This window comes from Halocynthiibacter sp. SDUM655004, assembly GCF_026015885.1.
GTDB classification, from domain to species: Bacteria; Pseudomonadota; Alphaproteobacteria; order Rhodobacterales; family Rhodobacteraceae; genus Falsihalocynthiibacter; species Falsihalocynthiibacter halioticoli.
Genome location: NZ_JAPDUG010000001.1, coordinates 731,658 through 788,559 on the forward strand (window position 1 = coordinate 731,658; position 56,902 = coordinate 788,559).

The 56,902-nt window shown below is 55.7% G+C and carries 51 protein-coding genes (2 of these 51 only partly in view); 32 read left to right on the top strand and 19 right to left on the bottom strand.

Annotated features, from left to right (window positions below; translation table 11 throughout):
* Positions 1-278 carry the beginning of a [protein-PII] uridylyltransferase gene (locus tag N9C89_RS03595; protein WP_263952470.1) on the bottom strand. The gene continues 2,542 nt to the left of window position 1, outside the view, so the window shows 278 of its 2,820 coding nt (coding positions 1-278); its start codon is at positions 276-278; the stop codon falls past the left edge of the window.
* Positions 238-1,413 (bottom strand): penicillin-binding protein activator, encoded by a 1,176-nt coding sequence (locus N9C89_RS03600; RefSeq protein WP_263952471.1) that lies wholly within the window; start codon positions 1,411-1,413, stop codon positions 238-240. Before N9C89_RS03600 ends, N9C89_RS03595 begins: the two co-directional genes overlap by 41 nt.
* A 108-nt stretch (positions 1,414-1,521) precedes the next feature.
* On the opposite strand from N9C89_RS03600, the gene rsmI reads away from it, so the two are divergent.
* The 3 genes from rsmI to gshB are packed head-to-tail and all read left to right on the top strand — an operon-like array spanning position 1,522 to position 3,795.
* On the top strand, positions 1,522-2,388 hold the full coding sequence (rsmI, locus tag N9C89_RS03605; RefSeq protein ID WP_263952472.1) for a 16S rRNA (cytidine(1402)-2'-O)-methyltransferase: 867 nt from the start codon (positions 1,522-1,524) through the stop codon (positions 2,386-2,388).
* 50 nt (positions 2,389-2,438) lie between these two features.
* Complete coding sequence (locus N9C89_RS03610) at positions 2,439-2,795, top strand: YraN family protein (protein WP_263952473.1); 357 nt, start codon at positions 2,439-2,441, stop codon at positions 2,793-2,795.
* Between the two features lie 58 nt (positions 2,796-2,853).
* Positions 2,854-3,795 carry a glutathione synthase gene (gshB, locus tag N9C89_RS03615; protein WP_263952474.1) on the top strand — a complete coding sequence of 314 codons (942 nt, stop codon included), beginning with the start codon at positions 2,854-2,856 and terminating at the stop codon, positions 3,793-3,795.
* Here the strand turns inward: gshB and N9C89_RS03620 are convergent.
* Positions 3,792-5,306 carry a YifB family Mg chelatase-like AAA ATPase gene (locus N9C89_RS03620; protein WP_263952475.1) on the bottom strand — a complete coding sequence of 505 codons (1,515 nt, stop codon included), beginning with the start codon at positions 5,304-5,306 and terminating at the stop codon, positions 3,792-3,794. The genes gshB and N9C89_RS03620 overlap by 4 nt on opposite strands.
* 60 nt (positions 5,307-5,366) lie before the next feature.
* Positions 5,367-6,245, bottom strand: a complete 879-nt coding sequence (locus N9C89_RS03625; RefSeq protein WP_263952476.1) for a glutathione S-transferase — start codon at positions 6,243-6,245, stop codon at positions 5,367-5,369.
* 189 nt (positions 6,246-6,434) lie between these two features.
* On the opposite strand from N9C89_RS03625, the gene N9C89_RS03630 reads away from it, so the two are divergent.
* Entirely contained in the window at positions 6,435-7,520 is a 1,086-nt protein-coding gene (locus N9C89_RS03630; RefSeq protein WP_263952477.1) for a lactonase family protein, read from the top strand.
* 9 nt (positions 7,521-7,529) lie between these two features.
* Here the strand turns inward: N9C89_RS03630 and N9C89_RS03635 are convergent, their stop codons facing one another.
* Together N9C89_RS03635 and cobU are read right to left on the bottom strand one after the other, a co-directional pair.
* Positions 7,530-8,111 (bottom strand): histidine phosphatase family protein, encoded by a 582-nt coding sequence (locus N9C89_RS03635; RefSeq protein WP_317134923.1) that lies wholly within the window; start codon positions 8,109-8,111, stop codon positions 7,530-7,532.
* Positions 8,108-8,641, bottom strand: a complete 534-nt coding sequence (cobU, locus tag N9C89_RS03640) for a bifunctional adenosylcobinamide kinase/adenosylcobinamide-phosphate guanylyltransferase (protein WP_263952478.1) — start codon at positions 8,639-8,641, stop codon at positions 8,108-8,110. The genes N9C89_RS03635 and cobU overlap by 4 nt, the downstream gene beginning before the upstream one ends.
* Positions 8,642-8,758: 117 nt before the next feature.
* Between cobU and coaBC the strand changes: the two genes are divergently transcribed.
* From coaBC to N9C89_RS03660, 4 genes are read left to right on the top strand one after another with little or no spacing between them, the layout of a single operon-like run.
* Entirely contained in the window at positions 8,759-9,961 is a 1,203-nt protein-coding gene (coaBC, locus tag N9C89_RS03645; protein WP_263953274.1) for a bifunctional phosphopantothenoylcysteine decarboxylase/phosphopantothenate--cysteine ligase CoaBC, read from the top strand.
* Complete coding sequence (gene dut, locus N9C89_RS03650) at positions 9,958-10,425, top strand: dUTP diphosphatase (RefSeq protein WP_263952479.1); 468 nt, start codon at positions 9,958-9,960, stop codon at positions 10,423-10,425. Before coaBC ends, dut begins: the two co-directional genes overlap by 4 nt.
* Positions 10,426-11,478, top strand: a complete 1,053-nt coding sequence (locus N9C89_RS03655) for a HesA/MoeB/ThiF family protein (RefSeq protein WP_263952480.1) — start codon at positions 10,426-10,428, stop codon at positions 11,476-11,478. It begins immediately after the preceding gene.
* Between the two features lie 24 nt (positions 11,479-11,502).
* Entirely contained in the window at positions 11,503-13,521 is a 2,019-nt protein-coding gene (locus N9C89_RS03660; protein WP_263952481.1) for a M3 family metallopeptidase, read from the top strand.
* 3 nt (positions 13,522-13,524) lie between these two features.
* Here the strand turns inward: N9C89_RS03660 and N9C89_RS03665 are convergent, their stop codons facing one another.
* A complete protein-coding gene (locus N9C89_RS03665; RefSeq protein WP_263952482.1) occupies positions 13,525-14,019 on the bottom strand; it encodes an SH3 domain-containing protein in 495 nt (164 codons plus the stop codon).
* Between the two features lie 110 nt (positions 14,020-14,129).
* On the opposite strand from N9C89_RS03665, the gene N9C89_RS03670 reads away from it, so the two are divergent.
* Together N9C89_RS03670 and N9C89_RS03675 are read left to right on the top strand one after the other, a co-directional pair.
* Positions 14,130-15,116: a 2-hydroxyacid dehydrogenase gene (locus N9C89_RS03670; RefSeq protein WP_263952483.1), complete on the top strand. Its 987-nt coding sequence runs from the start codon at positions 14,130-14,132 to the stop codon at positions 15,114-15,116.
* 150 nt (positions 15,117-15,266) lie between these two features.
* Positions 15,267-17,765 carry a GcvT family protein gene (locus tag N9C89_RS03675; protein WP_263952484.1) on the top strand — a complete coding sequence of 833 codons (2,499 nt, stop codon included), beginning with the start codon at positions 15,267-15,269 and terminating at the stop codon, positions 17,763-17,765.
* Here the strand turns inward: N9C89_RS03675 and N9C89_RS03680 are convergent.
* The 7 genes from N9C89_RS03680 to xdhC all read right to left on the bottom strand — a co-directional run bounded on the left by N9C89_RS03680 (position 17,762) and on the right by xdhC (position 24,652).
* Positions 17,762-18,100: a carboxymuconolactone decarboxylase family protein gene (locus N9C89_RS03680; protein WP_263952485.1), complete on the bottom strand. Its 339-nt coding sequence runs from the start codon at positions 18,098-18,100 to the stop codon at positions 17,762-17,764. The two genes, N9C89_RS03675 and N9C89_RS03680, sit on opposite strands and share 4 nt — an antisense overlap.
* Positions 18,101-18,278: 178 nt before the next feature.
* Positions 18,279-19,352, bottom strand: coding sequence for a BMP family ABC transporter substrate-binding protein (locus tag N9C89_RS03685; RefSeq protein WP_263952486.1), 1,074 nt, complete (start codon positions 19,350-19,352; stop codon positions 18,279-18,281).
* Positions 19,349-20,116, bottom strand: coding sequence for an ion transporter (locus N9C89_RS03690; protein ID WP_263952487.1), 768 nt, complete (start codon positions 20,114-20,116; stop codon positions 19,349-19,351). Before N9C89_RS03690 ends, N9C89_RS03685 begins: the two co-directional genes overlap by 4 nt.
* A 14-nt stretch (positions 20,117-20,130) precedes the next feature.
* A complete protein-coding gene (locus N9C89_RS03695) occupies positions 20,131-21,051 on the bottom strand; it encodes an ABC transporter permease (RefSeq protein ID WP_263952488.1) in 921 nt (306 codons plus the stop codon).
* Entirely contained in the window at positions 21,051-22,136 is a 1,086-nt protein-coding gene (locus N9C89_RS03700; protein WP_263952489.1) for an ABC transporter permease, read from the bottom strand. Before N9C89_RS03700 ends, N9C89_RS03695 begins: the two co-directional genes overlap by 1 nt.
* 57 nt (positions 22,137-22,193) lie before the next feature.
* On the bottom strand, positions 22,194-23,747 hold the full coding sequence (locus N9C89_RS03705; RefSeq protein WP_263952490.1) for an ABC transporter ATP-binding protein: 1,554 nt from the start codon (positions 23,745-23,747) through the stop codon (positions 22,194-22,196).
* Complete coding sequence (xdhC, locus tag N9C89_RS03710) at positions 23,744-24,652, bottom strand: xanthine dehydrogenase accessory protein XdhC (protein WP_263952491.1); 909 nt, start codon at positions 24,650-24,652, stop codon at positions 23,744-23,746. Before xdhC ends, N9C89_RS03705 begins: the two co-directional genes overlap by 4 nt.
* 490 nt (positions 24,653-25,142) lie before the next feature.
* Between xdhC and dnaE the strand changes: the two genes are divergently transcribed.
* Together dnaE and N9C89_RS03720 are read left to right on the top strand one after the other, a co-directional pair.
* Complete coding sequence (gene dnaE / locus N9C89_RS03715; RefSeq protein WP_263952492.1) at positions 25,143-28,619, top strand: DNA polymerase III subunit alpha; 3,477 nt, start codon at positions 25,143-25,145, stop codon at positions 28,617-28,619.
* Between the two features lie 160 nt (positions 28,620-28,779).
* A complete protein-coding gene (locus N9C89_RS03720) occupies positions 28,780-29,418 on the top strand; it encodes a hypothetical protein (protein WP_263952493.1) in 639 nt (212 codons plus the stop codon).
* A 6-nt stretch (positions 29,419-29,424) separates the two neighbouring features.
* Here the strand turns inward: N9C89_RS03720 and N9C89_RS03725 are convergent, their stop codons facing one another.
* Positions 29,425-29,634, bottom strand: a complete 210-nt coding sequence (locus N9C89_RS03725; RefSeq protein ID WP_263952494.1) for a SlyX family protein — start codon at positions 29,632-29,634, stop codon at positions 29,425-29,427.
* Between the two features lie 107 nt (positions 29,635-29,741).
* Here N9C89_RS03725 and hisS point away from each other — a divergent pair, with 107 nt between their 5' ends.
* The 3 genes from hisS to hisG are packed head-to-tail and all read left to right on the top strand — an operon-like array spanning position 29,742 to position 33,050.
* Positions 29,742-31,250 carry a histidine--tRNA ligase gene (hisS, locus tag N9C89_RS03730; protein ID WP_263952495.1) on the top strand — a complete coding sequence of 503 codons (1,509 nt, stop codon included), beginning with the start codon at positions 29,742-29,744 and terminating at the stop codon, positions 31,248-31,250.
* Entirely contained in the window at positions 31,234-32,340 is a 1,107-nt protein-coding gene (locus N9C89_RS03735; RefSeq protein WP_263952496.1) for an ATP phosphoribosyltransferase regulatory subunit, read from the top strand. The genes hisS and N9C89_RS03735 overlap by 17 nt, the downstream gene beginning before the upstream one ends.
* The gene (gene hisG / locus N9C89_RS03740) at positions 32,337-33,050 is read left to right on the top strand and encodes an ATP phosphoribosyltransferase (RefSeq protein ID WP_263952497.1); all 714 of its coding nucleotides are present in this window, start codon (positions 32,337-32,339) and stop codon (positions 33,048-33,050) included. The genes N9C89_RS03735 and hisG overlap by 4 nt, the downstream gene beginning before the upstream one ends.
* A gap of 1 nt (position 33,051) precedes the next feature.
* Here the strand turns inward: hisG and N9C89_RS03745 are convergent, their stop codons facing one another.
* Positions 33,052-33,474 (bottom strand): DUF1489 family protein, encoded by a 423-nt coding sequence (locus N9C89_RS03745; protein ID WP_263952498.1) that lies wholly within the window; start codon positions 33,472-33,474, stop codon positions 33,052-33,054.
* Positions 33,475-33,621: 147 nt separating this feature from the next.
* Here N9C89_RS03745 and N9C89_RS03750 point away from each other — a divergent pair, with 147 nt between their 5' ends.
* Positions 33,622-35,886, top strand: coding sequence for an adenosylcobalamin-dependent ribonucleoside-diphosphate reductase (locus N9C89_RS03750; RefSeq protein ID WP_263952499.1), 2,265 nt, complete (start codon positions 33,622-33,624; stop codon positions 35,884-35,886).
* 3 nt (positions 35,887-35,889) lie between these two features.
* On the opposite strand, the gene N9C89_RS03755 is transcribed toward N9C89_RS03750, so the two are convergent.
* Positions 35,890-36,435 (bottom strand): LuxR C-terminal-related transcriptional regulator, encoded by a 546-nt coding sequence (locus N9C89_RS03755; RefSeq protein WP_263952500.1) that lies wholly within the window; start codon positions 36,433-36,435, stop codon positions 35,890-35,892.
* Between the two features lie 105 nt (positions 36,436-36,540).
* Here N9C89_RS03755 and N9C89_RS03760 point away from each other — a divergent pair, with 105 nt between their 5' ends.
* The 9 genes from N9C89_RS03760 to rpsD all read left to right on the top strand — a co-directional run bounded on the left by N9C89_RS03760 (position 36,541) and on the right by rpsD (position 47,280).
* Complete coding sequence (locus N9C89_RS03760) at positions 36,541-37,854, top strand: acetylornithine deacetylase/succinyl-diaminopimelate desuccinylase family protein (RefSeq protein ID WP_263952501.1); 1,314 nt, start codon at positions 36,541-36,543, stop codon at positions 37,852-37,854.
* The gene (locus N9C89_RS03765; RefSeq protein WP_263952502.1) at positions 37,851-39,338 is read left to right on the top strand and encodes an ABC transporter substrate-binding protein; all 1,488 of its coding nucleotides are present in this window, start codon (positions 37,851-37,853) and stop codon (positions 39,336-39,338) included. Before N9C89_RS03760 ends, N9C89_RS03765 begins: the two co-directional genes overlap by 4 nt.
* A gap of 76 nt (positions 39,339-39,414) precedes the next feature.
* A complete protein-coding gene (locus N9C89_RS03770) occupies positions 39,415-40,362 on the top strand; it encodes an ABC transporter permease (RefSeq protein ID WP_263952503.1) in 948 nt (315 codons plus the stop codon).
* Positions 40,362-41,192 carry an ABC transporter permease gene (locus tag N9C89_RS03775; protein WP_263952504.1) on the top strand — a complete coding sequence of 277 codons (831 nt, stop codon included), beginning with the start codon at positions 40,362-40,364 and terminating at the stop codon, positions 41,190-41,192. Before N9C89_RS03770 ends, N9C89_RS03775 begins: the two co-directional genes overlap by 1 nt.
* Positions 41,189-42,784, top strand: coding sequence for an ABC transporter ATP-binding protein (locus tag N9C89_RS03780; RefSeq protein ID WP_263952505.1), 1,596 nt, complete (start codon positions 41,189-41,191; stop codon positions 42,782-42,784). The genes N9C89_RS03775 and N9C89_RS03780 overlap by 4 nt, the downstream gene beginning before the upstream one ends.
* Positions 42,785-42,796: 12 nt before the next feature.
* On the top strand, positions 42,797-44,254 hold the full coding sequence (locus N9C89_RS03785) for an aldehyde dehydrogenase family protein (RefSeq protein ID WP_394358469.1): 1,458 nt from the start codon (positions 42,797-42,799) through the stop codon (positions 44,252-44,254).
* Positions 44,255-44,263: 9 nt separating this feature from the next.
* Positions 44,264-45,010 (top strand): SDR family oxidoreductase, encoded by a 747-nt coding sequence (locus tag N9C89_RS03790; RefSeq protein WP_263952506.1) that lies wholly within the window; start codon positions 44,264-44,266, stop codon positions 45,008-45,010.
* Positions 45,010-46,014, top strand: coding sequence for a P1 family peptidase (locus N9C89_RS03795; protein ID WP_263952507.1), 1,005 nt, complete (start codon positions 45,010-45,012; stop codon positions 46,012-46,014). Before N9C89_RS03790 ends, N9C89_RS03795 begins: the two co-directional genes overlap by 1 nt.
* Positions 46,015-46,659: 645 nt before the next feature.
* The gene (gene rpsD, locus N9C89_RS03800) at positions 46,660-47,280 is read left to right on the top strand and encodes a 30S ribosomal protein S4 (protein ID WP_263952508.1); all 621 of its coding nucleotides are present in this window, start codon (positions 46,660-46,662) and stop codon (positions 47,278-47,280) included.
* 61 nt (positions 47,281-47,341) lie between these two features.
* On the opposite strand, the gene N9C89_RS03805 is transcribed toward rpsD, so the two are convergent.
* Positions 47,342-47,782 (bottom strand): Lrp/AsnC family transcriptional regulator, encoded by a 441-nt coding sequence (locus N9C89_RS03805; protein WP_263952509.1) that lies wholly within the window; start codon positions 47,780-47,782, stop codon positions 47,342-47,344.
* Between the two features lie 121 nt (positions 47,783-47,903).
* Here N9C89_RS03805 and N9C89_RS03810 point away from each other — a divergent pair, with 121 nt between their 5' ends.
* The 4 genes from N9C89_RS03810 to N9C89_RS03825 all read left to right on the top strand — a co-directional run bounded on the left by N9C89_RS03810 (position 47,904) and on the right by N9C89_RS03825 (position 52,439).
* Positions 47,904-49,331, top strand: coding sequence for an aminotransferase class V-fold PLP-dependent enzyme (locus tag N9C89_RS03810; protein ID WP_263952510.1), 1,428 nt, complete (start codon positions 47,904-47,906; stop codon positions 49,329-49,331).
* A gap of 128 nt (positions 49,332-49,459) precedes the next feature.
* Positions 49,460-50,563, top strand: coding sequence for a histidinol-phosphate transaminase (hisC, locus tag N9C89_RS03815; protein ID WP_263952511.1), 1,104 nt, complete (start codon positions 49,460-49,462; stop codon positions 50,561-50,563).
* 2 nt (positions 50,564-50,565) lie between these two features.
* Positions 50,566-51,510: a prephenate/arogenate dehydrogenase family protein gene (locus tag N9C89_RS03820; RefSeq protein WP_263952512.1), complete on the top strand. Its 945-nt coding sequence runs from the start codon at positions 50,566-50,568 to the stop codon at positions 51,508-51,510.
* The gene (locus N9C89_RS03825) at positions 51,507-52,439 is read left to right on the top strand and encodes an extensin family protein (protein ID WP_263952513.1); all 933 of its coding nucleotides are present in this window, start codon (positions 51,507-51,509) and stop codon (positions 52,437-52,439) included. The genes N9C89_RS03820 and N9C89_RS03825 overlap by 4 nt, the downstream gene beginning before the upstream one ends.
* Here N9C89_RS03825 and N9C89_RS03830 read toward each other — a convergent pair.
* The gene (locus N9C89_RS03830; RefSeq protein ID WP_263952514.1) at positions 52,427-53,374 is read right to left on the bottom strand and encodes a DUF2125 domain-containing protein; all 948 of its coding nucleotides are present in this window, start codon (positions 53,372-53,374) and stop codon (positions 52,427-52,429) included. The two genes, N9C89_RS03825 and N9C89_RS03830, sit on opposite strands and share 13 nt — an antisense overlap.
* A gap of 84 nt (positions 53,375-53,458) precedes the next feature.
* Here N9C89_RS03830 and N9C89_RS03835 point away from each other — a divergent pair, with 84 nt between their 5' ends.
* The 3 genes from N9C89_RS03835 to N9C89_RS03845 form a co-directional block, all read left to right on the top strand.
* The gene (locus tag N9C89_RS03835) at positions 53,459-53,998 is read left to right on the top strand and encodes a gamma-glutamylcyclotransferase (protein ID WP_263952515.1); all 540 of its coding nucleotides are present in this window, start codon (positions 53,459-53,461) and stop codon (positions 53,996-53,998) included.
* A gap of 85 nt (positions 53,999-54,083) precedes the next feature.
* The gene (locus N9C89_RS03840; protein ID WP_263952516.1) at positions 54,084-55,262 is read left to right on the top strand and encodes a biopolymer transporter ExbB; all 1,179 of its coding nucleotides are present in this window, start codon (positions 54,084-54,086) and stop codon (positions 55,260-55,262) included.
* Between the two features lies 1 nt (position 55,263).
* On the top strand, positions 55,264-56,902 hold the 5' portion of the coding sequence (locus tag N9C89_RS03845) for a peptidoglycan -binding protein (RefSeq protein ID WP_263952517.1). The gene runs 173 nt beyond the window's last position; only the first 1,639 of its 1,812 coding nucleotides appear in the window; it begins with the start codon at positions 55,264-55,266; its stop codon lies beyond the right edge, outside the window.

Here is a 56,902-nt window from a genome sequence, read left to right on the forward strand (position 1 = left end):
CTCGTTACTGGCATGGCTTCGCGCGGGCGCAGGGCAAATGCCGCCTCGATTGCTTCGGACCCTCTTTTGCGTTCCCGCAAAAGGATATCGACCGTCGCCTTGCGAATGACGGCCGTATCGGTTTCACCCTGAATCGTTTCGGCGAGCTCTCCGCTCACCGCGACGAGGTCAAAGATGTCATTCGGCGCACATGCTAAAGATGGCGCAGGATAGGTTAGCGGCGTCGCCTCTGCGACGTTAGAAACCGGTGCCGGAGAAGCTTCTTGGAGCGGGGTCAATTATGTTTACCTGATTGTCTTGGATCTGACCGATGGCGAGACCGCGTTGGTTCGTTCCGTCAGGGAGCAGGCGGAATACGCCATTCACACCAACGAATCCCGAAGGTTGAGTGAGAGCCGATTGGGTGAGCGCGTCTGATTTGCCCGCGCGCACAAGAGCACCGATTGCGGCGATGCCGTCATAAGAGAGCCCCGCGATCGGGTGGGGTGGTTGGCCATAGGCGTTTTCATAGCGCGAAGCGAATTGCGCCGCCAAGCCAGGATCAGGAAGGGCAAACCAGCCGCTCTGAACACCAGGAAGCGCGAGCGTCGAGGCCGGAATATCCCAGCGTGTCAGGCCGATAAATTGTGTCGCTGTCGGGTCGATGCCGTTTTCCGGCAAAAGCTGCGTGAGCAACGGAAGAGCACCTTCGGTTCCGGAAGCAAAGAGCAGAGCCTGCGCACCGGACGATTTAGCCGAAGCCGCGAGATCTGGGATCGCATTAATCACACCTTGTTGGCTCATCTCGAAAGTGCCGAGTGCCGCTACGGTTACGCCGGAGTTGTTTGCCGCAGTCACCAGTGCGTCGCGGCCTGCATCTTCAGAGAGATTGCCGGAGCCCGAAATCACCATTGCGCTGCTGATGCCCTGACGTGCTGCGTAGGACACGATGCGGTCTGCTGTGTTCTGGAAGGTATTGCCGAGCACAAATACGTTGCCGCCAGCGATGTCGGGCTTGTTCGAGAAGGCGAGAATATTCACGTTCTTATTCGAAATCGCCACGCCAACAGCGTTAGCTGATTCTGCATAAAGCGGGCCAAGAATGATTTTTGCACCATCGCTGACCGCCTCTTTGGCAACCGTTGCCGCAACATCGGCGCGGCCGGAAGTGTTGTAAACGCGCAGATCAATTTCGACGCCCTGAAGGTCTGCTATGGCAAGGCGTGCGGAATTCTCAAGAGCTGCGGCGATCAGGTTATCGCCTGAACTTGCCGAGTTGCCAGGAACCAAAAGCGCAACAGGAACAGCCTTTTGCGTGTTGATCGACGGGCCACCACCTGTGCCGCCTGGTTGACAGGCCGCGAGGAATATTGCCGCGATACCAAGGAGAAGAAATTGCAATCCAAAACGGGCATTTCGAAGAATTCTGAGCATAAAAAGGTCTCGCTTCAATTGATCGGCAACATGTCAGGCATTGACTCCAGACGGGGTGAACCTATGCGTTTACAAGAGAATAGTAAACGCTAGCGAAAGCCCAAAGAGATGAATTTCGAGACAAAAAAGCTCGCGTCCGGTCTGTATTTTGTTGCAACACCGATTGGTTCGGCGCGGGACATCACGCTACGGGCACTGGATACGCTCGCATCTGCGGATGTTATCGCTGCCGAAGATACCCGCACAGCGCGAAGACTCATGGACATTCACGGCATCCCGCTCCGAGATCGGCCAATGGTTGCGTATCACGATCACAACGGAGAGAAGGCGCGTCCGCGTTTGCTGAAATATCTCGAGGAGGGGTGCTCCGTGGCCTACGCCAGCGAAGCGGGAACGCCGCTTGTTGCTGATCCGGGCTATCACCTGTCCGTTGCCGCGATAGAAGCGGGTTATCCGGTAACCTCTGCGCCCGGACCGAGCGCTATGATCGCCGCACTTACGATTGCGGGGCTGCCGACTGATAAGTTCCTGTTCGCGGGGTTCCTTCCCAATGCGAAATCCGCGCGGCGAAAGGCACTGTCGGCTGTCGCAGATACCGATGCGACGCTTGTTTTTTATGAATCTCCAAAGCGCCTCAAAGCCAGTTTGAATGATATGGCCGACACATTCGGCTCAGAGCGAAAAGCAGCTGTTTGCCGCGAGTTAACCAAAAAATTCGAAGAGGTCGCGCGGGGCACATTGGAGGAACTCGCCTCGGCATTTGCGGAACGAACTGTCAAAGGCGAGATCGTTGTTCTTGTTAACCGCGTAGGCACGAAAACGGTGGATGCATCTTCAATTGATGATGCTCTCAAAGAGGCGCTGAAATCAAACTCTGTTAAAGATTCCGCAAGTATTGTGGCCGATACCTTCAATGTCGCGCGGCGGGATGTGTACCAAAAGGCGCTCGCCATCGCGAAAGACGCTAAGGATTAAAACACAACACGCTCTGCCGCGTTGTGAATTGCGCGGTTTTGGAGAGTTGTATGAGTGGAATGGTTTCTTATCAGGCTGGAATCGCTGCCGAAGAGTCTGTTTCGAGAGATTATTTTGCGCGTGGCTTGCCGGTCTCGCGAAAACGTTGGCGCGGGAAATCGGGAGAGATAGACCTTGTTGCGAGGAATGGCGCGGGGGTTGTCTTCGTCGAGGTCAAGAAAAGCAGAACCTTCGAGCGTGCGGCCGCACGTGTTTCTCGCCGTCAAATGCAGCGCATATTTGCAACGGCTTCTGAGTTTTTGGCCGGTGAACCAAACGGCCAAAATACCGAAGTGCGGTTTGATGTGGCGTTGGTGAACGATAAGGGGCAAGTGCAAATTCTTGAAAATGCCTTTGGACAATTCTAATTGCCATTGAACCGGTGACAACCTTGCGCCATGTAATGGGCAGCAAGGGAGAAACCGTATGTCGCTAAAAGTCGCTATTCAAATGGACCCGATCGAGAATATTGACATCGCGGGGGACAGTTCGTTTCGAATTGCGGAAGAAGCGCAAGCGCGCGGGCATTCTTTGTTCTATTACACGCCTGACAAACTTGCCTATCAAGAAGGCAAGATTACCGCGCGTGGGTGGCCGCTGACAGTACGCCGCGAAGAAGGCAATCACTTTACGCTCGGTGCCGAAACAGAAATTGATCTGGCGGATTGGGATGTTGTTTGGCTGCGGCAAGATCCGCCCTTTGACATGGGCTATATCACAACCACGCACCTGCTGGATCGCATCCATCCCGATACCCTTGTCGTGAATGATCCGTTTTGGGTGCGGAATTATCCAGAGAAATTGCTCGTACTCGATTTCCCCGACCTCACACCACCAACAACGATTGCACGTGATCTTGAGACGATCAAAGCGTTCAAGGCAGAGCATGGCGATGTCATTCTGAAACCACTCTATGGTAACGGTGGTGCGGGTGTTTTTCGGCTTGGTCCGGATGATCGCAACTTGACGTCTCTTCACGAGCTGTTTTCCGGAATTAATCGCGAACCGCTCATTGTTCAAAAATTCCTTCCAGCGGTTTCGGGCGGCGACAAACGGGTCATCTTGGTAGATGGCGAGCCCGTCGGCGCGATTAATCGCGTACCGGCCAAAGGCGAAACGCGTTCCAACATGCATGTGGGCGGAAAGCCGGAAAAAACCGAGCTAACGGAGCGTGATTTGGAAATTTGCGCAAAGATCGGCCCGCTTCTGCGGGAGAAGGGTCAGATTTTTGTCGGGATTGATGTGATTGGCGAGTATCTGACAGAGATCAATGTAACGTCCCCAACTGGAATTCTTGAGCTTGAGCGCTTCAATGGTGAGAATATTGCCGCCAAGATTTGGGAAGCGATTGAAGCCAAGCGTGCTTAAAGTTGCTGTGAGAGGGACGTTCGGTAACTGACGGCCTCGGCAACATGTGGTTTGCGGACCATTTCGGACTGGTCGAGATCTGCGATGGTGCGTGCGACTCTGAGAATCCGATGATAACCGCGCGCAGATAGCCCAAAACGATCTGAAATCTGCTCAAGAAATGCGCGGCTTTCCGAGTCTGGAGTTGCGACGTCTTCCAGCAAATTCCCTTCGATATCAGCGTTCTGGTTGATTGCCGTAAGGTTTTCATATCGTGCTTCTTGGATTTCGCGCGCGGCACGAACACGCTTGGCAATTTCAAAACTCGTTTCACCAGAAGCTGGCAAGTCGAGATCAGAATATGCCACGGGCGGAAGCTCTATGCGAAGGTCGAACCGATCCATCAATGGGCCCGAGATTTTTCCAAGGTAATCTTCGCCGCAAACGGGTGCACGGCTACATGCGCGGTTCGCATCAGCGAGATGCCCGCATCTGCAGGGGTTTGCAGCGGCGACCAGCATAATGCGGCACGGATATGTAACTTTTGCATTGGCTCGCGTGACCGCAATCTCGCCCGTTTCTAAGGGTTGTCTTAAGGTTTCAAGAACATTTCGATTGTATTCTGGAAACTCGTCCATGAAGAGTACGCCGTTATGCGCCAATGAAATTTCGCCCGGGCTTGCGCCCCGACCCCCGCCGGCAATTGCGGGCATTGAAGCAGTGTGATGCGGTGCCCGAAACGGGCGGTCGCGGCGGATGCCTTGTCCGCTCAATAAGCCGGCAACCGAGTGAACCATTGACGTTTCAAGCGCTTCGAGTGGCGTCATTTCAGGAAGAATGCCAGTCAATCGCGCGGCAAGCATCGATTTACCTGCGCCGGGAGGCCCGACCATCAACACGTGATGGCGGCCGCTCGCTGCGATTTCGAGCGCCCGTTTTGCACGTTCCTGCCCTTTTACATCGATCATATCTCCGACATGCTCTGTTGATGCGACCTCTCCGGGTTTGGCTGGAGGCAGAACCGCGTTGCCGGTGAAATGTTGAACAAGGCTGGTCAACGATGTCACGCCAAGCGCTTGTGTGCTTGAAACCCATGCCGCTTCTGGAGCGCAGCCTGCGGGACAAAGCAAATCTTTGTCTTCGCTGCTGGCGGCGAGAGCAGCAGATATCGCTCCATTGACTGGGATAATTGCCCCGTCCAACGCGAGTTCGCCAATCGCGACGAAGGCCTCGATTTCTGCAGCAGGTACGATTTCCAATGCGGCCAAAACTGCGAGGGCTATCGGTAGATCGTAATGTGATCCGGATTTCGGCAGGTCAGCGGGCGTTAGATTGACAGTGATCCTTTTTGACGGAAGCGCGACAGCCATTGCTGTGAGTGCTGATCGAATGCGCTCTATCGCTTCGGAAACCGACTTTCCCGGAAGCCCCACGATCGAAAACGCTGGCAGACCCGCCGTGACGGCGCACTGTACCTCAACAATTCGGGCGTCGACGCCCTCAAATGCAACGGTATATGCCTTTGTGATCATGGCCTGCTTCCAATTTGAATCGAATTGGAAGCAGATTGGGTTAACAAAGTTTAAGAAGTATTAACTTTCACGGGCAAGAAGCTTCATGAACTTCGGCCACGCGGCTGGGTCTGCTACGGTCTTGTCGCGGCAAAAGCGATTACAGAAGCCAAAAATCCGCCCCTCAATTTCCGCCAAGACTTCAGTAGGTTTGCCCGAGTAAGCGCAACTTGAGTTTTCTGGTGTTCCAGCGGAAACGGCTTGAGCTTTGATTGGGGTTGGGCCGGGCCAGGTTTTGGTTGCAAAATCTCTTTTGTAGAAAGGCTGATCATCGCCATCAACAAGTCCCATTGCCCTCCAGCGACGAAACGCGCCGTCGTTAAGATGAGCGTTCACGTATTCCGTGGCTTCGGATGACACATCCAAGCCATACCCCGCGATGCGTGCAGCGACGGGCGCAAAAAACGCGTCAGCAATAGAGTATGTGCCACAAAGCCAAGGCGTCTCGCTTTTGGTTTCTGTACGCGCCCATGCCCAAATCGCTTCGAGACGTCGAAGATCTTTCTCTACCTCGGCGCTTGGAGAGAAATCATCGTAGGCCACGCGAAGGTTCATCGGACAAGCTTCACGAAGCGCCATAAAGCCGGCATGCATTTCGGCTGCAAGGCTTCGGGCAATGGCGCGGTGATGCGGGTTTGCTGGCCAATGATTGTTTTCAGGGTGACGCGTGGCGAGCTCTTCGGCGATTGCTAGAGATTCCGTAATGACGTGCCCTTCAGAGGTTTTGAGGGCAGGAACAAGCCGAGCAGGGGCGAAATCCGCAAGCATTTTCGGAAAATCGTCCGTATATAGCCGAGCAAATCTCGTTTGGACTGGGATGTTGAATTTCTCAAACAACAGCCACCCCCTAAGGGACCAACTGGAGTATGCGCGATCGGTGAGAGCAAGAGTATAAGTCATAGCTTTCGATAGCTCATTAATTGCATTATCAAAAACGATAAAATCTTATGCAATCCATCAAATTAATTGATGCGATGGAGGCGAATGTATTGGCGCTTCTTTAGATATTGCCTTGCAACCGATGCCGCCGCAAGTCACGTTACGCGAGCGATTGAAAGCATTACAAAAGATAACGAATTTGGGGCGTATATGGAGTATTTTCTGTTTGTCGGGAGCTGTAATTCCGCGGTTCCTTATTTTGGAAATTCAAACGGAGAGGGCGTGAGCGCATATCGTTTCGACGCTGAAACCTGTGAGATCGCAAAGCTCGGAACGTACCCGGACGTCGAGAATTCGACATTTCTAAGCGTTAATCCGTCTGCAACCCGCTTATACACAAACTCAGAACTGCCCGGTAAACCAGAGGGGCTTGTGACAACCCTCTCTTATGACAAAGAAAATGGGACGTTCGCGCACCTAGCTGAGCAATCAAGTCGCGGCTCGATTACGGCTTACAACTCGATTACGGAAGACGGTAAATTCCTACTTGTTGCCAACTATGGCGAGCTTCAGGAAGGGCCAGATCAGTCTTTGGTGGTCTACCCGATTTTGGAAGATGGCGAGCTTGGAGCGCCGGTTTGCACTGTAAAAAATGAAGGGTGCGGGCCGAACAAAGAGCGCCAAGATCGCAGCCATACGCATTTTGCGCATCAGATGCCGAATGGAAACGTTGTTGTGGCGGATCTTGGGCTGGATAAGGTTTTTGAGTATAGTTTGAGCGCAAGTGGCCAACTTTCGCAGCAAAGGGTGTTTGATATGCCAGCAGGGAGTGGGCCGCGCCATGTTGCTTGGTCTGCTGATGGTCGATGGCTGTTTGTCGTTAACGAACTGCTGAGTAATGTTGCCACGCTCGACTTGACCAAATCACCAGAGGACGCGTTGGTATCGATCTGTCCGACGGTGCCAGAAAGTTCGGTTGGTAAGAGCTTCTGTTCAGATATCCAAATCGCGCCTGACGGGCGCTTTCTCTATGTCGGAAACCGTGGAGACGACACGATCGCGGTTTTATCTGTGGCTGCTGATGGGACGTTGACCTTGATTGCGCAGGTTCCTGCTGGCGGGAAAACGCCACGAAATCTGGCGCTTACGCCATGCGGTCGCTTCCTGTTCTCGGCCAATCAGGATTCCGATGTAATTACGCTTTTTGCGCGAGACGAAAAGGATGGAATGCTTGAGAAAAGCGCGCTTGCGATCGAAACGGGTACGCCAATGGTCGTTGCGATTGTTGCGGCGTAACCTGCTGTATTAAAAAAGCTTGTTGATGTGTTTGGCGCACCATGTGCCTTGATATTCGAGGCAGGTGACGGAAAGGTTGTCGATTTTTTGGGCGAAGACTGTGGGAGTATCTTGCCCAAGCGCGCGCTGGACCTGACATAGGATAGCGCCGAAATGGGCGACGATAATGATGTCTGTTTCCGGTCTGCGTAAGAGCCTATCCGCAGCTGAATCGACGCGTGTTCGAAGCGCGTTCCAGCTTTCTCCGCCGGGCGGGCGTGTGTCTCCGGGGGTGTCCCAAAACGCGCGGAGTGCATCTTCGCTCTCTGCGTTAACATCGTCGAAGGTCCGGTTTTCCCATTTGCCGAAATGAATTTCCCGCAAGTCAGGGTCCGGCTGCAAGGTATGGCGAGCGTTTGCGATTGCTTTGCCTGTTTCCACTGCACGCGACAAGGGCGAGGTGATGATTGGTGCGGTTTCAGGCAACGCGTCGGAAACGCGTTTGATCTGCGCGCTGTTTGAAAGGTCTGCGGGTAAATCGGTCCAGCCGACCATAGTTTTGGCATGGGTCGGCGCATGGCGAACCCACCATAATCTTTTGATATCGTTCACGGGTTTGCCTCTGGAAGCTTACCTTTAAAGGTAAGAGGAAGGCCTGCCATTACGGCTACAACCGTGTCTGATGCGGCGGCGAGCTCTTGGTTCAATTTTCCTTGAGCATTTGCAAATCTTCGCGCGAGTGATGTGGCAGCAATTCCTCCTCCGCCAACCTCGTTGCTCACGATAATAACGGGGGCATTACAGTCGGCGAGCGCGGCTAGGAGCGCCCTAGTGCGTGCCTCTACGTCGAAATCTGCCATGAGCAGGTTGCTTAACCAGAGTGTCGCGCAGTCGAGGAGGATTACGTCTCTACTTGATGCACTGACGAATTGCGCTTCAATATCAACGGGTTCCTCGATTGTCGTCCAGCCACTTCCGCGAGATGATTTGTGCCGCTCTATTTTGATCTTCATGTCGTCGTCAAACGCCTGCGCTGTTGCGAGATAGATGCGGTTCAGTCCGCTCTCCACTGCTAACCGTTCAGCGAAATCAGATTTCCCAGAAGCAACACCACCCAGAACAAGCGTTAGATTTGGCAGCATAGTTTGCCCCGTTTCCCGTTTTTGCGCAGCCTATCAGGGGTTTGCCGCGAGGTTAAGGGCTGGCATTTTAGCCGCGCGGGTCTTAGCAATGGTATGACAGAACCAAAGGGGCAAGAGATGCTTGCGCAAAAACGTATCCTTTTGATCATTGGTGGTGGTATTGCTGCCTATAAATCGCTCGATCTTATCCGCCGTTTCAAGGAGCGCGGTGCGGAGGTGACGCCTGTGTTGACTAAGGCGGGTGCGGAATTTGTTACGCCGCTCTCTGTTTCGGCGTTGGCGGGGCAGAAGGTCTTTGGCGATCTGTTTGATCTCACGGATGAAGCAGAGATGGGACATATTGAACTGTCGCGCGCAGCGGATTTGATCGTAGTTGCGCCTGCGACGGCGGACCTTATGGCAAAGGCCGCGCAAGGGCATGCAAATGATTTGGCCAGTACCGTCTTGCTCGCCACGGATACACGCGTATTGCTCGCGCCGGCTATGAACATACGCATGTGGACGCATCCAGCAACCCAGCGGAATATTGAAACGCTTAAGGCAGACGGGCAAGCGTTTGTCGGACCGAATGAAGGCGATATGGCCTGTGGTGAATTTGGCCCTGGTCGTATGTCGGAACCATTGGAGATTGTCGCAGCGGCGGAGGCGATGTTGGCCGACGGGCCGCTTGCGGGGCGAAAAATAGTTGTGACGTCAGGCCCGACTCACGAGCCGATCGATCCGGTGCGGTATATTGCAAACCGCTCGTCCGGCGCGCAGGGAACCGCAATTGCGCGTGCGCTTGTGGCGCTTGGTGCTGAGGTTGTTTTTGTAACGGGGCCTGCGGATGTTGCGCCACCAGAAGGCGTTGTTCTCAAGCGCGTCGAAACAGCAAATGATATGCGCAAAGCAGTCATGGAGGCGCTCCCCGCAGATGCCGCTATTTTTGCGGCTGCCGTAGCAGATTGGCGCGTTTCGAACGCAGCAGATAGCAAGATGAAGAAAACCAAAACGGGCCTTCCTGCACTCGAATTTGCCGAGAACCCGGATATTTTGGCTGATGTGAGCAAAGACAAAGCCCGCCCTGCGTTGGTTGTTGGGTTTGCGGCAGAAACCGACGACGTTATTGAAAACGCGACGGCTAAACGTAAGCGGAAAGGCTGTGACTGGATTGTTGCAAATGATGTCTCGCCCAAAACCGGAATTATGGGCGGTAGTGAGAACGCGGTGACAATCATTGATGAAAACGGCGCCGACAATTGGCCACGAATGGGCAAAGATCAAGTTGCTCGTAAATTGGCAGAGCGTATTTCAGAGGCCTTGCAGGGTAAGCAGAAGTGACTGTTTCTATTAAGATAAAGCGGCTCGAAGGGGCAGACGAAGCTCTTTCTTTGCCATCCTACGAAACTGCAGGTGCTGCTGGCGCGGATGTCTGTGCGAACTTTCCAGTTGATGAACGCGACGGGATTGTTTTGGAGCCAATGGAGCGCGCATTGGTGCCCACGGGGTTAAGTTTGGAAATTCCTGTCGGATATGAAGTTCAGGTTCGGCCCCGTTCAGGCTTGGCGCTTAAGCATGGGGTCACGTTGGTCAATACACCTGGCACGATCGATAGCGATTATCGCGGGCCGCTTGGTGTGATTATGATTAATTTGGGTACGGAGCCATTTGAAATTCGGCATGGAGATCGCATTGCGCAGTTGATCGTTGCGCCAGTTACGCAAGCGACGTTTGAGGCCGCCGATTCCTTGAGTGAAACGGCCAGAGGGGCGGGGGGCTTTGGCTCCACCGGACAGCGCGGATAAATGGCGATTACCTTTGTTCTGATGGGGGTGATCTGGTTTGGTGGGCCGATCTTGCGCCTTCCGAAAGCCGTGCGCGCGCTTCTTGTTGGATTGATCTATGTGCTTGGATTTGTTGTTTTATTGACCCTTCCCGAAGGGCACAATATGCGCGAATTGTTTGGCGATAGTGTGGGTATTTGGGCGCTCGTGGGGATGTGTGGTGCTGTTGTCGGTCTGTACGTCTGGGCGCTGCCGCTTTTGCGAAAACGCGGAGAAACGGCTGCCGGGGTTGTGCCGGAAGCTGGCGGATCGTTTTCGGAAACCGAGCTTGATCGCTATGCCCGCCACATCGTGTTGCGAGAAGTTGGCGGCCTTGGCCAGAAACGGTTGCGAGAGGCGCGCGTTTTGGTGATTGGTGCGGGGGGGCTTGGGGCTCCGGCGTTGCAATACCTTGGTGCGGCGGGCGTTGGAACCATCGGCGTTGTTGACGATGACGTGGTCGAGAATGCCAATCTTCAGCGTCAGGTGATCCATAAAGATGCGGCTATCGGTACACCCAAGGTCTTTTCTGCCCAATCTGAACTTCAGGCGCAGAACCCGTTTATTTCGGTGCGCCCCTATCATCGACGGTTGGATCAGGAGAGCGCCGAGGCCCTGTTTGCCGAATATGATCTGATCCTTGATGGCACAGATAATTTTGACACCCGATATATGGTTAACCGCGTTGCTGTGGCGCTTGGGAAGCCACTTATCTCTGCGGCGATGACCCAATGGGAGGGGCAGATTTCGCTCTATGATCCCGCGCATGGCGGGCCATGCTATCAATGCGTTTTCCCAGAGCCACCCGCGCCGGGATTGGTTCCGAGTTGTTCAGAAGCCGGCGTCATCGGGCCGCTCCCTGGTGTTATGGGCTCAATGATGGCGGTGGAGGCGATCAAGGTCATTACGGGCGCAGGCGAGAACCTGCGCGGCGTATTGTTCACATATGACGCGCTCTATGGCGAGACACGAAAATTCACCACCAGCAAGCGAGCGGACTGTCCTGTTTGCGGTGCGATACAAGTGCGCGCTTGATGCGCGCAATCAAAGGAGACTTTCATGACCAACCCGCTTCTGTCTGATTGGGACACGCCGTTTCAGCTGCCGCCATTTGCCGAGATTTCGGACGATGATTTCGAAGCGGCGGTCCACGAAACGCTCGCCAGTGCGCGCGCTGCGGTCGATGCGGTTGCCAATAATCCAGAGGCACCAAGTTTCGAGAACACGGTTGAGGCGTTGGAACTCGCGGATGCGGATTTGGGGCGTGTTTTGGGCGTTTTCTATAATCTTGCAGGGGCAGACAGCACAGAGAAACGCCAAGAGCTACAACGGGCATTTTCTCCGCTTCTTGCGGCCTACTCGAGCGATGTTTCAATGAACAAAGAGTTGTTTGAGCGGGTAGAAACCCTTTGGCAACAGCGCGACAGCCTTAACCTGAACGACGAACAAGCGCGGGTGCTTGAGCTGTGTCGCCGCGGGTTTGTACGCGCGGGCGCGCAGCTTGAGGGGGATGCGCGCGAGCGTCATCGCGAAATCAAAGCGCGGCTTGCTGTTTTGGGTACAGAATTTGGCCAGAACCTTTTGGCAGATGAGCGCGAGTGGTCGATGCCGCTTTCGGAAGATGATCTGGAGGGGCTGCCGGATTTCGTGGTCGCGGCGGCGCGTTCGGCGGGGGAGGCGCTCGGCCACGATGGGCCAGCGGTTACACTTTCACGGTCGCTCATTGTGCCGTTTCTGCAATTTTCGCCACGACGCGAATTGCGCAAAACCGCGTTTGAGGCTTGGGTCGCGCGCGGCGCAAATGGTGGTGAGACAGACAACCGAGAGATCACGCGCGAAACACTGGAGTTGCGCGCGGAGCGGGCTGCGCTTTTGGGCTATGATAGCTATGCGGCCTACAAGCTCGAAACTGAAATGGCCAAAACGCCAGAAGCGGTGCACGACCTGTTGATGCAGGTTTGGAACAAGGCCAAGCCCGCAGCCGAAGCCGATGCCGAAGTACTGGCCGAAATGCTGGCCAAAGACGGGATCAACGGACCACTGGAGGCGTGGGATTGGTTTTATTACGCCGAGAAACGCCGCCTTGCAGAGCACGACTTGGACGAAGCTGAGTTGAAGCCTTACTTCCAGCTTGATCGGATGATTGAAGCTGCGTTTGATTGTGCAAACCGGCTGTTTGGACTTGAGGCGCGTGCGCTTGATGTGCCGCTCTATCATCCGGATTGCCGCGCGTGGGAGTTTACACGAAACGGCGAACATATTGCCGTTTTCATCGGTGATTATTTTGCCCGCGCGAGCAAACGCTCCGGTGCGTGGTGTTCGGCGATGCGCAGCCAGAAGAAGCTTGGCGGCGACGTACGCCCAATCGTTGTGAATGTCTGTAACTTCGCCAAACCGCCAGAAGGAGAACCCGCGCTGCTGTCTTATGATGATGCGCGGACCTTGTTCCACGAGTTTGGTCACGCGCTTCACCAGATGCTCTCGGATGTGACCTATGAAAGCATTTCGGGAACTTCTGTCGCGCGCGATTTTGTCGAGCTACCAAGCCAGCTTTATGAGCATTGGCTTGAGGTGCCGGAAGTGCTGGAGAAACACGCGATCCACGCCGAAACGGGCGAGGCAATACCCGCGGATTTGATGAAACGGCTTTTGGACGCGCAGACTTACAACACCGGCTTTGCAACGGTTGAATATGTTTCTTCTGCCCTAGTTGATTTGGCGTTTCACGACGGTCCCGCGCCCAAAGACACAATGGCGCGCCAGGCCGAAGTCCTTGACGGCATTTCAATGCCTTATGCAATTCGTATGCGCCATGCGACACCTGGATTTGCACATGTATTTGCGGGTGATGGCTATGCCAGTGCCTATTACAGCTATATGTGGTCTGAAGTGATGGACGCGGATGCATTCAAGGCGTTTGAAGAGGGCGAAGGGCCGTTTGATCCGGCACTTTCGAAGCGGCTAGAGGAGCATATCCTGTCGGCAGGCGGCTCGCGCGATCCAGAAGAGCTTTATCGTGCGTTTCGCGGACGTATGCCAAGCGTTGACGCGCTGCTTGAGGGGCGCGGGTTGCTTTAACGGTTACTTGCGAATCTCGTCGTCGCGTACGCCCCAAACAGCGGATTTCGGCGCCCAGCCCCTAAGGCCGTCGACGCTTAACTTGCACCATGTTCGATCGCAGGCCCCAAGCCGCGCGATCACGTCCTGTTCGAGCTTGGCAACTGCTTTGGCGTCCGGTTGGGGGAGAATCTTAAGCTCAACCTCTTTGGCGGTCACAACAACGGTGCGCACGCCAGAGAGAAGAGTGAAATGCACCCAGCCGCCCGCACCGTCACGGTCATGGACGCGCCGCCAATGGCCGAACTCTGCGGTGATCTCCAGCGGCATATCGCGGTGTTTATAAACCCAATCAATGCGGTGCGTGAGGGAAGGGCCGCGCCGAACGTTCGCCTCGGTGGCTTTCATCGAAACAAAACGCGGAATCGGCAAGTTGGTCACGGGGCCGCGCTCTTGCGCGTGGGCGGCCTGAAGCCCGAGCATGGCCACGAGGGCCCAAATCGTCTTGCGGAGACTCATCGGATTTCTACCTGAATTTCTACTGCGCCTGTCTGTCGGTTCTTGTGTCCGATCATTTCATGGGCCACCTTAGCAGGGAGCGAACCAAAGAAAAGATGAGGGAGCATCCCATGTGCGCAAAACGTCTGAGTGTTGTTGTTACACGACGGTTGCCTGTGGCGGTCGAAACTCGCCTGAAAGAGCTGTTTGATACGACCCTGCGTGTGGACGACACGCCGATGAGCAAAGCCGAACTGGTTGCCGCAATGAAGAAATGCGATGTGTTGGTGCCAACCGTAACGGATTCGATCGACGCGAGCATGCTTGCTTCGGCTGGGCCGGACCTCAAACTGATCGCGAATTACGGCGCGGGGGTGGATCACATCGACGTGGCAACTGCGCGGGAGCGGGGCATTCTTGTGTCAAACACACCAGGGGTTGTAACCGAAGACACCGCCGATATCGCTATGATGCTTATTATTGCGGTTACGCGGCGGATTCCCGAAGGGTTAAGCCTGATGCAAACCGGCGAGTGGCGGGGCTGGACCCCGACGGCGATGCTCGGTGGTCGGATTGCAGGAAAGAAGCTTGGTATCCTTGGTATGGGCCGCATCGGACGCGCCGTTGCCAAGCGCGCGGCTGCCTTTGGCATGGAGATAAATTACAACAATCGCAAGCGGTTGCACCCCGAGGTCGAAGAGCGCCTTGGCGCAACGTGGTGGGAGAGTCTCGATCAAATGGTGGCGCGGGTCGATGTGCTGTCGATCAACTGCCCCCATACGCCGAGTACATTTCACTTGATGAATGCGCGGCGGCTTAAGTTGATGAAACCTTCGGCGGTTATCGTCAACACCTCTCGGGGCGAGGTGATCGACGAGAACGCGCTTACACGGATGTTGCGCGCCGGAGAGATCGCGGGCGCGGGGCTGGATGTTTTCGAAGATGGCGCGAACATCAATCCTCGTCTGCGCGCGCTTGATAATGTTGCCCTTCTTCCGCACGTCGGTTCGGCGACCCGCGAAGGACGGATCGAAATGGGCGAGCGCGTTATGATAAATATCAAAACCTTTGACGACGGACATCGCCCACCTGATCTTGTGGTGCCGGGCGTTATTTAAGGCGCGAGCCCAGTCGGGTTTTGAACATGCAAACCGAGGTTTAGGTCGGTTTTGTGCGCTCTTGGGTCGGCGAGCGGCTGCATCTTCTGGTGCGGCGCGCCACTATAGGCCCAAGGCCGGCGAAACGGCCCGTTGCAAGGAGTGTGCCTGATGAAATCCCATGTCAAAGCTCTGGTTGTTGGCGGAGGTGCCGTTGGCACGTCGATTGCTTATCATCTTGCCCGTGCGGGGTGGGACGACGTAGTGCTGATGGAGCGCGATGAGCTGACTTCGGGAAGTACGTGGCACGCGGCGGGGCTATTGCCGTATTTCAACATGTCCTATGCGACGACACACATCCACGACTACTCGATCAAATTCTACAAAACGCTCGAAGAAGAAACGGGTTTGAACGCAGGATTTTCAGTCGTTGGCAACCTGCGCATGGCGCAAAGCAAAGAGCGCATGGACGAGTATATGCTCTATGCCTCAACCGCCGAAACCTGCGGCGTGCCGTATGAATGGATGACACCTGCGCAGATCAAGGAACGGTGGCCGCTGGTGCGGACAGAGGACCTTGAAGGCGCGATTTATCACCCGACTGACGGCTATATTAACCCCGCAGATGTAACCATCGCCATGGCCAAGGGCGCGCGTCAGCGCGGTGTTGTTGTTGAACGCCGCTGGCAGGTGGACAGCTATCATTGGACAGGCGAGGCATGGGAGGTGACCTGCACCAAGATGGTCGAGCGGGGCGGTAACCTTGTTCCATCCGACGAACAGGTCGTCATCACCGCAGAGCATGTGGTGACAGCAACAGGAAACCATGCGCAGCGTACGGCAAAGCTCTTGGGCATCAAAATCCCCGCCATTCCGGTTGAGCATCAGTTCATCGTGACCGAACCCGATGCCGCTTTGCTTGAATACCGCAAGACCCACGGCGAACACCCTGTTTTGCGCGATGCGGATGCCAAATGGTATGTGCGCGAGGAGCGGGGCGGTTGGATTCTCGGCCCCTACGAGCGCAACGCCCCTGCGCGGTTTGCTTATGGTGTGCCCGATAGTTTCCGCGCGGATTTGTTCCCGCTTGATCTTGAACGGATCGAAGAAGAATACATGAGCATGATTCACCGCATACCGTCCTCGGAAACGGTGGGGCTTAAGGATGATTTCAACGGCCCGATTTGCTATACGCCTGATGGCAACCCGCTCATTGGTCCTGCGCCCGGATTGCGGAACATGTGGCTTGCCGAAGGGTTCAGCTTTGGCATTACAGCAGCGGGCGGCGCGGGCAAATACCTTGCCGATCTGATGGTCGAGGGCGAGGCCGAGATTGACATGGCGAGCCTTGACCCCAAGCGCTTCGGAAGCTGGATGACCACCGATTATGCCGTGGCCAAGAACGAAGAAGCTTACGAGCATGTCTATATCCTCCACCATCCTGACGAGGAGCGCCCTGCCGCACGGCCTCTGCGGACAAGCCCCGCTTATGACCGCCAAAAAACCGCAGGTGCGCAATTCGGGCAGGTGAACGGATGGGAGCGGCCAAACTATTATGCGCCCGAAGGATTTGACGATCACGCCGCGCGCAGCTTCCGGCGCGGAGGTTGGTGGCAATATACCGAAGAAGAGGCGCGCGCGATCCGCGAGGGCGTTGGGCTTATTGATGCGACGGCCTTCACCAAGCATTCGGTTTACGGGCCTGGAGCGACGGCGTTCCTTGATTGGTTCACCTGTAACAAGCTGCCGCGCGTGGGGCGTATTAATCTGACCTATGCGCTGACTTCTGCGGGAACAACGCGTACCGAGTACACCATCGTGCGGTTGGCAGAGAACGATTATTACCTCGTGTCTGCGGGGGCGTGGTCCGATTATGATCGCGATTATCTGCTCAAAGCACTTGAGGATTGGAACAGCGGCGGAAATGAATGGGTCGGCGTGCAGGATGTCACGACGCAGTGGGGCGTGTTTGCCATTGCTGGCCCGAAAACCCGTGAGGTTCTGAACGAACTTATCCGTGATGCAGAGCCGGAAACCGCGCTTTCAAACAAACGCTTTCCTTGGTTGTCCTGCCGCGAAATCGAGCTTGGTATGTGTCCTGTCCGTGCGGTGCGGGTTGCCTATACGGGCGAACTGGGCTGGGAATTGCATCACCCGATTGAGATGCAAAACTACCTATGGGACCAATTGATGCAAGCGGGCGAGAAGCACGGGCTGAAACTGGTGGGCGCGCGCGCGCAAAACTGGCTGAGACAAGAGAAATCCTATCGCGCATTCGGCACCGAACTGGGCCGCGATGCTACGCCGCTTGAGGCTGGACTTGATCGGTTTGTTGATCTTGAGAAAGAGTTTTTCGGCAAAGAGGCCATGATCAAAACCGGCGTGCGCAGCACCTGCGTGACCCTGTTGATTGACGGGCCGCAAGACGCCGACCCATGGGGCCGCGAAGTGCTTTACGCCGGTGACAAACGGGTGGGCCGTCTAACCTCTGGTGGCTATTCGGTGGCCTTTGGAAAAAGTATCGGCATGGGCTATGTCTCGCCAGATTGCGCGACAGTCGGCACAAAGCTCAAGGTCAAGATGTTTGATAAACTGTGGGATGCTGAAGTCGTCGAAGATAGCCCCTATGACCCGACAAACGCCACGATCCGCAAGAATAGCGAAGGTTAGGTTTTAGAAAGCTGATCCCAAGCGTCCATTGCCTTGGATGCATACATCAGCGAGGGGCCGCCGCCCATGTAGACGCACATGCTAAGGACGTCTGCGATTTCTTCACGGGTGGCTTTTTCCCTTATGAGCGCTTCGATGTGGAAACCGATGCATGGTTCGCACCGGTCTGCGACAGAGATCGCCAGTGCAACAAATTCCTTGGTTTTCGCATCTAGAACGCCGCTTGTTTTCGCTGCGTGGGCAAGAGAGCCAAACCCTTTTGACGTTTCGGGCGCGGCGGCGTTGAAGTTGCCGACGGAGGATTTCATCCCTCCCATGAAGTCTTTCCAGTCCATTTGAGTTCCTTTCAATTTTTTCAGGTATCGGACGTGGCGAGATAAATAGCTTTGATCGCGGTCAAATTGACGTAGCGTTTGTTTGCATGCGTGAAGATAAGCTATTTCTGGGACGCGCACAAAAAAAGGCCCGGACATAATGCCGGGCCTTTGAAGATTGATTTAGTAAGCTTTGGGCTTAGCTTGGAATGTCGCCTTCGATGCCTTCGACATAGAAGTTCATACCAAGAAGATCGCCGTCACCCGCTGTTTCGCCTTCGGCGAGCCATGGTGTGCCGTCTTGCTTGTTCAGCGGACCTGTGAAGGCGTGGTAGGAGCCATCTGCAATTGAAGCTTCGATCGCCATTGCCTCGGCTTTCACTTCTGCTGGGATCGCGTCTGTGATGTCGCCGATCTTAACCATGCCGGATGCAATGCCACCCCAAGTGTCGACCTGCTCCCATGTACCATCCATAACCGCTTGTGTGCGCTCGATGTAGTAGGGTGCCCAGTTGTCGATGATCGAGGAGACGCGCGGGCTTGGCGCGAATTGAGCCATGTCAGATGCCTGACCGAATGCGATAACGCCTTCTGTCTCGGCAGCTTTCGCCATTGGCGCTGTGGAGTCAGTGTGCTGCATGATCACGTCAACGCCTTGCTCGATGAGCGCAGCAGCCGCGTCAGCTTCTTTGGCCGGATCGAACCAAGAGAATACCCAGATCACTTTCATCTCTGCGTCAGGGTTCACTTTCTTGGCGTGGATATAGGCCGAGTTGATGCCGCGAATAACTTCGGGGATCGGGAAGGACGCGATATAGCCGATTTTGTTGCTCTCGGTCATGTGGCCGGCGATTGTGCCGATCACTGCGCGACCTTCATAGAAACGTGCGCCGTATGTGGACACGTTCGGATGCTCGCGCTTGTAACCTGTGGCGTGCTCGAACTTGATGTCCGGGAATTTGGCAGCAACAGCGTTCGTCTGGTCCATGTAGCCGAACGACGTTGTAAAGATCAGGTCGTGACCGGACAGGGCCATTTGTGTGAGAACACGCTCGGCGTCTGGGCCTTCGGCAACGTTTTCAACGAAAGTCGTTTCAACCTTGTCGCCGAAATGCTCTTCAACGGCTTTACGGCCTTCATCATGCTCATATGTCCAGCCGCCGTCACCAGGTGTGCCGACATAGACAAAGCCGACTTTGGTTGTGTCGGCCATGGCTGGAGCTGCAACGCCGAGCGCTACGGCTGCTGTCATGAGTGATTTCATCAATTTCATTTAGGAGTCTCCCCTTTGGTGGATTTTTGTTGTGATGTTTCGTCGGAATCTTTCCGGTGTTTTATTCTTGAATCTGTATCAATCAGAGCCGTTGTCACGATCGCAGCAGGAACTGCCACCACCCCCAATCCGACGAATAGAATGAAGGTTGTAAAGACACGCCCCCCAAAAGTTATGGGAATCATATCGCCATAGCCAACAGTGGTAAAGGAGGCGATGGCCCACCAGAATGAACTTGGAATAGATGAGAAAATTTCAGGCTGTGCTTCATGCTCAAAGATGAAAATTCCGACAGAACTGACATAGAGCATGATCATCGCAAGAAATACGAACATAAGAAGTTCGCTCCGGACGCTGTGAAGAGCTTCGCCAAAACGTTCCAACGCTCGTGAGCTTCGGAACAGTTTGAGCACGCGCAAAATTCGCAGCAGGCGGAAAGTTCTTACGACCTGCCATTGCGGCTGGAAGAAAACCAGCCCCGGGAGGCAAGAGACCAGATCAATCAACCCCCACGCGCTAAAGATATACCGAAGCCGCTTCTCCGCGCAGTAAATACGCAGCAAATACTCCGCGAGGAAAATAAGTAAGATAGCAAACTCGAACACCCGCAAGGCTTCATATGCCCAATGGGGAAGTCCCTGCATTGTTTCCAGCGAAATAGCCACCGCGGACACTGCGATAATAGTGTTCAATGCCCACGACACTTTGTTAGGCCCGTCGGGGACCTTTCCATCCAAGTGCTGAAGAATGCGTTCGCGGTTCATTGAGGCGGCCTGTGTTAACTCGTTGCAAAGAAAGGTTTGCCAAGTGACGCGGGCGCGGCAGTTGAGCTTCTAGAGATCAATACCAACACAAGGATGGTGATGATGTAAGGGCTCATCGACAGATACTCGACAGGAACAGGGATACCCGCGACCTGTAGGTTGAGTTGGAGAACAGAAATCCCGCCAAAGAGATACGCACCAAGCAACACGCGCTGGGCTTTCCAGCTTGCGAATACAACAATGGCCAATGCGATCCAACCTGCGCCAGCGGTCATGCCGTCTGTCCATTGTGCTACACGTACCAGTGAAAGATGCGCTCCGCCAAGCCCTGCGCAGGCTCCGCCAAACGCGATGGCGATCATGCGGATGCGTACGACCTTATAGCCAAGTGCGTGGGCTGCGTCGTGGTTCTCGCCGACCGCGCGCAGGACAAGGCCAAGGCGCGCGAATTTCAGGAACGCCCAGACAGCGACCAAGAGCGCCAGCGAAAGGTAAACTATAGGATCGTGTGAAAACAGCACGCGCCCGAAGAACGGAAGGTCCGAGAGGAAGCCAAGGTCAAGCCGCGCAGTAGAAGGGGGCCTTTGCTCGGCATAGGCCTGCCCGATGAGCGCGGATAGCCCGAGCCCGAAGAGCGTTAAGGCAAGGCCGGTTGCCACCTGATTGGATAAGAGTTTGAGCGTGAGGAAGCCGAATACAAGGCTCAACACCGCCGAAGCCGCCGCCGCCGCAACGAAGCCGAAAAACGGGCTTTGCGTTTCGACAGCCACGGCAAATCCCGTGACCGCGCCGGTGATCATCATGCCCTCGACACCGAGGTTCAGCACTCCGGATTTTTCCACCACCATCTCGCCGATTGCGGCCAGTAGGATCGGGGTTGCAGCGACCATGAGCGAAGCCAGAAGCGCTGCGGGGTTGATTGCAGAAAGGTCCATTATGCAGCCTCCGGTGAGCCGATACGAATACGGTAATTGGTGAAAACATCCATCGCCAGAAGGAAGAACAAGAGCATGCCCTGAAAGACCTGAATGGCAGCGGCAGGAAGGCCAAGCATCAACTGCGCCAGTTCACCGCCGATGTAAGTAAGCGCAAGAAGAAGCCCCGCCAGCAGGATGCCGACCGGATGCAATCGCCCAAGGAAAGCCACGATAATCGCGGTAAAGCCGTAACCGGCATTAAAGCTGATGTTGATCTGACCGGACGGGCCGGACACTTCAAAGATACCAGCAAGGCCAGCCGCCGCACCGGAAACGCCCATGCAGAACAAGATCAGCAGTTTAGGGCGCACACCAGAGAAGCGCGCCGCGCGCGGGCTTTCGCCTGTAAGGCGGATCTGGAAGCCAAGGATGTGGCGGTTGAGCAGGATATAAGCCGCGATCACCGCGAGGAAGGCAGTCAGAACGCCCCAGTGCATACCCGTTCCGGCAATCAGTTCGGCGTTATAGGCCGCTGGATATTGTTGGAAGTTCCTTGAACCAGGAAAGCCCATGCCGTCTGGATTGCGGAGCAGCCCCTGAGAAACCGAGGCGAGCTGGTTGCTTGCCACATAGACGAGCATAAGCGACACGAGAATTTCATTCGTGCCAAAGCGCGTTTTCAAAAGGGCAGGGATCATCGCCCAAAGGAGGCCGCCGATTGCACCAGCTATAATCATCAGGGGAAAGATAAACCAAGCGTCCATCGGATAGAACGCAAGCCCAACAGCCGCGCCACAAATGGCACCAATGATATATTGGCCTTCCGCCCCAATGTTCCAAATTCCAGCGCGGAACCCGAGCGACAAGCCGATGGCAATCAGGATAAGCGGCCCTGCTTTCACCAAAAGCTGTGGGCGGGAATAGGCCGAGAAATCAGGGTGGAACAGCGGATCCCAAAAGATAATGCGGATCACCTCAACGGGGTCTTTGCCCAGAAAGGCAAACAAAATGCCCCCCGCAACCATCGTGGCAACGACCGCCGCGATAGGGGTGAGATAGGTCCAGAGCTTGGACGGGACGGGGCGTTTTTCAAGACGGATCATTGGGCAGCCCCTTTGTTCAGCATGTGTGTTCGTGTCCGGCTGTTCATGACTAGTAAGTTAAACATGGGCTGCCTCCATACCGTGGGCGCCGCCCATCATCAGGCCGATTTCGTCCACCGTCAGCCCCTGCACCGAGCGCGGCGCGGTAAGGCGGCCTTCGTTCAGGGCAGAAAAGTTGTCGGAGATCTCCATAAGCTCATCAAGGTCTTGCGAGATTGCAATCACCGCCGATCCCTGCGCCGCCAGATCAAGAAGCGCTTGCCGAATGTCGGCGGCCGCAGCAGCATCAACGCCCCAAGTGGGCTGGTTCACAACCAAGACGTCTGGCCGTTGAAGAATTTCGCGGCCGACCACAAATTTTTGCAAGTTCCCGCCCGAAAGCGCGCGCGCGGCGTTGTTGGGGCTTGGAGTTCTTACATCAAAATTCGCAATGATCTTTTCGGCGAATGTTTTGGCGGCCCCCCATTTGAGGAAGCCGCGATTTGTAAGGTTTTCGCGAATTGCGCCAGTCATCAAAGCATTCTCGATGAGACTCATATCCGGTGCCGCCGCATGGCCAAGGCGCTCTTCGGGCGCGGTTAGGATGGCAAGCTTGCGGCGTTGGTTCGGGCCGAGGTGTTGAACGGGGGTGCCGTGAACGGTGACTGTTCCGGCATCCGGGCTGGTTTCGCCGGAAATTGCGGCAAGCAACTCGTCTTGTCCGTTGCCCGCAACGCCTCCGATGCCCAAAACCTCGCCTGCGTGAACCGAGAATGAAATATCCTTGAGCGACGTACCAAAGGCCGTAGCAGAGCGCATCGAAAGATCAGAAACCTGCAGCACGACGCCTTCCTGCTTGTGCGGTTTGCGGCTTGGCGTGTGGAGCGTTTGGCCGACCATCATCTCCGCCAGTTCACGCGCAGTCTTCTCGTGTGGATTGCAGATATCGACAACCTCGCCCAACCGTAGGATCGTGGCGCTGTCGCAGAGTGCGCGGATTTCGTCAAGCTTATGGGAAATATAAAGAATAGCGGTTCCCTCTGCCGAAAGCTTGCGCAGCGTTTCAAACAGAATCTCCACCTCTTGCGGAGTCAAAACCGATGTTGGCTCATCCATGATGAGGATTTTGGGGTTTTGTAGCAGACAGCGGATAATCTCGACCCGTTGACGCTCACCCGCAGAGAGTTCGCCCACAAGGCGCTCTGGATCAAGCGGCAGGCCGTAGGTTTCCGAAACTTCGCGGATTTGGGCGCTTAACACGTTTTGCTTCGGTGGGTTCTCCATACCAAGGGCGATGTTTTCCGCTACCGAAAGCGCATCAAACAAAGAGAAATGCTGAAACACCATCGCCACACCAGAGGCCCGCGCCGCACGCGGTTCGGACGGAGTATAGGGCGCGCCATTCAGGGCCATATCGCCGCTGTCGGGCCGCACAAGACCATAGATCATCTTGACGAGCGTCGATTTTCCAGCCCCGTTTTCGCCCAAGAGCGCATGGACTTCACCCGGTTTTATCGAAAAGGAAACGTTGTTGTTCGCAACCACTCCGGGATAGGCTTTTGTTAGCCCATTCACGGATAAAAGCGTTTGATCTGGCACCTTTGGCTCCCCTTCTGTCCCGTCTTTTGTCATGCGACTCCCCGCTTATGTGGTGCGGAATTTTTTGACTGGCTGGTCAGCAATAGCCTAGTCGCAACCGATACGGCAATGGCTTGCGGGTGTTTGCCCGCCGCCGGATCGCCTATTGGGCAGGCAATGCCGTTTATTTGTGCATTTGTGTGTCCGAACCCCGCGAGGCGCTTGCGAAACCGCGCCCATTTGGTGGTCGAGCCGATAAGCCCGATTTGCTGATTCCCCGCGCTCAACAGCGCATGACAGAGAGCGAGATCAATCGCATGGTCATAGGTCATGATGAAATGTCGTGCGTCATGCGGTGCGAATTTAACGAGGGCGGGCAAGTCAGCGGCCGTTACGGGTGTGACGGTTTCGGGGAGCCCGTCTGGCATCCGCTCTTGTGTTGCGTCGATCAAGGTCACGGCAAAATCGGGCAGCGGAGCAAGAACCGTGGCAAGCGCGTGGCCCACGTGCCCAGCGCCCCATATCCAAATTGGCTGGGCGTTCTGCTTTTGCTGTTCTATCAGCCAGCCATCCTTAAAGCCCAATGCCTTCGGCGTCTCCACCGTCGCATGGGGCGCGACAGGGCGCGCGAAAGTATCATCGGCGGCTGGGAGGGTGTTTTCGTTGAAAATCTCGAACACAAGAGTCACCGATCCACCGCAGCATTGCCCGATATTGGGCCCAAGTGGGATGCGGGATAGAACAGGTGTAGAACCGTCAGAGAGGGCAGCGCGGGCATCATGGATGGCTTGATATTCAAGCGCGCCACCGCCGATTGTCCCGCTTAAGCCATCGCTCCAGATATACATTACTGCCCCTGCTTCGCGTGGGGCCGAGCCGCTGGTTTCGGCAATAACAACCCGCGCCACGTCACCGTGCTTGGCCACGAGGGCAGCGAGTGTGTCGCGATCAAAATGCATGTTCATTCACAGGGTTTGCGGCATGCGTGCGATGAGCTTCCCAAACAGACATGGCCGCCTTGCAGTGCGAGAGCGGTGAATGTCGGGCGAATGCTCTTGCCCTTCGCGCCTTGGTGTTTACTTCGCGGTGGAATTGCTGCGGGCCTGTTTGCCCATAGGTTTCGCACGACCTGCCCAGCACCTTATCGGTCGCCGAAACCTGCGTTGGCCGAACAGTTTCTCCGCTTTGAAGAAACGTTATATCCATGCGAAAACCAGCCACTTTCTGTTCGCTAGAACCGCGGCGCATCGCCCGATGTGGCGTAAAGCGAAATGCGCAGGTAACACCGTAACAAAGCGCACTTGCGGCCACTGTGGCAAGAAATCTTTAGCTAGCGGGGCAAAAAAGTGTATTTGGAAAAAGCGAACAATCGCTTCGCCGCGCGGCTTTTTTCCGATTTGCGGCAAATGGCCGTTTCCCTTTTGAAGACGTCGGGCTAACCTCTGGCGCATGTCTGATCCTCGCTTCGTACACCTCCGCCTTCATACCGAATATTCGCTCCTCGAAGGGGCCGTTCCGGTCAAAAAACTTGCCGGACTTTGTGCAGCAAACAACATGCCTGCTGTGGCGGTGACGGATACGAACTCCATGTTCGCGGCATTGGAATTTTCGGTGAAAACCGCTGGAGAGGGCGTGCAGCCGATTCTCGGGTGTCAGGTTGATGTGGCCTATGATCCGGCGCAGGCAGGCGAAAAAGCCCGCGCGCCGGCACCGGTCGTATTATTGGCGCAGAGCGAAAAGGGTTATGAAAATCTTATGCGGCTCTCAAGCTGCCTTTATGTGGATAACGGCGGAGAGTTGCCGCAGGTCACGCTTGATGAGTTGGCGGAGTTCTCAGAGGGCATAATCTGTTTGACTGGTGGGCCTGAGGGCGCGCTTGGGAAGCTGTTGCTGACTGCGCAACGCACCAAGGCCGAGGCCTTGCTTGATCGTTTGCAGGCAATCTATCCCAATCGGTTGTATATCGAATTGCAGCGTCATCCGGGCGAAGGAGGGCGGCTCACCGAGGCCGAGCAAACCACGGAGCGCGCCCATATCGAGCTTGCCTATGCGCGCGACCTGCCGCTTGTTGCAACAAATGACGTCTACTTCCCGAAAACCGATATGTATGAGGCGCATGACGCGCTGATCTGTATCTCAGAGGGCGCCTACGTCGATCAGCAGCAGCCCCGCCGTCGTTTGACTCCGCAACATTATTTTAAGTCGCAAGAAGAGATGATTACGCTTTTTGCCGACCTGCCCGAAGCGATTGAGAATACGGTCGAGATTGCAAAACGCTGCGCCTACAAAGCGCCGCTGCGTGATCCGATCCTGCCGAAATTCGCTGATGACGAGGTGCAGGAATTGCGCAGACAGGCGAACGAGGGTTTGCAAAAGCGCCTTGAGGTCATCCCTCACGCCGCAAGTGTTGAGGAATATCAGAAGCGACTCGATTTTGAACTGGATATCATCGAAGGCATGGGCTTCCCCGGTTACTTTCTGATCGTTGCGGACTTTATCCAATGGGCCAAAGATAACGATATTCCGGTTGGCCCCGGGCGGGGGTCTGGTGCGGGCTCGCTTGTGGCCTATGCGCTCACGATCACCGACCTTGATCCCCTGCGTTATAGTTTGCTGTTCGAGCGATTCCTTAACCCCGAACGTGTATCGATGCCTGACTTCGATATCGACTTCTGCATGGATCGCCGCGAGGAAGTTATCCGCTATGTGCAGGAGAAATACGGCCGCGACAAAGTGGGCCAGATCATCACTTTCGGTGCGCTGTTGAGTAAAGCCGCGGTGCGAGACATCGGGCGGGTCTTACAGATGCCCTATGGGCAGGTTGATCGCCTCTCCAAGCTCATCCCTGTTGAAGGTGTGAAGCCCGTTTCGATTGCGCAAGCTCTTACCGACGAGCCGCGCCTTCGGGAAGAGGCCCGCAACGAAGAAGTTGTGGATCGGCTTCTGACTTATGGCCAGCAGGTCGAAGGGCTGTTGCGAAATGCCTCGACCCACGCGGCGGGTGTTGTGATCGGGGATCGTCCGCTCGACCGGCTTGTGCCGCTGTACCAAGATCCGCGCTCGGATATGCCTGCGACGCAGTTCAATATGAAATGGGTTGAACAGGCGGGTTTGGTCAAGTTCGACTTCCTCGGCCTCAAAACACTAACCGTAATTCAATCTGCGCTTAACCTGCTCAAGCTGCGCGATATCGACATTGATATCGGCGCCATCCCGTTGGACGACGAGGCCACATACAAGCTTTACGCAAGCGCCAAAACAGTGGCCGTGTTTCAGGTGGAAAGCTCGGGCATGATGGATGCGCTGCGGCGCATGAAACCGACGTGCATCGAGGATATCGTGGCGCTTGTGGCGCTCTATCGTCCCGGCCCGATGGAAAACATCCCGACCTATTGCGAGGTCAAGAACGGCCAACGAGAAATTGAATCTGTGCACCCGTTGATTGATCATATTCTTGAGGAAACTCAGGGCATTATCGTTTATCAGGAACAGGTGATGCAGATCGCGCAGGTCATGGCGGGATACTCGCTTGGCGGTGCGGACCTGTTGCGGCGTGCGATGGGTAAGAAAATCAAAGAGGCGATGGACGCCGAGCGCCCGAAGTTTGAAGCAGGTGCCGCCGAAAACGGGGTTCCGGCCAAGAAAGCCAGCGAGGTTTTCGACCTTCTCGAAAAATTCGCCAACTATGGTTTCAACAAGTCCCACGCGGCGGCCTATGCGGTGGTGTCTTATCAAACAGCGTGGCTTAAAGCGAACCATCCGGTCGAGTTTATGGCCGGTGTTATGAACTGCGATTTGCACCTTACCGACAAACTATCGGTTTATGCCGAAGAGGTGCGGCGCGGGCTTGATATCGACATTATCCCTCCGTGCGTGAACCGCTCCCTTGAAAAGTTTACCGTACATGACGGCAAAGTCGTCTATGCGCTGGGCGGCCTGAAAAACGTTGGCGTTGAGGCTATGCGCCTCATTGTCGAAGCGCGTGGACCAGAACCTGATGGATCAGGCGGCAAACCCTTTGCAACGCTATTTGATTTTGCCCGCCGTGTGGATTTGAAACGCGTGGGGAAACGCCCGCTAGAGATGCTTGCGCGCGCCGGTGCCTTTGATCAGATTGATCCAAACCGCCGCCGCGTCTTTGAGAGCCTTGATAACCTTGTTGCGTATTCGGCGGCTGTTCACGAACAACGCGCTTCTAGTCAGGTCTCGCTCTTTGGAGAAGCTGGCGATGATCTTCCGGAGCCGCGTCTGTCTACTGCCGCTGACTGGAACACCGACGACCGCCTGAGCGAAGAGAGCAAGGCCATCGGCTTCTATCTTTCCGGCCATCCGCTTGATGATTTCATGGCGCCGCTTAAACGAAAAGGCGTGAAATCTCTGGAAGAGGCCCGCCAAGAAGCTGAGCGAAAGGGCGCTGCGATTATCAAGGTTGGCGTTATCGTCTCTGGGCTTCAGCAACGAAAATCGGGACGCGGTACGCAGTTCTTCCGCATGAACATTTCCGATCCAACGCTACAGGTGTCGGGCATGGCAATGTTCCCGAAGGATTTTGAACAGGCCCGCAAGGTGTTCGAAGAGACCAGTCGCGTTGTCATGACGCTTGAGGCGAAGTTCGAAGATGGGCAATTTGATCCAATTGCCCGCAGTATCGCTCCCATGGAAGGTATCGTCGCTGAAGCGGGGTCGATGGGGCTGAAGGTCTATATCGAAAACACCGACGGCGCGGAATCGGTTGCTTCGGTTTTGGAGCAGGCGCGGAGCGACAAGTCTAACCGAAGTTTCGGCCCGATCACATTCTGCTTGATGGACCCGAGCCTCCCTGGCGAGGTCGAAATTGACCTGCCTCAGGAGTATCCGGTTAGCCCACAAATCAAAAGCGCGCTGAAATCTCTTGAAGGTGTGATGACGGTAGAGGAATTGGCGTAATTTTGCGCAATTCCCGTAAAAACCCAAATCAGACTGCATTTTTTCGCCGTTTTGGCATGCGATTCCCAGAATGGATTGATTTTCGCATGTGTTTTCGGCTATGTGCCGCGGGTTACGAGTTTGCTTTGGCTGCGCAGAACGCGCGGGCTTTGGGGGGTAAATGAGAAAATCAATCGTGTGTTTTGCGACGATTCTCGCGCTTGCAGGCTGTGTCACCACTGCCTCTGAAGAAGGTGCTGGCGGCGATGGTGTGAAGACAATTGCGGAGGCCGGAATCGATCCGAGCGCGCCGCATACCGCGCTGATTGCATCCCCACCCAAGACCAAAGACTTGAAGTTTGGCGAGGTGGTTAAGGATTGCACGATCTCTAGCTCCAAGCTTGGTAAAAAGATCGAAGGCTACCCACAGAAACGTCCTGTTGTGTATCTCTACGACTCAAATCCCAAATCTTATGCGCCGCATGCGTTTTACCTAAAGGGCTTCCAAGATGGTTGTGTGCGCAAGTTTGTGGCGTCGATGGCGATGCTTGGCGATCTCGAACTACACGAGGCGCTGCGCTATACGGTGGACGCCAAGACGATGCCCTATTCTGATACCGACAATGAATATGAACGCCTCAAAGGGCGGATATGTGGCAAGAAGTCTGGCGAGCCGTGTGGTGAGCGGCGAATGAAATCTTTTGCGAAAACGACCGCGTTCCTCACCATTTATGAGTCCTTCGGCAATTCGAACAAATACGCTGAGGTGCTTGTCTATAAGGGCAAAGTTGTGGCTTCGGACCTCACCAATCTGCGCTAGCAGCGGCTACCAATGCGGCGGCTTTTGATCCGCAAGAATGGCGGTGCCGCCTGCGCTTGCTTCCCGCTCTGCTTCGCGCTCCATCACCATTTGAAGGCGGCGTTTCAGGACAGCATTTTCCGTATCAAGCCGCGCGACGACATCAGAAAGGTCGTCGACGGATCGGGATAGGTGGGCCAGTTGCTCTTCGAGCGCGAGGATGCGTGTATCGGTCATGCCCAGAGCCATAGCACCACAGATGCCTGAATTCCAGCGCGCAAACCTTGCCCTTTGGTGGCCCGCGCGATAAAGCCCTCGGCGTAACCGTTGCGATGAGGGCAGATATGGCCAAGCAAAAGAAACAGCCGCGACCCAAGGCAATTACGCCCAAAGGGTTCCGCGATTATTTTGGTGCCGAGGTTTCGGCCCGCAAAGACATGCTGGACCGGATTGCCGAGGTATATCATCGCTATGGATTTGACGCGCTGGAAACCTCTGCGGTTGAGACCGTTGAGGCGCTCGGTAAATTCCTTCCTGATGTGGACCGCCCGAACGAAGGGGTTTTCGCATGGGAAGAGGATGATAGCGGTTGGGTCGCGTTGCGCTATGATATGACCGCACCGCTCGCTCGGGTATTCGCGCAGCACCGCAATGATCTGCCGACACCCTATCGCCGTTATGCGATGGGTCCGGTTTGGCGCAATGAGAAGCCCGGTCCGGGGCGTTTTCGGCAGTTTTATCAATGTGATGCCGATACAGTAGGTACTGGCAGTGTTGCTGCCGATGCCGAGATTTGCGCGATGCTTTCCGACACGCTTGAAACCGTCGGCATTCCGCGCGGCGATTACATTGTACGTGTGAATAACCGCAAGGTTCTTAACGGTGTGATGGAAGTTGCGGGGGTGCTTGACCCGACTGATCCGGATAAATTTGCGCATGAGCGCGGCATTGTATTGCGCGCGATTGATAAGCTTGACCGCCTCGGTGTGGACGGTGTGCGGGCGCTGCTTGGAGAAGGCCGCAAGGACGCAAGCGGCGACTATACCAAAGGCGCGGGCCTTACCGAAGCGCAGGCGGATGTTGTCATGGGCTTCATGGATGCCAAGCGGGACAGCGGAGCCGAAACGGTTGCGCGGCTTCGGGAGTTGGTTGGCGAAAGCAAAGTTGGCCAAGAGGGTGTTGCCGAGCTTGAGGAGATCGAAAGCTTGCTGGCCGCGCAGGGCTATGGCCCCGACAGGATTGAGATTGATCCTTCCGTTGTGCGTGGCCTTGGCTACTACACCGGCCCTGTTTACGAAGCAGAGCTGACTTTTAAAGTGTTGGACGAGAAGGGCCGCAAACGGCAGTTTGGCTCTGTTGCGGGCGGCGGACGTTATGATGATCTGGTGAAGCGCTTCACAGGTCAGGCAGTTCCGGCAACGGGCATGTCGATCGGCGTTGATCGGCTTCTTGCTGCACTTCTCGCCAAGGGCCGCATCGACACCACACAAGAAGGCCCCGTGGTCGTGACCGTGATGGATAAGGGCCGCATGGCCGATTATCAGGGCATGGTCGCTGAACTTCGCAACGCGGGCATTCGCGCAGAAGTGTATCTGGGTAATCCGAAAAACTTCGGCAACCAACTCAAGTACGCAGACCGCCGCAACGCGCCGATTGCCATCATTCAGGGCGGAGACGAGGCAGAGGCCGGTGTGGTACAGATCAAAGACCTGATCCTTGGCGCGAAAATTGCTGAAAACGCTACGCTTGAGGAGTGGAAATCCCGTCCAAGCCAGATCGAGGTGCCGCGCGATGAGTTGGTTGCGCAGGTACAGGCCATGCTAAAGGGGCAGCGCGATGACGCAGAAACCTGAGGTCCGCGCTGAAGCTGCGCGGCTACAGGCCTTTTTCGCGGCCTCCGGCGCGCAGGTTGTGGATGCCGATATCCTGCAGCCCGCCGAAACCCTGCTCGACCTTTATGGCGAGGACATTCGCGCGCGTGCATACGTGACGAACGATCCGCTGCGCGGTGAACAAATGCTACGGCCTGATTTTACAGTGCCGGTTGTTCAGATGCATATGGACAGCGGCGCAAGCCCCGCGCGTTATGTTTATTCTGGCGAGGTTTTCCGCCGTCAGGAAGAAGATACAGATCGCGCGACAGAGTTTTTTCAGGTCGGCTACGAGATTTTTGACGGGGCAAATCCTGCGGCGTCCGATGCCGAAGTGTTTGCTTTGTTTCAAGAGGTTTTGTCCCCACTTGGGCTTCGCGCCGCAACCGGTGATATCGGGATTCTAAAGGCAGCTGTTGAGGGGCTGGCCACGAGTGAAGCACGCCGTGCCGCTTTGCTGCGCCACATCTGGCGGCCGCATCGTTTCCGCACGTTGCTTGACCGTTTTGGCGGGCGCACGCCTGTTGCGTCAAGCCGCGCGAAGCTTCTGAAAAATCTCGAAGATACAGAGGCTCAGGATCTGATTAAGGACGCAGGGCGCGTCATCGGATTGCGCCGACCGTCCGAGATTATCGCCCGTCTTGAGACACTCCAAGAAGATGCCAAAGAACCGAATCTGAGCGAAACCGAAGTTGAGCTCCTTGAAACGATTATGCGGCTGCGCGAAACGGCTCCGAATGTGTTGGAAGCGCTGCGCGATATCGCGATTGATCTTCCATCGATTTCTAATGCCGTCGGGCAACTGTCCGCACGGCTTGATGCGCTTGCGGAGCTTGGTGTTGATGTGGATTCGCTCGATTTCGAGACGTCCTATGGCCGCAGCACGATGGAATATTACGACGGGTTTGTGTTCGGTTTTTACGTACACGGTCGCCCCGATTTGCCGCCCGTAGCAACCGGCGGGCGCTACGATGCGCTGACGCAGGTCTTGGGGCAGGGCAAATCCATCCCGGCGGTTGGCGGCGTTGTGCGCCCCGGCCTCACGTGGAAGATGCGGGAGGGCGCGCTATGAGCGATGCTGCAACACTCAAGCTTGGTGTGCCGTCCAAAGGCCGTCTGATGGAGAAAACCTTCGACTGGTTTGGCGCACGTGGCGTCACCCTGCGCCGCACAGGGGCAGAGCGCGAATATGCCGGCGCGGTTGAGGGCGTTGATGGGTTGGAACTTGTGCTGCTGTCTGCCGGTGAAATCCCGCGCGAACTGGCCGCAGGGCGTATTCATCTTGGCGTTACGGGAACTGATCTTATCCGCGAAAAACTCGCGGCTTGGGAAATGCAGGTTGCCGAGCTTGCGCCTATGGGATTTGGCCACGCTGATCTGGTGATGGCCGTGCCACAATGTTGGGTGGATGTGGAAACGCTTGATGATTTGGACGCAGTGGCAGCGCAATTCCGCAAGACCCACGGGTTCCGGCTTCGGATTGCCACGAAGTACCACCGCCTTGTTCGGAATTTCTTGAAAGACCAAGGCGTTGCCGACTATCAGCTTGTTGATAGCCAAGGCGCGACCGAAGGCACCGTAAAGCACGAAACCGCCGAGATGGTTGCTGATATCACCTCAACTGGTGATACGCTGCGCGCCAATCACCTCAAGGTGTTGAGCGATGGAGTGGTGCATAAATCGCAAGCTACGCTTCTCAAATCGCGCAAGGCGGATTGGGATGGCGGCCGCCGCGAGATTCTACGCGCCCTTGAGACAGCTTTGCGTACGGCGGACGAATAGCCTAAAGAATGCCGATTTCGCCGAGTGCCGCTGCAAGTTCGGGCGGGAGGGGGCTTTCTTCTTTGTTGCTGCGCGTTAAATCAGGCGGCGCGTCCTCTGGCTTGAGGTAGCGCCACCCTTGAAAGGCGCGGCGGGGAGTGGGCTGTATGCGGATAAGTTCGGGGTCCATGATGATGGCGCAGCGGCGGATACCGTCGTCTCCGATTACCTCATCAAGCTGCAACACTTTTTGCCGAGCAAGCATAACCCCTTTGATCACCCAAAAGAGCGAGCCGCCATCAAGCAATTCAGCCTCTCGTTTTGGCCACATACGGGTGACGTGGCGGGTTGGTGTTTCGGGCGTGGGGTAATGGGCGGCGCGGTATGATTCCAGATGTTCGAGGGAATCGATGCCGACGCAGAGCTTTACTAGATGTATGGTCATTTCTTCCGCTCACCCCAATATATTGCGGGAATTTATCCCGTTTCCGTTGCGATAATAAGGCATCATCCCCCCGAAAGGCAATTGACCAAAACGCGATTGCCGCCTAATGTGGAAGGCCCTTTCAACGCCAGAGCAGGATACCCGTAAATGAGCCGTTTCTCCGCCCCTATCGCCGAGCAAATCTGGGATATGAAATACCGGTTCAAAAAGGCCGACGGCACCGCAATTGATGCGAGTGTTGAAGATAGCTGGCGGCGGATTGCGCGCTCGCTTGCCTCGGTCGAGGACAAGCCCGAGGCGTGGGAAGGCAAGTTTTATGACGCGCTTGAGGACTTCAAATACCTCCCCGCGGGCCGGATCACGGCGGGCGCTGGAACGGGGCGGGCTGTTACGCTGTTCAACTGCTTTGTGATGGGGACGATTCCAGACAGCATGGGCGGCATTTTCGACATGCTCAAAGAGGCCGCGCTTACCATGCAGCAGGGCGGCGGCATCGGCTATGATTTCAGTACCATTCGCCCCAAAGGCGCGGATGTGAAGGGCGTTGCGGCGGATGCTTCTGGCCCGCTGTCGTTCATGGATGTCTGGGATGCGATGTGCCGCACAATTATGTCCGCGGGTTCGCGCCGTGGTGCGATGATGGCGACCATGCGGTGCGACCACCCCGACATCGAGGATTTTATCACTGCCAAGAAGGATTCTGCACGCCTGCGGATGTTCAACCTTTCTGTGCTTGTGACCGATGATTTTATGGAAGCGGTGAAGGCCGATGGCTCGTGGGATCTCAAGTTTAATGGAAAGATTTACCACACCGTTCAGGCGCGCGACCTTTGGAACAAAATCATGCGCGGCACCTATGACTATGCCGAGCCAGGTGTGATTTTCATCGACCGGATCAATCAGGCCAACAACCTGAGCTATTGCGAAACCATCGCTGCGACAAACCCTTGTGGCGAGCAGCCTTTGCCGCCCTATGGCGCGTGTTTGCTCGGGTCGATCAATCTTGCGCGGTTGGTCTCCGAGCCGTTTGAGGATGCCGCAGCACTTGACGAAAGCGCGCTCTCTGATCTTGTCGAAACCGCCGTCCGTATGATGGATAACGTGGTCGACGAAAGTAAATTTCCGCTTGAAGCACAGGCGCAAGAAGCCGCAGCGAAGCGCCGGATTGGCCTTGGTGTGACGGGCCTTGCTGATGCACTTCTCATGGTTGGCTTGAAATACGGAACAGAAGAAGCCGCCGAGCAGACCGAGGCGTGGATGAAATCCATCGCGCGGGCCGCTTATCTTGCTTCTGTCGAGCTTGCTAAGGAAAAGGGGCCGTTCCCGCTCTTTGATGCCGACAAGTATCTTGCCTCCGGCACCATGCAAGCGATGGATGAAGATGTACGCGAAGCAATCCGCACCCACGGTATCCGTAATGCGCTCCTGACTTCGATTGCCCCAACCGGCACCATCAGCCTCTATGCGGGGAACGTGTCGAGCGGGATCGAACCTGTCTTTGCTTATGCCTATACTCGGAAGGTCTTGCAGAAAGACGGCTCGCGCACTGAAGAGGAAGTGGTGGATTACGCCGTGAACCTTTGGCGAGAAAAGTTCGGTGATAAAGAACTGCCCGAGTATTTCGTTAACGCTCAAACCCTCGCGCCGCTTGATCATGTGCGCATGCAGGCCGCTGCACAGAAGTGGATCGATAGCTCGATTTCCAAAACGATCAACTGCCCCGAAGATATCAGCTTTGAGGATTTCAAAGAGGTCTATATGGCCGCGTGGGATCAGGGCTGTAAGGGCTGCACCACTTATCGGCCAAACGATGTGACCGGGTCGGTGCTTAGTGTTTCGAGCGAAAGCGAAGCGGCTCCCGAAGTGGATGAGGGCGCGGATGTTGTTTATATTTCCGAGCCGCTCGACCGTCCGCAAGCACTTGAAGGCAATACGTATAAACTCAAGTGGCCAGATTCCGAGCATGCGATTTACATTACGGTGAATGACGTGGTGATCGGCGGGCATCGCCGTCCGTTCGAGGTATTTATCAACTCCAAGAACATGGAGCATTTCGCGTGGACTGTGGCGCTCACCCGCATGATCTCTGCGGTATTCCGTCGGGGTGGGGATGTGTCGTTTGTGGTTGAAGAGCTAAAGGCGGTGTTTGACCCGCGCGGTGGCGCATGGATGGAAGGGAAGTATATTCCGTCGATTCTTGCGGCCATTGGTGGCGTGATTGAACGGCACCTGATCGTGACTGGCTTTATCGAAGGCGAGGGCATGGGGCTGAAGGTTGATCCGCAGGCCGATGTTGTTGCTCTTGGCGGTGCGCCGCGCGGAAAAGCGTGCCCATCCTGTGGGCAATATAGCCTTCGCATGGTCGAGGGGTGCATGACATGCACCGACTGCGGCCACAGCAAGTGCGGCTAAGACCTAGCTCTCGATAGAGGTTAGTTTTGCAAGAAGCGCGGGCGTGTTGCTGACGCCCAGCTTGCGCAAGAGGCGCGCGCGCACGTCTTCGATCGTGCGGGGCGAGAGGCTAAGCTGCTGAGCGATTTCCTTGCTGGTCCGACCGTGGCTAAGGTGGCGGACGACCTGACGTTCACGCGGCGTGAGGCTCACGCGCTCTGGGGTTTCCGTCATTGCGGCAAAGCTCATTACTACGCGGGCAAGAGGCGCTTCGGGCGTGAGCGTGCGCGCGCGGAACTTGCACCAAAATCGCTGTCCGTCTCGGCGCTGCATGATACGCTCGTCTGAATATGTCCCGCCTGATTTCAGGTGTTCGATGCCGATATCCCGAATGCTCTCAAATTCTTGGTAAGTGCCATAAAGAATCTGAAACGACTCGCCTATCAGCTGCTTCTTTGTATAGCCAAAGAGCGTCGCAAACGTGCCGTTGCAGGATTTAATGATGCGGTTTTCCGACATCACTATTCCGATTGGACATTCTTCAAATGCCAGTTGTTCAAGGTCGTTCATGTCCATTTCGGTGGGAGCTTTCTTCTGTCACCGTGTTTATACGGTATTGATACCGTATATATTGCGCGTCATGCTCCGTTAAGTCAATCGCAATGGGAGAGATGGATGGACTACGGAGCAAAGCTTGACGCGGAAATCGAAGCGCGGCGCGATGATCTTATTGCCCTAACTCAAGACCTGATCCGTATACCAACACTTAACCCACCCGGTGATTGCTATCTGGAGATTTGCGAATACCTCCGTGATCGGTTGGCCACTAAAGGCTTTGATGTGCAGCTTGTGCGAGCAGAAGGCGCGATTGGCGATTCTGACAAATACCCTCGCTGGAATGTTGTCGCTCGACGCGAAGGCGCGCATTCTGGTGAATGTGTGCATTTCAACTCGCATACCGATGTTGTCGAAGTTGGCCGCGACTGGACCTATGATCCGTTCGGCGGTGAGCTAGACGACGGCAAGATTTACGGGCGCGGCGCATGCGATATGAAGGGTGGCCTTGCTACATCGATCATCGCGGCCGAGGTTTTTGTTGACCTTTTCCCAGAGTTTTCTGGCGCGGTCGAAATTTCGGGAACGGCGGACGAGGAATCTGGCGGTTATGGTGGCGTGGCGTACCTTGCTGAAAAGGGGTTCTTCGCGCCGGAGCGTGTTCAGCATGTGATTATTCCGGAGCCGCTCAACAAAGACCGAATTTGCTTGGGGCATCGCGGCGTTTGGTGGGCCGAGCTTGAGACATTCGGCGAGATTGCGCATGGCTCCATGCCATTCCTCGGAGACTGCGCTGTTCGGCATATGGGTGCTGTTGTGCACGAGATGGAACAGAGCCTGTTCCCCGCGCTCGCTGAGAAACGCACCGACATGCCCGTTGTGCCAGAAGGGGCCAAGCAATCAACGCTCAACATCAACTCAATGCACGGCGGTATGGAAGAGCCGGAGGCCGATTATACCGGTTATCCTTCGGCCTGTGTTCCCGATAGCTGCCGCATGGTGCTCGACCGCCGATTCCTCATCGAAGAGGACATCAAAGACGTTCAGGCTGAAATTCAATCCGTACTCGACAAGGTAAAAGCGGAGCGCGACACGTTCCGTTATGATTTGCGCGAAATGCATCGTGTTTTGCCGACCATGACAGAAAAAGACGCGCCCGTTGTCACAACAGTGGCCGAAGCCATTCAGGATATCATTGGCGCACCCGCAGAATATGTTGTCTCTCCAGGGACTTACGACCAGAAACACATCGACAGAATTGGTAAGCTCAAGAACTGTATCGCCTATGGGCCAGGAATTCTCGATCTCGCGCATAAGCCAGACGAGTATATTGGCGTTGAAGATATGGTGGATTCTGCGAAAGTAATGGCGCGCAGCTTGGTCAAGATCCTTCTTGGCCATGATGAGATAACAGTTGGAGAACCAAAAATATGACAACACTTAGAACAGCGGCCGCCCTGACAAGTGCGCTTGCCCTTTGTGCGAGCCTCGGCACGGCCCATGCCGCGGGCGGAGATGTGACCGTCGGCTTGCAGCTCGAGCCACCGCACCTTGACCCGACAAGCGCCGCCGCTGGCGCAATCGATCAGGTGCTTTATTCCAATGTTTTTGAGGGTTTGACACGGTTTGGCCCAGATGGATCGATTAACCCCGGTCTGGCTAAAGATTGGGACGTTTCTGAAGATGGCCTGACTTACACGTTCCACCTGCAAGAGGGTGTGACCTTCCATGACGGCACCACAATGGACGCTGAGGATGTGAAATTCTCGCTCGACCGTGCGCGCGCCGAAGATTCCGCCAACGCGCAGAAAGCGCTGTTTGCCGATATCGCGTCTGTTGATGTAGTGGATCCCGCAACAGTCAAAGTTACGCTTTCCAAGCCGAACGGCAACTTCCTGTTCAATATGGCATGGGGCGACGCAGTTATCGTGGCGCCGGAAAGCATTGAGAACATCAAAACAAACCCTGTTGGAACTGGTGCTTTTACCTTCAGTAACTGGGTTCAGGGCGACCAAATCACCCTGACCAAGAACGCAGATTACTGGGGCGAGCCTGCCAAACTGGATTCTGCAACGTTCAAGTTCATCTCTGATCCAACCGCAGCTTTCGCGGCGGTGATGGCTGAGGATGTGGATGCCTTTGGTGGCTATCCTGCTCCTGAAAACCTGCCTCAGTTCGAAGCGGACCCACGTTTTAACGTGCTGATTGGTTCGACAGAAGGGGAAACCATCCTCTCGACCAATAACGCCCAGCCTCCATTTGACAATCCGAAGGTGCGCGAAGCTCTGGCTCATGCGATTGATCGCCAAGCGATCATTGATGGCGCGATGTTCGGGTATGGAACGCCAATCGGTACGCATTTTGCGCCGCACCATCCTGATTACGTCGATCTGACGGGGAACTCTGCGTATGATCCGGAGAAAGCAAAAGCACTGCTTGCCGAGGCCGGATTTGCCGATGGGTTTACAACGACGCTCAAACTGCCGCCGCCCTCCTATGCGCGCCGTGGTGGTGAGATCATTGCAGCACAACTGCGCGATGTTGGTATCGAAACAGAGATCAGCAACCTTGAGTGGGCGCAGTGGCTTGAGCAGGTATTCCGTGGCAAAGATTTCGGTCTGACGATCATTTCGCACACGGAGCCGCTTGATATCGGTATCTATGCAAACCCTGATTACTACTTCCAGTATGACAGCGCCGAGTTCCAAGGCGTTATGGCAGAGTTGAACGAAGCAACCGACCCGGCCAAACGATCCGAGCTGCTCCAAAAAGCCCAGACGATCATCTCCGATGATTACGTCAACGGCTACTTGTTCCAACTCGCTCAGTTGAGCGTGGTTAAGGCCAATTTGGTCGGTATCTGGGAAAATTCTCCGACACAGGCCACAGACCTGACCGCTGTTTACTGGGAAGAGTAACGGCACATTTTAACACCTGCTCTCGCCCGATCCCTGCGGGCGGGGGCTTAATCTCTCAATTGGTGCCCCTCAATACATGCTGCGATACACGCTCAAACGACTCCTTTCCCTGATCCTGAGCCTTCTGGTCGCAAGCCTTGTGATTTTCGCCGCGATCGAGGTCGTACCCGGTGATCCGGCGCAATATATGCTCGGCATCAATGCCCAAGAAGACACGCTCAACGCCCTGCGAGAGCAACTTGGCCTCAATCAATCTGTTGTATCGCGGTATTTTAGCTGGGTTGCTGGAATGGTTCAGGGCGATTTCGGCGTTTCCTACACATATCGAACGCCTGTGCGCGACATGGTTGCCGAACGGCTATGGATTTCGCTGCCGCTGGCTCTCTATGCGCTCGCACTTGCGATCCTCGTTGCATTTCCCGCAGGCATTCTTGCGGCGCGTAAACGGGGTTCATTCCTCGACTCAACCGTCATGGGGGTAACGCAACTTGGTGTTGCGATCCCGAACTTCTGGTTTGCGATGCTGATGGTTCTTCTCTTTGCCGTGAGCTTGCGGTGGTTCTCTGCCGGTGGTTTTCCTGGGTGGGACAATGGCTTCTGGCTCGCGATGAAGGCGCTGACATTGCCCGCTATTGCCTTGTCGCTTCAGCAAGCCTCGATCCTTACGCGGGTCATGCGCTCCTCGTTGCTTGACACATTGAGCGAAGATTTCGTTCGTACCGCCCGCGCCAAGGGGCTTTCGACGGGGCAGGCTCTCTGGCGTCATGCGCTGCGCAACGCGATGATCCCTGTGCTGACCATCATCGGCATGCAGTTTTCGTTCCTGATTGCCGGCGGCATCGTGATCGAGAACGTCTTTTTCCTACCGGGCCTCGGGCGGCTTATCTTCCAGAGTATTTCTCAGCGTGACCTCATCGTAGTTGAAAGTGTTGTGATGATCCTCGTCTTTGCTGTGATCATGGTGAATTTCGCGGTTGATCTGGCCTATGCCTTTGTCGATCCCCGTTTGCGGAGGCGTACATAATGCCAACGGCAAAACTCTCTCGCGCAATGCTGTTTGGCGCTTTCTTGTCGCTCCTGTTTATCAGCGCGGCGCTCCTCTCTTTTGTCTGGACGCCTTATAGTGTCGAAACGCTGGATATCGCCAACAAACTCCAGAAACCGAGCGCGGCGCATTGGTTTGGCACCGATCATTTCGGGCGAGATATCTTCTCGATGATTATGGTCGGCGCGCGCACCTCTATTGCGGTGGCGCTTGTTGCTGTTGGTATCGGCATGTTGCTCGGCGTGCCGCTTGGTCTGGCTGCGGCGGCCAAGCGCGGTGGGCTTCTTGACGAAATGATCATGCGCGGCAATGACCTTGTGTTTGCCTTTCCGCCTTTGGTGATTGCCATTATGATCACGGCCACGTTCGGCCCATCTGCGACCAATGCGATCATCGCCATCGGTGTGTTCAATATTCCTGTTTTTGCGCGGATGACCCGCGGCGCGGCAATTTCGCTCTGGACGCGGGATTACGTGTTGTCGGCCCGCGTATCAGGCAAGGGCGCGGCTCGCATTTCGCTTGAACACATTCTGCCAAACGTGGCCAACTTGCTGATTGTGCAGGGCTCTATTCAGTTTTCCGTCGGTATCATCGCCGAGGCGGCTCTGAGCTATGTCGGCCTCGGCGCACAGCCACCAATCCCAAGTTGGGGGCGGATGCTCGCGGAAAGTCAGACGATGATTTCTTTCGCGCCGCATCTTACCGTATTCCCCGGTATGGCGATTTTGCTGACGGTTCTAGGGCTGAACCTCGTCGGGGACGGCCTGCGCGACTATCTTGATCCTAAGTTGCGGAGGTCCAAGACATGAGCCTATTGTCGGTTGAAAACCTCTCGCTCTCCATCCACGGCACGCCGATCCTTAAGGATGTAAGCCTTTCGGTTGAGCAGGGACAGATCGTCGGAGTGATCGGTGAATCCGGTTCGGGCAAGTCGATGACGGCATACTCCGTGCTCAAACTACTCCCCAATGGCGCCGAGCAATCCGGCAAGATTCACTTTGACGGCAAAGACCTTGGAGCGGCGAGCGAACAGAATATGTGCGCGCTGCGTGGCAATGATATTTCGATGGTGTTTCAGGAGCCGATGACGGCGCTGAACCCTGTGAAAACCATCGGCGATCAAGTGGCCGAAACAATCCTGATTCACACAGACGCCAGCCGCTCAGAGGCGAGGGCTATGGCGCGAGAAGCGCTTGATCGGGTAGAGCTTCCGGCAGATAAATTTCCGTTATCACGTTATCCGCACGAGTTATCCGGCGGGCAGCGCCAGCGTGTCGTGATCGCGATGGCAATTGCCTTGCGGCCAAAACTGTTGATTGCGGACGAGCCAACGACCGCGCTTGACGTGACCACGCAGGAGCAAATCCTGAAGCTTCTCAAGAGGCTGGTCGAAGAGGACGGCATGGGCATGATCCTCGTGACGCACGACCTTGCTGTTGTCGCCAATCTGGCCGACCATTTGGTTATCATGAAGAACGGTGAGGTTGTCGAAACGGGCGGCGCGGACGCGCTGTTTACCACGATGAAACACCCATATACGCGCGCGCTGATCGCGGCCTCGGGCCATGTTCCGGCGCGGCATGAGCATGAAAGCACTGAGGCACCGCTTCTGGAGGTTCGCGACCTTGTTCGAGAGTACCCAACACCGCGCAGCGGCTTGTTTGGCGCGCCGGGGGTGTTTCGCGCTGTGAAAGGCGTAAACTTTGACATCAAACAGGGCGAGAGCCTTGGCCTTGTTGGTGAAAGCGGGTGCGGAAAATCGACGCTCACCCGCGCCATTCTCGGGCTTGAGGCTGCGCAGGGCGGCTCGGTTTTGATCGATGGTGCGCCGATCATCCGCGATGGCAAAGTTGATCGCCATGTGCGCCAAAAGATGCAAGTTGTGTTCCAAGACCCCTATGGCTCATTTAATCCGCGCCACAAGGTTTCGCGTTTGGTCACGGAACCGTTCTTCCTCCTAGACGAAAAGCCCAGCCCTGCCGAGCGAGACGCGGCCATTGCCGAAGCGCTGGAAAGCGTGGGGTTAAAATCCGAAGATCAGGACAAATATATCCACGAGTTTTCGGGCGGACAGCGGCAGCGGATCGCCATTGCACGAGCTTTGATTATCAAACCCAAGCTGATTATTCTCGACGAGGCTGTCTCCGCGCTTGATGTGTCGATCCGCGCGCAGATACTTGATCTGTTGGCGGATTTGTCGGCGCGGTTTGGCCTGACCTATCTGTTTATCTCGCATGACCTTTCTGTTGTTCGTGCGATCACGGATCGGGTTCTGGTTATGAAAGATGGCGAGTTTGTCGAGCGCGGCGAAACAGAAGCCGTGTTCACCAACCCGCAACACCCCTACACAAAGGCGCTGATCCAAGCGACGCCGCGCCTTCCTGAAACTGATGCTGCCTAGAGGAGCGATGTTATGAGCCTGACAGATATTTTGTGGTTCGAAACCGATAAGTGTTTCATTAACGGCCAATGGGTAAAACCATCTGGCGGAGAAACGCTCTCGCTCAAAAATCCCTCAGACGGAAGCGAGTTGTGCCAAATTGCGCGCGGGAATGCAGCGGATATCGATACAGCGGTTGACGCTGCCCATGCGGCGTTTGACGGAGGTTGGAACCATACCCCTGCCGCAGAGCGCGGACGGCTTCTGGCCAAGCTCGGACGATTGGTCCTGACACGCGTTGACGAACTCGCGCAGCTTGAGGCGCTCGATGTGGGCAAGCCATTGAAGCAAGCGCGCGCTGATGCGATTGCCATGGCGCGGTATCTTGAATTTTATGGCGGCGCAGCAGACAAGCTGCATGGCGAAACGCTGCCTTATCTTGATGGCTACACCGTTTATACCCTGCGCGAGCCGCACGGCGTGACGGGGCATATTGTTCCGTGGAACTACCCAATGCAGATCATTGGCCGCTCTGTCGGAGCGGCTCTCGCAGCGGGCAACACTGCTGTTCTGAAACCAGCCGAAGAAGCCTGCCTGACCGCGCTGGCCTTTGCTGATCTTGCGCGTGAAGTGGGGCTGCCTGATGGCGTATTGAATGTGGTTCCGGGCCTTGGGGCCGAAGCGGGCGCTGCACTTTCTGCGCACAGCGGTATCCACCACATCAGCTTCACAGGCTCTGTTGGCGTGGGGCAGCTGATCCAGTCAACCGCCGCGCAGAATGTCGTTCCTGTTACGCTTGAACTTGGCGGCAAATCTCCGCAGCTTGTGTTTGACGATGCGGACCTTGATGCCGCGCTGCCGTTCCTCGTGAATGCAGGAATTCAGAACGCGGGCCAAACATGTTCGGCTTCGTCGCGCATCCTCGTGCAGCGCGGCGTTTATGACGAGGTCGTGTCGCGCATGGCCGAGAAATATCGTGCGCTCAAAGTGGGGGCCTCTACTGATGATCTCGATGTTGGGCCACTCATTTCCGCGCGGCAAAAAGAAATTGTCGAAGGTTTCCTTGCTAAGGGTGCGGACCTTGAAACCGCTGCGCAAGGCGAAGTTGTCGCCGGTGCACCGGAGGGGGGATATTTCGTTCCGCCGACCCTGTTTGCAAATGTTCCCGCTGATCACACTTTGGCGCAGGACGAGATTTTCGGCCCTGTGCAGGTTGTTATCCCGTTTGATGACGAAGAGGAGGCGATCCGCATCGCAAACGGTACGGAATACGGCCTTGTTGCTTCGATCTGGAGCCAAAACGGCGCGCGGCAAATGCGGCTCGCCAAGGCGATCCGTTCTGGGCAGGTATTCCTCAACAACTATGGCGCTGGCGGTGGCGTAGAGCTTCCGTTTGGCGGCATTGGCAAATCAGGCCACGGTCGGGAGAAGGGGTTTGAGGCGCTCTATGGCTTCACCACGCTCAAGACAGTCGCGGCATATCACGGATAGGAATGGATCATGAAACTGAACGGAAAAACGGCGATTGTCACCGGTGGCGCTTCTGGCTTTGGTGCGGGGATTGCGCGCAAATTCATAGCCGAAGGCGCACGAGTCATGATTGTTGATATCAACGGTGATGCAGCCAAAGAGATGGCGCAAGAGCTGGGCGATGCCGCTGTGAGCTTTGAAGCGAATATGGCGAAAGTAACGGATGTTGAAGCGCTCGCAAAGGCGGCGATTGCCGAATTTGGCGCGCTTGATATCCTTGTGAACAACGCGGGTATCACGCATTTGCCTATGGCAATGGAAGAGGTGAGCGAGGAAGAGTTTGACCGCGTGTTGGCCGTAAACGCCAAATCGGTGTTCCTCACGGCGAAATACATCGTTCCGCACATGAAAGAGCGGGGGCAGGGCGCAATTCTCAACGTCGCCTCGACTGCTGGCGTGAGCCCGCGGCCACGGCTCTCGTGGTACAATGCATCGAAAGGTTGGATGATCACCGCGACCAAGGCGATGGCAGTTGAGCTTGCGCCGCTTGGCGTTCGGGTGAATGCGATCAACCCAGTGGCGGGCGAAACACCACTTCTTAAATCCTTCATGGGCGAAGACACACCAGAGGTGCGGGCAAAGTTCCTCTCGACGATCCCGCTTGGCCGTTTTTCCACGCCTGAAGACATGGGGGCGGCAGCGGCGTTTCTCTGTTCGGATGAAGCCAGCATGATCACTGGCGTCGCCATGGAAGTTGATGGCGGGCGGTGTATCTGATGAAGGTGGGCGCAAAAAACCTGATTACTGATGTGCCGGGAATTTATGTCGGCAATGCGCAGGATGATGCGTTGAAATCCGGCACGACGGTTTTGATCAGTGATGCGCCTTTCGTGGCATCGGTTGATGTAATGGGCGGTGCGCCCGGAACGCGAGAAACCGATTTGCTGGCACCAGATAAACACGTGGGTGCAGTGGATGCGCTCGTGTTGTCGGGCGGGTCTGCTTTCGGGTTGGATGCGGCATCGGGAGTGGTGAATGGATTGCGCGCGCAGGGGCGGGGATTTGCCGTTGGCGATGTAACTGTTCCGATTGTGCCCGCAGCGATCCTGTTTGATTTGCTGAATGGTGGTGACAAGGGCTGGGCGGACAATCCCTATCCCGCGCTTGGCGAGGCCGCTCTCGCAGATGCAAGCGAGGACTTTGATCTTGGTTCTGTCGGCGCAGGAACCGGCGCGCTTACTGGGTTTCTGAAGGGCGGACTTGGTTCCGCTTCGTTTGTGTTGAATTCCGGCATTACGGTTGGCGCTTTGGTGGCGTGTAACCCTATTGGCTCCGTCAACACTCCTGGTGAACGGCATTTCTGGGCGGCGCCATTTGAGATGGACGGAGAATTCGGCGGCCTCGGACCGGACCCGCGTGCGGGGCTTTGCTTGCCGCCGCATAGCCTTAAAGCGCCAGGGATCAACGAGCGCAGCAACACGACGATTGCGATTGTTGCGACGGACGCCAAGCTCAACAAGGCACAGGCCAAGCGGGTCGCGACAGCTGCGCAGGACGGTATGGCACGGGCGATTGTTCCGGCGCACACGCCGTTTGATGGTGATCTGGTTTTTGCGGCCGCCACAGGCAAACGCGAAATGGACGAGCCGGACAAGGATATGCTGCAGATCGGAGCTGCTGCGGCGCATTGCCTTGCGCGCGCAATCGCGCGTGGTGTGTATCACGCAAGCCCGAAGGCGGGAGATGTCTTACCCTGTTGGAAAGACTCACAAAAATCATAGCGGTATTCCAGCACCGTGAACGCGTCTGAAGCTCTTAAGAGTCCCTTCGTCGAATCGTCAGCAAATTTTATTTCGAATCACCTGCATTTTTTGCTTCCCAAAGTGATTCGCAGCGTGCTATCGATTCGATAAGAACAAAAAGAGCAGGCATACAGGCTTCTTTAAAAAAGCGCGGTTATAACGCGTGTTTACAAAATTGGCCGCAACCAAAACCAGACGGTGAAAAGCCGCGAAAATGGATTGCGATACGGTGGGCGCGATATGAGCGTCGGGACAGTGATGCAGCGCAATCGAGCAGATGCGCAGGCGTTTCTACAACATGAATGGGAAGGTCCGGCAGGCCTTCGGCGGTAATAAGAATAATTCGCCCATTCACAGACTCCGCGCTCACCGGCGCCATTTCAATTCTCCTCCTTGCAGGTTTCCGCTGATTTTACGCGATAATCCTTGTTTTGAGGCGTTGACTCTCCCTTACAGCGTTATATAAGCCACCCGTTCCCGGTCTTTGTTGGCCGGGATACTTGTTTTTTGGTGTTTGTGACCCCCGCGAGGGGATGTCTGTCGCCCAATGGAGTTCTCCGGCGGGAAAGGAAAGCACCTTTCATAGCCTGCACCTCGGTGTGGGAAACCTGAAAGGATCCAGCCGTGACTAAGCGTACGTCTGCCAAGCATAAAATCGATCGCCGCATGGGCGAAAACATCTGGGGCCGCCCAAAGTCTCCAGTAAACCGTCGTGAATATGGCCCAGGCCAGCACGGTCAGCGCCGTAAGGGTAAACTGTCCGACTTCGGTACTCAGCTCCGCGCTAAGCAAAAACTCAAAGGTTACTATGGTGACCTGACAGAGAAGCAGTTCCGCCGCATCTATGGCGAAGCCGAGCGTGTAAAAGGCGATACTGGTGAAAACCTCATTGGTCTGCTTGAGCGCCGTCTTGACGCTGTTGTATACCGCGCGAAATTCGTGCCAACAGTATTTGCTGCACGTCAATTCGTGAACCATGGCCACGTTCTGGTGAACGGCAAGCGCGTAAACATTCCGTCCTACCGCGTTAAAGAGGGTGACGTGATCGAAGTACGTGAGCGCTCCAAGCAGCTCGCAGTTCTGATCGAAGCGACACAACTCGCAGAGCGTGACGTTCCTGACTACGTTGAAGCCGACCACAGCAAGATGAAAGCCACATTCGTGCGCACACCTTCGCTCGGCGACGTTCCATACCCAGTTATGATGGAACCAAACCTCGTGGTGGAATTCTACGCGAAGAACTAATCTTCGCCGCACCATTGGAATTACAGAAGGGCTGCCATTTGGCGGCCCTTTTTGTTTGCGGCTAAAGTGGTAACGGTCGCCCCTCAGCAATGCTTTCCATTGCGAAATAGCTGGTGACGCTGTCCAAATCGACGCCCTCGATCAGGCGCTGGTAAACTTTGTCATAGCTGTCCATCGACTCGGTCACGACCTTAAGCTGATAGTCATAGTCACCGCCGATGCGGTGAAAATCCACCACCTCCGGAATGGTCAGCACGTGGCTTCGAAAATCCTTGAGCCATTGCGCGGAGTGGTGCCGCGTTTTGAGCATCACGAAAACCACGAGTGACAGACCAAGCTTTCGACGATCAATCCGCGCGGTGGAACCATTGAGCACGCCGGCCTCTGTCATTGCTTGAAGGCGCCGCCAGCAGGCGTTTTGCGATAGGTTGACCCGTTCGGCCAAAGCGCGTTGCGAGAGGGACGAATCCTTTTGCAGTTCCGCAAGGATTTTTCTGTCCATTTGATCTAAGTTTTCTGACTTCATGCATTATTTGACAACGAAAATGGTAGTTTTGCAATGAACTTTGGGTCAAATTTTTCAGAATTTTGGGGCAATCTATGCGCAACGCAAAGGAATACCCATGTCACTGACCCAATTTCGCTCCGATATCACTGTTTCTGACCCGCTCGCATTTTTTCGTGCCGGGCTAATTGGTGAGGGAATGATGATCCCTGGTTCAAAAGGCGATGTACCACTTATTTATGCAGATTATGTTGCCTCTGGTCGCGCTCTGAAACAGGTCGAGGAGTTTGTCGCCTCACAGGTTCTGCCCTATTACGCCAATACCCACACACAAGCGTCGTTTTGCGGCGGATATATGACCCGACTGCGCGAGGACGCACGGGCAGAGATCGCTCGTTTGGTTGGCGCGGATGACGATTGCTCGGTGATCTTCACGGGGGCAGGGGCGACAGCGGGCTTAAACCGTTTGGTGGCACTTCTGGGTGTTAATGAAGCGGTTAAGCCTGTCGTGTTTATCGGGCCATACGAGCATCATTCCAACATTCTTCCTTGGCGTGAAAGCAAAGCGGAAGTCATTGAAATTCCCGAGGCCAAAGGCGGCGGGATCGACCTTGAGGCGCTTGAAACCGCGCTTGAGGACCATCGCGATTGCGACGTGAAAATCGGAGCGTTTTCGGCAGCGTCGAACGTTACCGGAATTCTGAGCAATCAGGACGAAACCACCAGGCTGTTGAAAACTCACGGAGCCTTGGCGGTCTGGGATTTTGCGGGGGGTGGCCCGTATATCCCGATCGATATGGGGCGGGGAGACACGGCAAAAGACGCTGTTGTAACTTCGCCCCATAAATTTCCGGGTGGTCCGGGCGCAACTGGTGTCATGATTGTGCGGAACTCTGCGACACAAAGAGAAAAGCCATGTTTGCCGGGGGGCGGCACCGTTAGCTTTGTGTCACCATGGGGGCATACGTACTCCGATAATCTTGCTGTACGCGAAGAAAGCGGAACGCCGAACGTCATTGGGGATATTCGTGCGGCGCTTGCTTTCATGGTTAAGGATGCCATTGGCGAAGAGCGGATTGCGGCGCGGGAAGCGGCGTTTGCCGAGCGCGCCATGGCAGCCTTTCAGGCTCACCCTCAAATTCAAGTGCTCGGCCACGATACTGCTCATCGCTTGCCGATCTTTAGCTTGATGATCACCGATGTGAATGGAGCCCCTGTGCATCAGCAATTGTTTACGCGGATGCTCTCTGATCTGACGGGCATTCAAACGCGTGGCGGATGTGCATGTGCGGGGCCCTATGCGCATCGCCTTCTGGAGTTGTCGCAAGAGGAGTCTGACGAGCTCTTTGCTGATCTTCAAGCGGGAGCGGAGCTGCGCAAGCCGGGATGGGTGCGACTCAACTTTAGCTATTTGATGACGGACGAGACTGTAGATCACATCATTTCGTCGGTGCTGAACCTTGCGGAAACCGCGCATATCGAGGCAGAAAACTATACTGCCTGTCCGAAAACGGCGCGTTTTGCACCACGGCAAACTGCCGCCTGAACGTGACTTCCTCGCCACGGCGTGGCGCAAAGCTTGCCCAAACTGTGCAGGAAGGCTCCCTGCGTGCTTTTGCGTGTGGATTTGATTGGTAAGCCTCGCTAAAACGGCCCTAACAAGGAGAGCCGTTCATGAGCGCAGAGATCAGACCTCAACCGGGAATTTTGGAAATCGCCCTCTATGAGGGGGGGAAGTCCAAAATTGATGGGGTGAGCAATACCGTCAAGCTGTCCTCCAACGAGAACCCGTTTGGCGCATCCGAAGCAGCAAAAGAGGCCTTTTCCCGCGCTGTTCATGAGCTCCACCGCTATCCGTCCTCTGATCACGCTGAACTGCGCGCGGCCATTGCCGAGGTAAACGGGCTTAATGCATCGCGGATCATCTGCGGGGCGGGGTCGGACGAGATCATCGCATTTCTTTGTCAGGCTTACGCCGGAGCAGGCGATGAGGTGGTCTATACCGAGCACGGGTTTCTGATGTACCCCATCGGCGCTCATGCCGCAGGCGCGACGCCTGTTAAAGTGAAAGAGCGCGAGCGTGTTGCGGATGTAGATGCGATTTTGGCCGCCTGTACTGGCAAAACCAAGCTGGTGTTCCTTGCAAATCCAAACAACCCAACAGGCACGATGATCGGTCAAAGCGACCTTGCGCGCCTTGCCGAAGGTTTGCCACCACAGGCTATCCTCGTGATTGACGGGGCCTATGCGGAATATGTTGAGGGGTATGATGGCGGCGCGTCTTTGGTCGAGGCGCGCGACAATGTTGTTATGACGCGGACGTTTTCAAAGATTTACGGGCTTGGCGGATTGCGTGTTGGCTGGGGGTATGGACCACAGCATATCATCGACGTTCTCAATCGAATTCGCGGGCCGTTCAACCTTTCGTCAGCGGCAATTGCAGCCGCAGAAGCCGCCGTGCGCGACACCGACTTCGTAGAAAAATGCCGCGCGGACAACACGAAAAACCGCGCATGGCTCGCAGAAGCACTGGCTGAGCTTGGGGTTCCATCAGACACCTCAACCGCAAACTTTGTTCTGGCGCGTCTTGCCGATGAAACCGAAGCAGATGCTTGCAATGAGTTCCTCGCCAACGAAGGCCTGATCGTACGCAAGGTTGGCTCTTATGGTTTGCCGAACTGTTTGCGGATTACGGTGGGTGATGAAGCCTCTTGCCGCCGCGTGGCCCATGCGGTTGCCCAATTCAAAGGGGCGCAAAAGACGCCTGGAAAAGAGTAAACATGACCACCGATACCCCCGTACAGGCCCCGATTTACAATCGCGTCGCCCTTATAGGCTTGGGATTGATTGCATCGTCCATGTATTGGGCGATCAAGCGTGGCGGATTGGCAAACGAAGTAACAGGCTATGCTCGTAGCACCGAAACCCGCGAGACAGCGCGGGAAATAGGGTTGTGCGATCGGGTATGTGATACGGCGATTGAAGCCTGTGAAGATGCGGATCTTGTGGTTCTGTGTGTACCTGTTGGCGCGATGGAAAGTGTTGCGCGGGAGATAGCACCAGCACTTAAGAAAGGCGCGACGGTAACGGATGTTGGCTCGGTCAAGAAGTCTGTGATCGAGGCTGTTGGCCCGCATATCCCCGACGGTGTTCATTTTGTTCCCGGTCATCCGCTTGCAGGAACGGAGCATTCCGGTCCGCGCTCTGGGTTTGCTGAATTGTTTGATAATCGTTGGTGCCTTTTGGTCCCTGTCGAGGGGAGCGACCCTGCGGAAGTCGCGCGGCTACGTGCGCTTTGGGAAGGGATGGGGTCCAACGTCGAGGAAATGGAAGCAGACCATCATGATTTGGTGCTTGCCGTCACGAGCCACGCGCCGCACCTCATCGCTTATACAATGGTTGGTGTTGCTGATGATCTCCGGCGCGTAACGGACAGCGAAGTTATCAAATACTCGGCTGCGGGCTTTCGTGATTTCACCCGTATTGCCGCGAGTGATCCGACGATGTGGCGCGATGTGTTCCTGACCAACAAAGAGGCGACACTCGAAATTCTGGGTCGCTTCACGGAGGAGCTTTTTGCGCTGCAACGTGCGATCCGAACCGGTGATGGCGAGCATCTTCAAGACTATTTCACCCGCACCCGTGCAATTCGTCGCGGTATCATCGAGGCGGGGCAGGATACCGATGCGCCTGATTTCGGGCGGATCAAGAAAGACGCCACATGATCCGCCTTTGCACCATAGCCCTTGCGCTCTGTCTCGGGGCTGAGGTGCAGGCCAACGCGCCGCAAACATCGCTTTTACCGGTTGCGCGACCGATCGATGTAAGGACCCAACCCGAACCGATTCAGCGGGTTTCACTCGTTCCTGTCTATTATAACGCCAAGATACGCCCCGCACCGCGCCCAGTTTCGCACGGGGGCAAGCCATACGTGAAAATCGCAGCGGCGGCCCCAGTTCCAGCGGCGAGTGTCCCCGTTAAGCTGGTGACATCGCAACAAGCTGTGCGCCTCTCGCTGCGCCCTTTGCCTCGGCCAGCAAATGTACCCCGTGCATTAAGCGGCGGCGCGCCCGCAGAAATAGCCAAGACTGCTGCCGTTAAAGTCCCTGAGCCGATCCCGACGAGCAAAAAGGGCTCGATCTGTGGCGTGCGCCAAATCCGAGGGCAAAAAGTTTCGGCAATCCCGGGGCGGATTAGGGGCTGTGGCGTTGGTAACCCCGTGCGTGTGACCTCTGTAGCAGGAGTGGCGCTCTCGCGTCCTGCGCTCATGGATTGTAACACGGCCAAGGCGTTGAATACTTGGGTGGCGGACGGAGTGGTTCCAACTATCGGGCGGCTTGGCGGTGGCGTGAAACGTATTAATGTCGTTGCGCACTATGCTTGCCGTACGCGCAACAACAAGAAGGGCGCGAAAATTTCGGAGCATGGCAAGGGCAAGGCCGTGGACGTCTCGGGTATTACGCTTAACAACGGGGTTGAAATAGCTGTGTTGAAAGGCTGGAACTCCAAGGCACAGGGCAAGCTCCTGCGCGCGATGCATCGCGAAGCCTGTGGCCCCTTTGGCACCGTACTTGGCCCCAACTCAGACCGGTATCACCGCGATCATTTCCACTTTGACACCGCGAGCTACCGAAGTGGTCCCTACTGCAAATAGAGCTGGAGCGGCGGTAGATACCCAAGTGTGACAAAGCCAAACTTGATCGTACCCTGCGTTACGGTCAGAGGAGCTGTGAAATCTGTTTCGGGGCTCTCTGTGCTGGCAAGATTTGTCAGGATATCGCGCAGTGGCTCTTCGAATTCCGGATCAAGCAGCCCGCGCGCTTTTGCTTCATCATAGAGCGGTTGCCAGTTTTGCGCGGTGATCAAGAGAGTGCCGTCGGCATAGCCGAGGGAATCCAGGGTGAGGTCTCCCTCAAACCGCAGCAGGCTTGTACCCATCTCTAGCTCCGCTTTGTGCAGAGTAAGCGAGGTTGGGTTTACTTGCGTGGCATAGGAAATCGGCGCGTCAAACCCGAGCGTGGCGTCAGCGAATATTTCCTGAATCGCCAGAGGCGCTTGGTTTGGCGCTCTTAGATCAACGCCGTTAAGGCGCAGACCGATGTGGTGGTCAAAACTGTCTTGAACCTGTTCGGACGCAAGCGAAACACTTGCAGCCGTAAGGTCTCCTTGCGCGTCGCTTGCGATCTTTACGCTCTCACCTGACAACTGGAAGCGGTCAAGCGCGAGGCTCTTATTGGCCTCGACAACAAGGCTCGCGCGCAACCGCTCGGTGCCTATGTTGTAGGTCGTTCCGTCAAACCTAAACTCCTGCTCGTTCGGCCAAACCGCGATGAGGTGGTTTGGGCGATAGCTAAGGGCGAAAAGCTGGAAGAATGGCGCTTTCCACGCAATCCGCTGGTCAGGCGTGGCGGCGTCAATATTCTCGATCGTTGTGTCAAATCGGCTTGGGAAGCCGCGCGTATTGAGGTTGGAATATTCAAATGTCGCGCCGTCTTCGCGCGCCTGCTCGATCAGCTTGGCGGCGTTGCTTTCTACCGCCGAGGAACCGACAAACCAATATCCGCCCCACAACACAAATAGTGCTATCACCAACCCCACCAAAAACCGCATCTCTAACCTTTCCATCGCTGCGCCCCTGTTGTTTATAGAGAGGGTCAGGAAAGGACCAGTCAAATGACAGACACGCCACTGTGGGTTTTCGGGTATGGATCGCTGATTTGGCGGCCGGGGTTTGAGTTCCGCTCGAAACAAATCGCGCGGCTGTCTGGGTATCGGCGCAGTTTTTGCATGCGGTCGATCCACTATCGTGGCACGGCAGAGCAGCCAGGTCTTGTCCTCGCGCTTGATCGGGAAGAGGGCGCCCATTGCGATGGGATCGGCTTTGAAATTGCCCCCGAACAGGCTGATCAAACGCTCGAGTACCTGCGCGAACGCGAACTGATTTCCTATGCCTATAACGAGGCCACGCTGCCGCTTGATCTCGAGGATGGGCGGCAGGTTATGGCCGTGACATTCGTGATGAATCCTGAACACGATCAATACTGTGGCCGCCTCTCGCTCGAGGAGCAGGCCGAGATCATCGCGCGTGCCGAAGGTACCTTTGGCCCGAACGTGGATTACCTCGAAAACACGACCTCCCATTTGCGCGAATTGGGGATTGAAGACCCCGAACTGATCCGCCTCCGCGAATACACCCGAAAAATTCTCTCCTAAGGCGCGCTTCTCGCATTTAAACATTGGCTTAGCTGTCCCATCGGCCTATGTTACCCACAACAAAAACAGCGCCAGGATGTCCAAAATGGACTTTGCGGAACGCGAGGCCGAGCCCGAATTTTCAAAACCTATCCGCCAGATTACGATCATGCTTATCGTGCTGGGGCTTTTGGCTGCGGGGGCTTGGGTTGCCCTACCGCGGATTTTGCCGTTGTTTGTGGCCAATATTTGGCTTAATGGCTTTATTTGCCTTGTGTTTGTTTTTGGGGTGCTCGCCTGTTTCTGGCAAGTGTTACAGCTCTTTAGTTCGGTGAACTGGATCGTTGGCTTTGCGTCCAACCGCATCGGCCACGAGCTTGTTACCGCACCGCGTCTTTTGGCTCCTCTGGCTGCCCTCCTGCGATCACGCGGGGCGCGGATGCAGATCAGTTCCTCCTCGGCCAGTTCGATTCTGGATTCGGTCGCGACGCGGATTGATGAGGCGCGGGATATCACGCGTTATATCGTTAACTTGCTGATTTTCCTTGGCCTTCTCGGAACTTTCTACGGCCTCGCCACAACTGTTCCGGCTGTTGTTGAAACCATCCGATCACTAGCGCCCCAAGAAGGCGAAACCGGCGTCGCGGTATTCGAGAAGCTGATGGCTGGCCTTGAGGCGCAGCTTGGCGGTATGGGAACGGCCTTCTCCAGCTCGCTCTTGGGGCTTGCCGGCTCGCTGGTTGTTGGCCTTTTGGAGCTTTTTGCGGGCCATGGTCAGAACCGTTTTTACCGCGAGTTGGAAGAGTGGCTCTCCACGATTACGCGTCTCGGCTTTTCCTCTGGCGAAAGTGAAGGGCATAGCGAATCCGGCCAGATGGTGGCGGTGCTTGACCATATGGCCGAGCAGATGGAAGCGATGCAAACCATGTTCACACAGTCGGATGTATCGCGTTCGATGGTGGATGAGCGGCTTGGCAACCTCGTTCTTGCAGTTGAAAACCTAACTCAGACCATAAGCCAAGGGCCGGAAACGACTGCGTTGCAACGCGTCGCCGAAGGGCAGGAACGTTTGATTGAAACGCTCCAGAGCCGTGCTGGCGCAGCGGACACAGGCAATGTCGATGCGGAGAGCCGGATGCGGCTGCGGTCTATCGACGTGCAACTCCTTCGGATTCTCGAAGAGATTTCGGCGGGTCGTCAGGAATCGATCACCGATCTGCGCACGGATATCGCAGGGCTAACCAACATCATCCGCCAAGCAACCCAAACAGATCCGCAGGGCTGACATGGCTCTTAGTCGGCGCACAGGTCAAAGGTTCCAAGGGTCAATCTGGCCCGGTTTTGTTGATGCGATGACGGCGCTTTTGCTGGTTCTGATGTTTGTATTGACGATCTTTATGGTCGTGCAATCTGTCCTAAGAGAGACAATCACAGGGCAAGAAACGCAGCTTGATGAACTAAGCTCACAGGTGATGAGCCTCGCTGACGCTCTCGGGCTAGAGAAGGAAAACAGCGCGGCCCTGCGCGATGAAGTTGGCCGTTTAACCGCGGGGTTGCAGGATGCCGCGGATGAGGCCGACGTACAGGCGCGATTGATCGCCAGCCTGACCGCGCAGACTGAACAGCAAGCAGATGAACTTGCCCAACAACGCGCCGCTATCACAAGCTTTGAATCACAAGTGGCTACGCTCTTGTCACAGCGGGATGATGCGATTGCACGCGGCGATGATCTTGCCACGACGCTTACCGAGGCCGAAGCTGCAAACGCCAGACTGATTGATGAGAAGGAAGCATTGCAGCTTGCTCTTGCCAGTGCCCGTGAAGAGATAGACGCAAGTGTTGAAGAGGCGCGGTTGGCAGCGGCCAAACGAGAAGCGCTCGAAGCACTGATCGCCGATTTGCAGCAAGAAAGCGAAAGTCAGGAAACATCGCTCGCCGCTCTCGCTGCGCAGCTTGATGAGGCGCAACAGCAGTATCAAGCGCTCGAAGCCGAAACTTCCGACTCGCAAGAACAAATTGAAGCGCTTGAGGCGGAACGTCTGGCCGAGAAGGCCGCTGCTGAAGCGCTTCGCGCGCGATTGGCAGATACAGAAGGTGCCTTGACCGAACTTGAGAAAGAGAAACTGGCCGAAGCCGCCGCCGCAGAAGCGCTTCGCCAGAAACTTGCCGAGGCGGATACCGAACTTACGGCGATGACACTCGCGCTAGAGGCCAAACGCAAAGAGGCGGAAGATACGCTGACTTTGCTCGCTGCCGCGGAGCTTGCTCAGGCAGACCGCGCAAACGAAGCAGAAAGCGCAATGAGCGAAGTCGAAAAGCAACGCGCTCTGCTGGCGGTTGCCAACGATCGCCTTGCCGAGGAAGAAGCTAAATCCGCAGAAAGTTTGCGGCAGGTGGCATTGTTGAATGAGCAGGTTTCTGAACTGCGCATCCAGCTTGGATCGCTGCAAGCGATGCTGGATGAGGCTGATGCCAAAGATGCTGCTGCCGAGGTTCAAATTCAGGCACTTGGCTCTCGGTTGAATACTGCGCTTGCCCGCGTTGCATCCGAAGAGAAAAAGCGCCGTGCCCTAGAAGAAGCAGAGCGCCGTAGGCTCGAGCTGGAAGCCCAAGCGCTGCGGGATCAAACACAAGACCTCGCTAGGTATCGCTCTGAGTTTTTCGGGCGCCTGCGCGACCTGCTCGGAACGCAAGAAGGCGTTCGGATTGAAGGGGATCGCTTTGTGTTTTCTTCCGAAGTGCTGTTCGCGCTTGGCGCGGTGGAGCTGTCCGAAGAAGGGAAGGGCGAGGTGGCTAAAGTTGCGGCGATCCTTAAGTCCGTGGCCGACCAAATTCCACCAGAGATCGATTGGGTGATCCGCGTGGATGGCCATACGGATAACATTCCTTTGGTCAGCACCGGCAAGTATCGCGATAACTGGGAGT

Excerpts from the sequence above, each read along its gene's own strand:
- N9C89_RS03790 (WP_263952506.1), top strand. The coding sequence starts at position 44,264 with ATGAAACTGAACGGAAAAACGGCGATTGTCACCGGTGGCGCTTCTGGC.
- N9C89_RS03770 (WP_263952503.1), top strand. The coding sequence starts at position 39,415 with ATGCTGCGATACACGCTCAAACGACTCCTTTCCCTGATCCTGAGCCTT.
- N9C89_RS03840 (WP_263952516.1), top strand. The coding sequence starts at position 54,084 with ATGGACTTTGCGGAACGCGAGGCCGAGCCCGAATTTTCAAAACCTATC.
- N9C89_RS03810 (WP_263952510.1), top strand. The coding sequence starts at position 47,904 with ATGTCACTGACCCAATTTCGCTCCGATATCACTGTTTCTGACCCGCTC.
- N9C89_RS03680 (WP_263952485.1), bottom strand. The coding sequence starts at position 18,100 with ATGGACTGGAAAGACTTCATGGGAGGGATGAAATCCTCCGTCGGCAAC.
- dnaE (WP_263952492.1), top strand. The coding sequence starts at position 25,143 with ATGTCTGATCCTCGCTTCGTACACCTCCGCCTTCATACCGAATATTCG.
- xdhC (WP_263952491.1), bottom strand. The coding sequence starts at position 24,652 with ATGCATTTTGATCGCGACACACTCGCTGCCCTCGTGGCCAAGCACGGT.
- N9C89_RS03685 (WP_263952486.1), bottom strand. The coding sequence starts at position 19,352 with ATGAAATTGATGAAATCACTCATGACAGCAGCCGTAGCGCTCGGCGTT.
- N9C89_RS03755 (WP_263952500.1), bottom strand. The coding sequence starts at position 36,435 with ATGAACGACCTTGAACAACTGGCATTTGAAGAATGTCCAATCGGAATA.
- N9C89_RS03765 (WP_263952502.1), top strand. The coding sequence starts at position 37,851 with ATGACAACACTTAGAACAGCGGCCGCCCTGACAAGTGCGCTTGCCCTT.
- rsmI (WP_263952472.1), top strand. The coding sequence starts at position 1,522 with ATGAATTTCGAGACAAAAAAGCTCGCGTCCGGTCTGTATTTTGTTGCA.
- N9C89_RS03660 (WP_263952481.1), top strand. The coding sequence starts at position 11,503 with ATGACCAACCCGCTTCTGTCTGATTGGGACACGCCGTTTCAGCTGCCG.
- N9C89_RS03805 (WP_263952509.1), bottom strand. The coding sequence starts at position 47,782 with ATGGACAGAAAAATCCTTGCGGAACTGCAAAAGGATTCGTCCCTCTCG.
- coaBC (WP_263953274.1), top strand. The coding sequence starts at position 8,759 with ATGCTTGCGCAAAAACGTATCCTTTTGATCATTGGTGGTGGTATTGCT.
- N9C89_RS03610 (WP_263952473.1), top strand. The coding sequence starts at position 2,439 with ATGAGTGGAATGGTTTCTTATCAGGCTGGAATCGCTGCCGAAGAGTCT.
- N9C89_RS03675 (WP_263952484.1), top strand. The coding sequence starts at position 15,267 with ATGAAATCCCATGTCAAAGCTCTGGTTGTTGGCGGAGGTGCCGTTGGC.
- N9C89_RS03775 (WP_263952504.1), top strand. The coding sequence starts at position 40,362 with ATGCCAACGGCAAAACTCTCTCGCGCAATGCTGTTTGGCGCTTTCTTG.
- gshB (WP_263952474.1), top strand. The coding sequence starts at position 2,854 with ATGTCGCTAAAAGTCGCTATTCAAATGGACCCGATCGAGAATATTGAC.
- N9C89_RS03780 (WP_263952505.1), top strand. The coding sequence starts at position 41,189 with ATGAGCCTATTGTCGGTTGAAAACCTCTCGCTCTCCATCCACGGCACG.
- N9C89_RS03745 (WP_263952498.1), bottom strand. The coding sequence starts at position 33,474 with ATGACCATACATCTAGTAAAGCTCTGCGTCGGCATCGATTCCCTCGAA.
- N9C89_RS03625 (WP_263952476.1), bottom strand. The coding sequence starts at position 6,245 with ATGACTTATACTCTTGCTCTCACCGATCGCGCATACTCCAGTTGGTCC.
- N9C89_RS03670 (WP_263952483.1), top strand. The coding sequence starts at position 14,130 with ATGTGCGCAAAACGTCTGAGTGTTGTTGTTACACGACGGTTGCCTGTG.
- N9C89_RS03835 (WP_263952515.1), top strand. The coding sequence starts at position 53,459 with ATGACAGACACGCCACTGTGGGTTTTCGGGTATGGATCGCTGATTTGG.
- N9C89_RS03735 (WP_263952496.1), top strand. The coding sequence starts at position 31,234 with ATGACGCAGAAACCTGAGGTCCGCGCTGAAGCTGCGCGGCTACAGGCC.
- N9C89_RS03705 (WP_263952490.1), bottom strand. The coding sequence starts at position 23,747 with ATGACAAAAGACGGGACAGAAGGGGAGCCAAAGGTGCCAGATCAAACG.
- N9C89_RS03760 (WP_263952501.1), top strand. The coding sequence starts at position 36,541 with ATGGACTACGGAGCAAAGCTTGACGCGGAAATCGAAGCGCGGCGCGAT.
- hisS (WP_263952495.1), top strand. The coding sequence starts at position 29,742 with ATGGCCAAGCAAAAGAAACAGCCGCGACCCAAGGCAATTACGCCCAAA.
- N9C89_RS03690 (WP_263952487.1), bottom strand. The coding sequence starts at position 20,116 with ATGAACCGCGAACGCATTCTTCAGCACTTGGATGGAAAGGTCCCCGAC.
- N9C89_RS03820 (WP_263952512.1), top strand. The coding sequence starts at position 50,566 with ATGACCACCGATACCCCCGTACAGGCCCCGATTTACAATCGCGTCGCC.
- hisC (WP_263952511.1), top strand. The coding sequence starts at position 49,460 with ATGAGCGCAGAGATCAGACCTCAACCGGGAATTTTGGAAATCGCCCTC.
- N9C89_RS03630 (WP_263952477.1), top strand. The coding sequence starts at position 6,435 with ATGGAGTATTTTCTGTTTGTCGGGAGCTGTAATTCCGCGGTTCCTTAT.
- N9C89_RS03700 (WP_263952489.1), bottom strand. The coding sequence starts at position 22,136 with ATGATCCGTCTTGAAAAACGCCCCGTCCCGTCCAAGCTCTGGACCTAT.
- N9C89_RS03665 (WP_263952482.1), bottom strand. The coding sequence starts at position 14,019 with ATGAGTCTCCGCAAGACGATTTGGGCCCTCGTGGCCATGCTCGGGCTT.
- hisG (WP_263952497.1), top strand. The coding sequence starts at position 32,337 with ATGAGCGATGCTGCAACACTCAAGCTTGGTGTGCCGTCCAAAGGCCGT.
- N9C89_RS03825 (WP_263952513.1), top strand. The coding sequence starts at position 51,507 with ATGATCCGCCTTTGCACCATAGCCCTTGCGCTCTGTCTCGGGGCTGAG.
- N9C89_RS03785 (WP_394358469.1), top strand. The coding sequence starts at position 42,797 with ATGAGCCTGACAGATATTTTGTGGTTCGAAACCGATAAGTGTTTCATT.
- N9C89_RS03795 (WP_263952507.1), top strand. The coding sequence starts at position 45,010 with ATGAAGGTGGGCGCAAAAAACCTGATTACTGATGTGCCGGGAATTTAT.
- N9C89_RS03725 (WP_263952494.1), bottom strand. The coding sequence starts at position 29,634 with ATGACCGATACACGCATCCTCGCGCTCGAAGAGCAACTGGCCCACCTA.
- N9C89_RS03600 (WP_263952471.1), bottom strand. The coding sequence starts at position 1,413 with ATGCTCAGAATTCTTCGAAATGCCCGTTTTGGATTGCAATTTCTTCTC.
- cobU (WP_263952478.1), bottom strand. The coding sequence starts at position 8,641 with ATGCTGCCAAATCTAACGCTTGTTCTGGGTGGTGTTGCTTCTGGGAAA.
- N9C89_RS03720 (WP_263952493.1), top strand. The coding sequence starts at position 28,780 with ATGAGAAAATCAATCGTGTGTTTTGCGACGATTCTCGCGCTTGCAGGC.
- N9C89_RS03750 (WP_263952499.1), top strand. The coding sequence starts at position 33,622 with ATGAGCCGTTTCTCCGCCCCTATCGCCGAGCAAATCTGGGATATGAAA.
- N9C89_RS03655 (WP_263952480.1), top strand. The coding sequence starts at position 10,426 with ATGGCGATTACCTTTGTTCTGATGGGGGTGATCTGGTTTGGTGGGCCG.
- N9C89_RS03620 (WP_263952475.1), bottom strand. The coding sequence starts at position 5,306 with ATGATCACAAAGGCATATACCGTTGCATTTGAGGGCGTCGACGCCCGA.
- N9C89_RS03695 (WP_263952488.1), bottom strand. The coding sequence starts at position 21,051 with ATGGACCTTTCTGCAATCAACCCCGCAGCGCTTCTGGCTTCGCTCATG.